We start from the raw sequence: 57,671 nt of genomic DNA, 5'->3' as shown, positions 1-57,671 counted from the left end.
CCGAGGAGGTCCGCGACCGCTTCGTCACCGGCCGGGCCGGCCTGGCCCTGGCCCAGCTGCTGATGGCCAAGGGCGAGGCGGCCGAGGCCGAGCGGCGGCTGACGGCCGCGGAGGTGCTGTTCACCGAACTCGGCACCCCCTACTGGCTGGTGCGCGCCCGGGCGGCCCGCTCGGACCGGCTCCGGCCGGTCGCCGGCTGACCGGCGGCGCCCCCGGGCCGGGATCCCGGTCGCTACCGGCCGGCGCCGGCGGCGACCGGGATCTCGACCTTCAGGACGGTCGGCCCGCCCGGCGGGCTGGACACCAGGAGCCGGCCGTCGACCACGGCGAGGCGGTCGGCGAGCCCGGCCAGGCCGCTGCCGCGGCCGGCGTCCGCCCCGCCCCGGCCGTCGTCGCGGACCTCCACCAGCAGCCGGCCGCCGTCCAGCCGTCCGCTCACCTCGGCGTGCTCGGCCCCGCTGTGCTTGGCCACGTTGGCGAGCGCCTCACAGACCACGAAGTAGGCGGTGGACTCCACCGACTCCGGGAGCCGCCGCGGCAGGTCGAAGTCGGTGCTGACGGGCACCGCCGAGCGGTCGGCGACGTCGGCCACCGCGCTGGGCAGCCCGCGGTCGGTGAGCACCTGCGGGTGGATGCCCTGGATCAGCTCGCGCAGGTCGCCGAGGGCGAGCTTGGCCTGCTGCTGCGCCTGGGCGATCAGCGCCCCGGCCTCCGCGCCCTCGGACATCCGGGCCAGTCCGAGCGTCATGGTCAGGGCGACCAGCCGCTGCTGCGCACCGTCGTGCAGGTCCCGTTCGATCCGGCGGCGCTCGGCCTCGAAGGCGTCCACCAGCCGGGCGCGCGAGCGGGTGAGCTCCACCAGCCGGTCGGTGTTCTCCGACTCGCGCCGGCCCAGCACCAGCCGGGTCAGCGCCGCCCTGGCCCCGGCCGCCGCCGCCACCAGGTAGCAGCCGAGCAGCAGCCCGAGCAGCGCCGCCGGGGCGGCCGCCAGGGCGGCCCCGGTCGAGTCGAGCGTCCAGCCGGGCAGCGGGCGGAAGTCGTGGTTGAGCCCGGCGAGGGTGGTGACGGCGCCGTACAGGGTGCCGAAGGGGAACACCACGCCGAGCATCAGGACGGCCAGGTCGACCGGCCAGAGCAGCAGGGACAGCACGAAGGTGTAGGCGAGTTCGCGCCAGGTGGCCTGCTCGCGCAGCCGGGCGCGCAGCCAGGTGCCGAAGCCCGGGCGCTCGACGGCCGGGTGCGGGTCCGGCACCGGCTCGCGGTCCACCCAGCCGGCCCGCCGGCGCTCCAGCGCGCCCACCGGCACGCCCGCGAGGCAGACCGCGGCGAGCAGCGGGACGCCCACCACGGCCATCGAGAGCACCGCGCCGACGGCGATCAGGCTGAACAGCAGGACGAAGGTGCCCGTCCCGACCAGCACCCCGGCCGCGAGGTAGCCGACGGACCGCCAGGGCCAGCGGGAGAGCAGGAAGTCCCGGCGGACCACCGCCTGCCACACGTTCCGCGGCTCGTCCCCGCTCCCCCGCACACGCGCGATCCGTTCCACCCAGGTCTCCATTGGTCCGACGGTAGGCCGGTGGCCCGCCGCTGTCGCACGGCCCTGCCCCCCTGCCCAGGGTAGTGCCAGCCCTACCCCCGAAGTCGGTCCCGGCGTAGTGTGCGCCACCCCCCGCGGCCGGTTTCCTGGTACCCATGAACACCAACGAACCGGTACAGCTCTGGTCGGTGCGCAAGAGCTACGGCACCGGGCCCAACGCCGTCACCGCCCTGGACGACGTCACGATCGGCTTCGCCGCCGGGTCCTTCACCGCCGTCATGGGCCCCTCGGGCTCGGGCAAGTCGACCCTGCTCCAGTGCGCGGCCGGCCTGGACCGCCCGACCAGCGGCAGGGTGGTGCTGGCCGGTACGGACCTCACCGGGCTGAGCGAGACCGCGCTCACCCTGCTGCGCCGGGACCGGGTGGGCTTCGTGTTCCAGGCGTTCAACCTGCTGCCGTCCCTGACGGCCGAGCAGAACGCCGCGCTCCCGGTGCGGCTGGCCGGCCGGCGCCCGGACAGCGCCGAGGTCCGCGAGGTGCTGGCCTCGGTCGGCCTCGCCGACCGGGCCGGGCACCGGCCCGGCGAGATGTCCGGCGGCCAGCAGCAGCGGGTGGCGATCGCCCGGGCGCTGATCAGCAAGCCGCAGGTGCTCTTCGCGGACGAGCCGACCGGCGCCCTGGACACCACCACCTCCCGGGAGGTGCTGGCGATGCTCCGCTCCCTGGTCGACGACTCGGGGCTGACCACCGTGATGGTCACCCACGACCCGGTGGCCGCCTCCTACGCGCACCGGGTGGTCTTCCTCGCCGACGGCCGCCCGGCCGGCGAGCTCCTCGCGCCGACCCCCGAGGCCGTCGCCGCCCGCATGACCCGACTGGAGGCCGCGCCGTGCTGAGCATCGCCCTGGACACCCTGCGCACCCGCTGGGCCGGCTTCGTCGGCACCTTCGTCGGCCTCGCCCTCGGGGTGGGCCTGCTGGCCGCCGTCGGCATCGCCATGACGGGGGCGCTGAACGGGCACGCCGGTGCCCCGCTGCGCTACGCGGCCGCCCCGGTGGTGGTCAGCCCCGCCACCGAGCTGGACGTCGTCAGCCCCGACTACACCGACCACCTGCCGCTCGGCTCCTCCCCCGGCCTGGCGCCCGAGCTGGTCGCCAGGGTGCGGGCCACCGGCCCGACGACCGTCGACCGCAGCTTCTACGCCCAGGCCACCGGCGAGGGCCCGGCCCCGCAGGCGCCGGCCGCCGGGCAACCGCTCGGCCACCCGTGGTCCGCCGCGGCGTTCACCCCGTACCGGCTCACCGCGGGCGCCGCCCCTGCCGACGCCCGCCAGGTCGTCCTCGGCGGCGGCCGGGCCGAGCTGGTGGGCCGCCAGGTCACCGTGCTGACCGCGCAGGGCCCGGCCCCGTACACCGTCTCCGGCGTCACCGCGCCGGTCTCCTTCGAGCAGGCCGTCTTCTTCTCGGACGACGAGGCCGCCCGGCTCTCGCCGCGCGTCGACGCCCTGGTCGTGCACGGCCCCGCGGACGCGGTCCGCGCGGCGGTCGCCGCGGCCGGCGGCACCGGCCGGGTCAAGGACGGCATCGCGGTCGGCACCGTCCGGGTGCTGACCGGGGACGCCCGGCACGACGGCGACACCACCAAGGCGGACGACGAGAAGGCGCTGCAGTCGGTCAACGGCCTGCTCGGCGTGGCCGGCGGGCTCGCCGCCTTCGTCGCGGTCTTCGTCACCGCCTCCACCTTCGCCTTCTCCGTCTCCCAGCGCCGGCGCGAGCTGGCCGTGCTGCGCTCGGCCGGCGCGACGCCCCGCCAGGTCGCCACGATGGTGCTGGCCGAGGCCACCGTCGTCGGCACCCTCGCCTCGGCGGTCGGCGCGCTGCTCGGCGTCCCGGGCGGCCCGCTGCTCGCCAGGTGGCTGGTCTCCCGCGGCCAGGCGCCCGCCTGGTACCAGGTCTCCTTCTCCGCCGCGGCCGTGGCGGCCGTCGTCGCCGCCTTCGCCACCGGCGTCACCGTCGCGGTCTGCGGCGCGGGCCTCGCCTGCTTCCGGGCCGGCCGGATCCGCCCGATCGAGGCGCTGCGCGAGGCGGCCGTCGACCGCAAGCCGATGACGGTGGGCCGCTGGATCGGCGGGATCACGGCGCTGGTGACCGGCCTGGCGCTGGTGGTCCTCGTGCCGATGGCCGACCCGCTGGTCGCCGTCGCCCTCAACGAGACCGTCGCCGGCGTCCTGGTCGTCGCCTTCGCCCTGCTCGCCCCGCTGGTGGCCGGGCCGCTGGTGCGGCTGATCACGCTGCCGCTGGCCTGGCTGCGCGGCGCGTCCGTGCTGCTGGTGCGGGAGAACGCGGTGGCGGCCGTCCGCCGGACCGCCGCCACGGCCACCCCGGTCCTGGTCACCGTCGGCCTGGCCGCCGCGATCCTCGGCTCGGTCGGCACCATCGACGCCGCGAAGGCCACCGAGCTGCGCCAGTCCACCCGGGCCGACTACATGCTCGTCCCGCACGGCGCCCCGGGCCTCAGCCAGGCCGCCGTCGAGCGCGTCCGGCAGCTGCCGGGCCTGGACGCCACCCCGGTGAGCACCGAGAACGTCTACGGCCCCCAGCCCTCCGCGACCCTGGTGCAGTACACCGCGCAGATCGTCGACCCGGCGCAGCTCGGCCAGGTCTTCGACCTGAAGGTCGTCTCCGGCTCGCTGGACGCACTGCGCGACGACACCGTCGTGATCGACCAGCAGTGGGGCCGCAGGACCGGCGACACGGTGGACGTCTACCTCGGCGACGGCAGCCGGGCCTCCCTGACCGTCGCCGCCGTGGTGCGCACCGGGATCGGCGGCAACGCCGCCTTCCTGACGCCGGCCCACGCCCAGGGCGCCCTGGTCAGCCGGGTCGACGTCCGGCTGCGCCCGGGCACGGACCCGGCCGCCGCCCTCGCCGGGCTGCGCGAGGCGGGCCGGGGCCTGAACGCGACCGTCGTCCCGAGCAGCCGCTGGGCCGCCGCCGTCAACGACGCGCAGTCCGCGCACAGCATGATGAACGCCACCACGGTGCTGCTGATCGCGCTCGTCTACACCGGCCTGTCGATCGTCAACACCCTGGTGATGGCCACCTCCGCGCGGTCCCGCGAGTTCGCGCTGATGCGGCTGACCGGCGCGACCCGCCGCCAGGTGCTGCGGGTGGTCGCCGGGGAGTCCGTGACGGTCGTCCTGGTCGGCGTCGCGCTCGCCGCCGCGGTCGCCGCGGTGACGCTGGGCGGCCTCGGCTCGACGCTGCGCGGCCTGGTCGGGCGGACCCCGGTGGTCGTGCCCTGGGGCGACCTCGGCCTGATCACCGCCGCCTGCGCCGCGGCCGCCGTGCTCGCCGCCGTGGCCGCCGCCAGGCTCTCGCTGCGCACCCCGCCGGTCGAGCTGGCCGGCGCCCGCGAGTAGCGCGCCCCCGTCCCCACCCCGATCCCGAAGGAGCACACGATGGCCCTGCCCACCCCCCTGCTCGGCAGCACCGCCCCGGCCCCGGTCGCGACCGACGCCGCCCGCTGGTTCCGCCGCCACGCGCGGCTCACCGAGCCCAGGGTCCGACTGGTCTGCCTGCCGCACGCCGGCGGCGCCGCGAGCCTCTACCGGGAGTGGCCGCGCGGCCTCCCGCTGGACGTCGAGGTGCTGGCCGCCCGCTACCCCGGCCGGCAGGACCGCTTCCTGGAGCCCGGCATCGAGTCGATGCCCGAGCTGGCCGACCGCCTGGTCGACGCCCTCGCCCCCTACCTCGGCACCCCGATCGCCTTCTTCGGGCACAGCCTCGGCTCGGACGTCGGGTACGAGGTGACGGTGCGCCTGGAGCAGCGGTACGGGATCAGCCCGGTGCACCTGTTCGTCTCCGGCGCGACCGCCCCGCACGTCGCCGAGCCGCACGCGCTGCACGAGCTGAGCGACGCGGAGCTGATCGCCGAGCTGCGCCGGCTGGACTCCCCGAACGCGGGCGTCCTGGACGACCCGGAGCTGGCCGAGCTGCTGGTGCCCTCGCTCCGCTCGGACTACCGGCTGAGCTCCGGGTACCGCCCGGCCCGGGCCGAGCTGAGCGCCGTCCGGGCCCCGATCACGGCCTTCACCGGGGACGCCGACCCGCTCGTGCCGGTCCGGGAGGTCGCCTCCTGGGCGGAGCTGACCACCGGCGGCTACCAGGAGCAGGTGTACCCGGGCGGCCACTTCTACCTGGACGACTGCCGCCCGGACCTCCTCGGGCGGATCGGCCGGGTGCTCTCGGCCACCGTCCGCCGGGGGTCGAAAGCGATGCGATAAGGCCCGGAAACCGCGCCCGCCTAGGGTCGGCTGCCGGGCCCCGGTCGGATCCCCCGACCGGCGGTCGGCACTACCACGGGCGGATGCAGGGGGCCACGGTGTTCATGGAGTTCCACGTTCTCGGACCGGTCGGCGTACGGCTGGACGGCGTCGAGGCCGTCCTGGACGGGTCGAAGCAGCGCACCGTCCTGGCCGCCCTGCTGCTCGCGGACGGCCGGCTGGTCTCCGACGCGCAGCTCACCACGGCGCTGTGGGGCTGGAACCCGCCCGTCACGGCAGCCGCCCAGATCTACACCCACGTCTCGCGGCTGCGCAAGCGCCTGGGCGACGGCGCCCAGATCCTGCGAAGACGCCCCGGGTACCTGCTGCGCACCGACGGCTCCCGGTTCGACCTCGCCGAGTTCGAGGCCCTGGCCACGCGCGGCGGCGAAGCGCTGGCGGCGGGCCGCCACGAGGAGGCCGCGGCGGCCCTGCGCGAGGGGCTCGCGCTGTGGCACGGGCAGGCCCTCGCGGACGTGGCCGAGCACCTCGCCGAGGCGGAGCTGCCCCGGCTGGAGGAGACCAGGCTCACCGCCGTCGAACGCCTCGGGGAGGCCGAACTCGCCCTGGGCCGCCACCCCCATCTGCTGCCCGCGCTCACCGGCCTGGTGGCCGAGCACCCGCTGCGCGAGGGGCTGCGGGCGCAGCTGATGACCGCGCTGCACCGCTCCGGGCGGCAGGCCGACGCCCTGGCGGTCTACCACGACGGCCGGCACCGGCTCGCCGAGGAGCTCGGCGTCGACCCGGGCGCCGCCCTGACCGCCGCCTACCAGGCCGTGCTGCGCGGCGGCCCCCGGCCGCGCCCCGCGTCACGGCGGCCCGCGGCCGTCACCCCGCTCCCCCGCCCGACCCCGGCCATGCTCCCCCCGGACCTGCTGGACTTCACCGGCCGCTGCGGTCAACTCGCTGCCCTGCGCGAGGTGTTGGCGGGCGGGGCGAGCGCCTCGCAGGCCGTGGTGACCGGGATGCCGGGGGCGGGCAAGACCGCCCTCGCGGTGCACGCCGCCCACGCCTGCCGCGCCGAGTTCCCGGACGGCCAGCTCTACGCCGACCTGGGCGGTTCGACGGGCGAGCCGGTGGAGCCGTACACCGCCCTCGGCTGGTTCCTCAACGGCCTCGGGGTGCCCGCCGGGAGCGTGCCCGACACCCTGGAGGAACGGGTCCAGCTCTACCGCAGCCACCTCGCCCGGCAGCGCGTCCTGGTGGTGCTCGACGACGCGCTGAACGACCGCCAGGTCCGGCCGCTGCTGCCGGGCGGCGGCCCGGCCCGCACGGTGGTCACCAGCCGGGCCGCCCTGGCCACCCTGGAGAACGCCCGGCTCGTCCCGGTCGGGGCGTTCACCCAGCACGAGGCGGCCGACCTGCTCGCCCGGGTGGTCGGGCCCCGGCGGATCGCCGCGGACCCGCTCGCCGCCGAGCGGATCCTGCGGGCCTGCGGGCTGCTGCCGCTGGCCGTCCGGGTGGCGGGGGCCCGGCTGGCCGGCCGCCCCCAGTGGGCGCCGGCCCTGCTGGCCCGTCAGCTCGACGACCCCTGCCACCGCTTCGACGCGCTCAGCTCGGGCGGCCTGGACGTGCGCGAGGTGCTGCGCTCCGGCTACGACCAGCTGCCCCCGTCGACCCGGGCGGCGTTCCTGCGGCTGGCCCGGCTCGGCCCCGGCGCCTTCCCGGCGCAGCGGGCCGGGGACGTGCTCGGTGCCGGCCCGCGGGAGGCCGAGCGGGTGCTGGACCGGCTGGTGGAGGCCCGGCTGCTGGAGGCCTGCCACCAGGGGCGGGCCTACCGCTTCCACGAGCTCTACCTGCTGCTGGCCCGCGAACTGCGCGCCGAGGAGGCCGGGGAGCCCCGCCGCGCGCCGCTGGAGGCCGCGCCGGCGGCCTGAGCGGCCGGCTCCCGCCCCGCCCGGGATCCGACCCCGGCAGGGCGGCTCGGCTCCCGGGGGCCGCGGGCGATATAGGGCCCGTATAGACCCCGCGACGATGCTCGACAACCGACCGGGGTCGAGCACGCCTTCCGCGACAGGGCGTCCGGCTGCCACGGTCGGCCGTTTCCCATCGTGATTCCCACCGGGAAGGCGAGTTTCCCCATGACCCCACCCTCCATCTCCGAGTGCCCGCCCGTGACGGCGGCACGGTGGCACGGAGCCTTCCCGGAGCCGCCCGGCTACGCGTCGGCCGACGACTTCCGCGCGCTGATGAGCGACTTCCCGAGCGGCGTGGCCGTGGTCACCGCGCTCCGGCCGGACGGGACGCCGCGCGGGACGACCTGCTCCTCGCTGTCCAGCGTCACGCTCTCCCCGCCGACCCTGCTGGTCTGCCTGGACGGGCGCAGCGACACCCTGGCGGCCGTCCGCGACACCGGCCGGTTCGCCGTCAACCTGCTGCACGACGGCGGACGCCGGGCCGCCGAGACCTTCGCCGCCAAGGTGCCCGACCGCTTCGAGCGGGTCGGCTGGCGCCCGGCCCCGGGCTCCGGGCTGCCCTGGCTGGCCGAGGACGCGCTGGCCCTGGCCGAGTGCCGGGTGAGCGGCCTGCTGGAGACCGGCGACCACACCGTGGTGCTCGGCCGGGTGGCCGCGGTGGTCCGCGCCCCGGGCGCCCCCCTGCTCTACGGCCGCCGGCAGTTCTCCCGCTGGGTCCCGGCCGCCGCCACCACCGCTACCGCCACCGCCACCGCCACCGACCGGAGCGACCGATGATCCGTCACATCGTGCTGTTCAAGTTCAAGCCGGGCTACGCCTGGGGCGACCCGGCCGTCACCGAGGCCGAGCGGATCGCCGCCCGGGTCGGGGCGGAGGTGCCCGAGCTGCTGCACTGGCAGGCGGGACGCAACACCTCCGACCGCCCGGTGGCCTACGACTTCGCGGTGATCGGCCTGGTCGAGGACCAGGCCGCGCTGGACCGCTACCTCGTGGACCCCTTCCACCAGCAGGCCATCGAGAAGTGGCGGCTGATCAGCGACTGGGTGGTGGCCGACCTGGAAGAGGAACCGGCCCTCGCCTGAGCCCCTCCCCGACCCCTACCCGCAGAGGTTGCCCCATGTTCACGATCTACCGTCCGGAGCTGGCGGGCCCCGCCACCGAGCTCCGCGACCAGCACCGCTCCTTCCTCGCCGGGGAGTGGGACGCCGCCCGCCTGGCGGAGCACCAGAGCGCGCTGCTGCGCCGCACGCTCGGGTACGTCAAGGCCAACTCGCCCTTCTACCGCGCCCACCTGGCCGCGGTGGACCCGGCCGCGGTCACCGCGCTGGACGAGGCCACGCTCGCCGCCATCCCGTTCACCACCAAGGACGACCTGCGCGCCGCCCAGCACGACCTGCTCTCCCGGCCGCTCTCCGACGCCTGGATCTTCTACGAGACCACCGGCACCACCGGCCGCTCCACGCCCTGCCCGCGCGACGACATCGACTCGCTCGCCAACAACACCGTGCTCACCCACTACTACGAGACGGTCTTCCGGCAGTACGGCGACGACCAGGTGATCGGGGTGTCCGGCCCGACCGAGCTGCACGCCTTCTCCGACACCTTCGGCGACGTCTGCCGCAACCTCGGCCTGGCCGTCGCGAAGATGTGGCCGCACTCCCCGATGGTCGGCTTCGACCGGGCACTGGAGGTCATGCGCTCCTTCCCGGTCACCGGCCTGTTCTGCACGCCCGGCATGGCGCTGAGCCTCGCCAAGCGGGCCGTCGCGGCCGGGCTCGACCCGCGCCGGGACTTCGAGCTGGAGGTCCTGATGACCACGGGCGAGCTGGCCTCGCCCAGCCTGCTGGCCAACCTCGGCGACCTCTGGGGCGCCCGCGCCCACAACGCCCTGTACGCCTCCCAGGAGGCCTCGGTGAAGGGCGCCGTCGGCGCCGACGGGCTGCTGTACACGGCCCCGCTGATCTCGTACAGCGAGGTCGTCGACCCGGACACCGGCCGCTGGGTGCGGCCCGACGCCGCGGGCGTCCGGGAGGGCGAGCTGGTCGTCACCCACCTCTACCAGGGCTCCAAGCCGCTGGTCCGCTACCGCACCGGCGACCTCGTGCGGCTGACCGACCCGCGCCCGGGCCAGAGCGTCCCGGCCGCCTCGATCGCCGCCCTGGGCCGGGTCCGCGACCGGCTCGACCTCAACGGCCGGCTGGTCACCGGCTACGACCTGGAGGACCTGCTGCTGCGCCCGCTGCGCGGCTACCTGGACTACCAGCTGGTCATCGACCGGGTCGCGGGCGCCGACCGGCTCACGCTGACCCTCCAGCTCCCGGAGCGCACCGGCCCCGCCGCCGTCGCCGAGGGCGCCGCCCGCGCGGTGGAGCTGTGCCGCGACGTGTTCGACACCGAGCTGGAGGTCACCACCGGCACGCTCGGCAGCGTCACCTCCACCGGCGCCATGGTCAGCTGGAAGGCCGCCCGGGTGATCGACCGCCGCGGCCGCGGCACCGGCGCGGCCGGCGCCGGGGCCGGCGACGTCGAGGCCCGCTCCGCCGCCCGGATCGCCGCGGGGAGGAACCGGTGACGACCCTGTCCGAAGCCCCCGCACCGCGCCCCGCCGCCCCGGGCAAGCCCGCGGTCTCCGGCGTGGCGTACCACCGGGGCGAGTTCGTCCCCTTCGCCGAGGCCTCGCTGCCGCTCACCACCCAGGCACTGCAGTACGGCACCGGCGTCTTCGAGGGCATCCGCGCCCACGCCTCGGCCGACGGCGGCGAGCTGCTGCTCTTCCGGGTGCACGACCACTACGAGCGCTTCCTGCGCTCCTGCCGGCTGCTGCGCATCGACACCGGCCTGACGGTCGAGGACCTGGTCGGGATCACCTGCGAGCTGCTGCGCCGCAACGGCGCCCGCACCGACACCTACCTGCGGCCGCTCGGCTACAAGCTGGGCCTGCTGCCGGGCTCGCGGCCGGGCGTCGGGCTGACCGGGGTCTCCGACGCCGTCTCGGTCACCGGCTTCGCCATGGGCGCCTACACCCCGCCCGGCGGCATCCGCTGCGCCGTCAGCTCCTGGGTCAGGCCGCGCAGCGCCGCCGTCCCCGTGCAGGCGAAGGTCACCGGCGGGTACGTCAACAACGCGCTGGCGGCCGACGAGGCGAGGTCCGCCGGGTACGACGACGCCATCCTGCTCAACGACCGCGGGCAGGTCGCCGAGGCCAGCACCGCGAACGTGTTCGTGGTGCGCTCCGGCCGGCTGCTCACCCCGCCCGCCACCGCCGACCTGCTCCCCGGCATCACCCGGGACACCGTCCTCGCCCTCGCCGCCGACCTCGGGATCGAGGCCGCCGAGCGCGAGGTGGGCGTGCCCGACCTGCTCCAGGCCGACGAGGTCCTGCTCACCGGCACCGGCGTCGGGATCACCCCCGTCACCGGGCTCTCCGGCCGCCCGGTCGGCACCGGCGAGCCCGGTCCGGTCACCCTGGCCCTGGCCGAGCGCTACGCGCGGACCGTGCGCGGCGGCGCCGGCCCGCGCCACCAGCACTGGCTCACCCCTGTCCGGCTCGATCGAGGTTGAACCGACGATGACCACCACAGCTTCCGAGCAGCCCACCGTCCGCTGCCTCCCGCCCCCGGCGCCCCCGGCGCCGCCGGCCCGTCCGGCGACCGGCGGCGACCAGTGGGTCGCCCGCGACATCCTGCGCCGCTCCCCGGTCCGCCGGGTCGGCACGCTCGGCCCGCAGGGCACCAGCAGCGAGCAGGCCGCGCAGTTCCTCTGGGCCCGGCTCCCGGGCGGCGGCCCCGAGCGGCCGCCGCAGGTGCGCCTCTACGACTCGTACGAGCGGGCCGGCGACGCCCTGCGCCGCGGCGAGGTGAGCCACCTGGTGGTCGCCAACGCGTACGCGGCGGTCAACGAGTTCTACATGGACACCCGGATCGCGCTCGCCGCCGCCTTCATCATGGAGACGCCCGAGTACGGCATCGCCCGGGACGGCGACCACCAGGTGCCCCCGTTCCCGACCGTGGCCAGCCACCCGGCGCCGGTGCCGCTGGTCGGCCAGCTGCTCCCGCAGCCGTACCGGGTCGGGGAGATCACCCTGATGCCGTCCACCAGCGCGGCCGCCCGGGCCGTCCGCGAGCGGGGCGCCGACCTGGCGCTGACCACGGCGCCCGCCGCCGACCGGTACGGCCTCCAGTTCATCTCGCGGACCAGGACGATCCAGATGGTCTGGTCGGTCTTCGTCCCCGACGACGCGCCCGCCCCGCACTGAACCCGCGCGGCCCCCGCGCTGACGTCCCTCCCCGCGCCGAGATCCCCGCGGGTACCGAAACGGAAAGGTTGGAACGATGCTGCTCCTGGACCAGGAGGCGGTGCACGAGGCGTTCCCGATGGCGGACGCGATCCCGGTGCTGGCCGAGGCGATGCGGCGGCACAGCGCCGGGCTGGTCACCCAGCCGCTCCGCCAGGTGCTGCGGCCCGCCACCGAGGGGAGCATGTTCGCGGTGATGCCCGGCCACCTCGGCCTGCCCGCGGCCGGCGAGGGCTTCGAGCCCGCGCTCGGCGGCCTGGGCGGGTACGGGCTGAAGGCGATCATGTTCAAGCCGGACAACCCGGCGAAGGGCCTGCACGCCCACGTCGGGGCCGTCTTCCTCTTCGACCCGGAGACGGGCGCCCTGGCCGCGGTGCTGGACGGCGCCGCCGTCACCGCGGTGCGCACCGCGGCCGTCTCCGCGGTGGCCACCGCCGCGCTCGCCGCCCCGGACGCGGGGGACCTCGCGGTGCTCGGCTCCGGGGTCCAGGCCCGCTCGCACCTGGAGGCGATGGCCGAGGTCCGGCGGCTGCGCCGGGTCCGGGTGTGGAGCCGCACCGCGGCCCACGCGAGGGAGTTCGCGCAGTGGGCCCGGGAGCGGGTCGAGGTCCCGGTGGAGGTCGCGGCGACCCCGGCCGGGGCCCTGGCCGGCGCCGACCTGGTCTGCACCACCCTGGCCACCAGGGAGCCGGTCGTCGAGGCCGCGGACCTGGCGCCCGGCGCCCACGTCAACGCCGTCGGCGCCTCGGTGCGCGACGCCCGTGAGCTGCACTCGGCCGCGGTGGCCCGCTGCTCGGTGTTCGTGGACAGCCGCGAGTCGGCGCTGGCCGAGGCCGGCGACCTGCTGGCCCCGATCGCCGAGGGCCTGATCGGCCCGGACCACGTCCGGGCCGAGCTCGGCGAGGTCCTGCTCGGCCGCGCCGCCGGCCGCCGGGCCGCCGCCGAGACCACGCTCTACAAGTCCCTCGGCATGGCGGGCCAGGACATCGCCGCGGGCTTCGCCGTGCTGCGGGCCGCCACCGCGCGCGGCCTCGGCCGGCCCGTCGACTTCCCGGGCTGACGGCCGACCGGCCCCCGGTACCACGAGACCCGCCCCAGACCACCGAGAGGGAGCAGCATGAAGATGTACCAGGTGGACGCCTTCAGCGAGGAGCCGTTCACGGGCAACCCGGCAGCCGTCTGCCTGCTGGACGACGAGCGCGACGAGGCCTGGATGCAGGCCGTCGCGGCCGAGATGAACCTCGCCGAGACGGCCTTCCTCCGCACCGAGCCGGACGGCGGCCGGCGGCTGCGCTGGTTCACCCCGACCGTCGAGGTGGACCTGTGCGGCCACGCCACGCTGGCCGCCGCGCACATCCTGTGGCAGCGCGGCAGCACCGAGCAGGTGCTCCGCTTCCGGACCCGCAGCGGCGAGCTGCTGGCCCGCCGCACCGCGCACGGCATCGAGCTGGACTTCCCGGCGGAGCCGGCCGAGCCGCTCGACGAGGAGTCCGTGGCCGGCGACTTCCCCGGCCTCGCCAAGGCCCTGGGCACCGAGCCCGTCCGGGTCGGCCGCAACCGCTTCGACCTCCTGGTCGAGCTCGCGGACGCGCACACCGTCCGCAGCCTCGCCCCCGACCTGCTCGCGCTGCGGGCGTACCCGGTCCGGGGCGTCATCGTGACGGCCGCGGCGGACTCCGCCGGCCGGGAGGGCGACGACTTCGTCTCGCGCTTCTTCGCCCCGCGCTACGGCGTGGACGAGGACCCGGTGACCGGCTCGGCGCACTGCTGCCTCGGCCCGTACTGGGGCGGGCGCCTGGGCCGTGACGTCGTGACGGGCCACCAGGCCTCGGCGCGCGGCGGCCGGGTGCGGGTCCGGACGGAGGGCGACCGGGTCTTCCTCTCCGGGGCCGCCGTCACCGTCCTGCGCGGCGAACTACTCTAGATCCCGATCGTCCTGTTGGAGCCGCAATGACCGCCTATGTGATCGCCAACGTCCGCACTGCCGAACCGAACGAGGGGATGGCCGAGTACCGGCGCCGGGTGCAGGGCACCCTCGACCCCTTCGGGGGCCGGTTCGTCGTCAAGGGCGGCAAGGTGCGGGTGGAGGAGGGGGACTGGCACCCCGTCCACCTCTCCGTCATCGAGTTCCCGGACGGGGACCTGCTGCGCGGTTGGCTGGATTCGCCCGCCTACCGGGAGATCCTGCCGCTGCGCACGGACAATGTTGACACCGACCTGGTGATCGTCGAAAGCAGCTGACAGTGCCCGAAAACCTTCGTGTGGTGCTCGCCGAGGACAGCGTCCTCCTCCGGGAGGGCCTGGCCGGCGTGCTCGCCCGCTTCGGCCACCGGGTGGTGGCCGCGGTCGGCGACGCCGAGGCGCTGGCCGCGGCGGTGGCCGAGCACCGGCCGGACATCGTCGTCACCGACGTGCGGATGCCGCCCGGCTTCAGCGACGAGGGGCTGCGGGCCGCGGTGGCGCTGCGCGAGGAGCACCCGGGCCTGCCGGTGCTGGTGATCAGCCAGTACATCCAGCGCACCTACGCCGCCGAGCTGCTCGACTCGGCGGACGGCGCGGCGGTCGGCTACCTGCTCAAGGAGCGGATCGGCGACCTGGACGAGTTCATCGGCGCCCTCCACCGGGTCGCCGAGGGCGGCACGGTGGTCGACCCGGAGGTCGTCCGCCAGCTGCTGCGGCACCGCCGCGACCCGCTGGAGCGGCTCACGGCGCGCGAGCGCGAGGTGCTGGCCCTGGTCGCGGAGGGCCAGTCGAACGCGGCCATCGCCCGCTCGCTGGTGGTCAGCGACGCAGCGGTGGGCAAGCACATCGGCAACATCCTGATGAAGCTCGACCTGCCCCCGGCGGAGGAGAGCCACCGCCGGGTGCTCGCCGTCCTCGCCTACCTGCGGGGCTGATCGCCGTCCGGACCGCCGGCCCCGGCGGCGGCCTGGGGCGCGGCGGCCCGCGGCGCGGCGCTCCGGACGGCGTCGTCCTGCGGGGCGCCCTGCGGCGCGGCCCACCCGAGCGAGCGCCAGGCCGTCACGGAGAGGAACACGCCGAGCGGCCCGGCCGTCAGCCAGGCGAAGGAGAGCGACTCCACGTAGTCCATGCCCTGGTGCGAGGTCACGGTGTCGAACCAGACGTCCACCAGGAAGAGCGTGCCGGTCACGGCGGCCACCGGGGAGGTCCGCACGTCGCGCCGCCGGGCCAGCAGCGCGACCGCCACCAGCCCGAGCACCTCGGCCACGTCCAGCCCCACCCAGGCCACGCCCCAGCGCCGCACCGTGTACTCGCCCGCGCCCATGGTGACGGCGAGGTAGACGATCCAGGGGATCAACGCGGCTGCGCAGCAGAGCAGTACGGTCGCCGTCCGCCGCCCGGGCGTCGGCTTCTCTTGCGAGGGCATGTCCGTCCTTCGGTAGGTCTGTCGGGTCATCATGTCGGCCTGCTCCTCGCGCCGCGCGCGCGGGGTGCGTCGGCGGGGCGGCGCCCGGGCCGCGGGTCGGGCCGCGGGTCGGGCGGGGCCGTGATCCGGCCGAACCCGCCCGCCCGGGCGCGGGCTCCGGACGGACGGGCCGGGGGGGCCCCCCCGGGGGGGGGGGGCCCCCCCCCCCCCCCCCCGGGCGGCCCCCCCGGCGGCCGGGGCGCGGGCCTGAGCGCCGCCGGGGGGGGGCGGGGGGGGGGGGGGGGGGGGGGCCGCCCCCCCCCCCGGCGGGGGGGGGGGGGGGGGCGGGGGGGGGGGGGGGGCCCCCCCCGGGGGGGGGGCCCCCCCCGGCCCGGTCCTCCGCCGGGATCAGCCCTTCCGGGCCTTCCGGCTCACTTCACCGGCGCGGTGGCGGGCAGGTACGACAGGAAGTCGTGGGCACCGCTCGCGTCGGTCCCGTTCCCGGCGGCGAGCACCCGCCCGTCGACGGTGGGGACCAGCGCGGTGACGGTCGGCGTCGTCGTCAGCGGACCGGCGTACGGCTCCCAGGCCTGGCCGTTCCAGCGCAGCACCCCCTCGTTCGCGGTGTGCGAGACGGCCGCGAACACCTCGGTGCCGCGGTACACGAGCCCGTTGAGGTAGCTGTACCAGCCGTCGGCCGAGACGGTCACCGGCAGGACGCTCCTGGTCCAGGCCGCGCCGTCCCAGTGCAGGGCCACGATGCGGTCCGGCTGGGTCCGGGTGGTCAGGTCGGTCTCCCGGCCGCCGACGAAGACCTCGCCGCCGCGGCTGACCACCCGGGTGTTCGTCAGGCTCCGCGGCGAGGAGTCCGGCACGGCCACCTGCGACCACGCGGTGCCGTCCCAGTGCGCCAGGTAGGGCTGGCAGCGGTCGTTGCCGGTGTCCCTGCACTGCTCGCCGGAGGCCCAGACGTCGTTCTCCGCCGCGGCCGACACCGAGTTGAGGGTGGTGGTCCTCCCGGTCGGCGCCGGCAGCTTGCTGACCGTCCACCTGGTCCCGTTCCACCGGCCCACGGTGGCCGTGTCGGTGCGGTGGTCGTAGTTGGTGGTGGTGGTTCCGACGGACCACGCGCTGGTGGCCGACAGCGCCACCGCGTCCCGGGCGTCGTAGCCCGCCACCGCCGGGCTGGGGCTGCGGTCGACCCAGGCCGTCCCGTCCCAGTGGAAGGCCTGCGCGGCCGTCCCCGACCCGAGGAACCAGGTGTCGCCCGCGCCCGTCCCGGCGACGGTGGGCGTACCGGACAGCTGGGCGGGAAGCTTGAACTGGCTCCAGGTGGTGCCCTTCAGCTGCCACGTCTGCCCGCAGGTCCACGACTCGCCGGACATCGAGCAGTCCCACTGGGTGCTCGCGAACACCGTGTCGGTGCCGACCGCGGCCATCTTCGTGATGCTCCCCTTGGGCGCCAGGGGCAGCTGGCCCCACCCCGAGGCGTCCGTCGCGGCCACCGCCGGCCCGACACCCAGGGACAGCGCGGCTCCGAGCGCCACCGCCGTGGTGGCCAGGGCGCGGTTGATACTCGTGTGTCGATTCATGCCCCGACACCACCGCCCGCCGCTATATTTTCTCCATACCCCCGCCCGGTCGGCGACCCGGATCCCCTCGAACTCCGGCTCCGGCGGCAGGAGTTGGCAAGCCCCGGCCCGCATCGCCCGACCGGCCCGCCCGCGCGCCCCGATCCGACGGCTCCGCCCCCGGACCCACCCGGCCCCGACCACCCGGCGGGCACCGGGCCCCGGCCGTCCCGCCGCCGACCGGCGCAGCGTCCGACCGGTCGCCCCCACCAGGTGGCCGGTACCGGTCCTGACCGCGCCTGGTACCTTTCGATCGCCGTGGTGTTCGGGAAACCGGTCGGAGTCCGGTGCGGCCCTCGCCACTGTTGCCGCGGAGTACCGCGGCCCTCGCTGACCGGCTCCCCCAGCGGTCAGGGCCACTGGGCGGGCTGGAACAGCCGCCCGGGAAGGTCGGTCGCGGCGCGTCGATGCGGAAGCCAGGAGACCGGCCACGGCGCGCCATGTTCCACGAGGGTCTTGGAGAACACGTGCCCAGCGCTCTGCCGTACCCGTTTCCACCCCTGTGCACCGTTCGCCCCGGAGGTCCGGTACGGGCCGGCCGGGCGCTCGCGGTCCTCCTGCTCACCGGTGTGCTCGGAGCCTGTGCGGGCGCCCCCGCGCCCCTCGCGTCCGGCGGGCCGACGGGCGGTGCCGCGCCGGTCAGCCTGGACAACTGCGGGACGACCGTGACGGTCGGCGCGCCGCCCGACCGGCTGGTGACGCTCAACCAGGGGGCGACGGAGGTGGCGCTGGCCCTCGGGCTGGAGGCCCGCATGGCCGGCACCGCCTACCTCGACGACGCCGTCCCGGAGAAGTGGCAGGCGGCCTACGACTCCGTCCCGGTGCTCTCCAGGGACTACCCGACGAAGGAGAAGCTCCTCGCGGCCCGCCCCGACTTCCTGTACGCCTCCTACTCCAGCGCGTTCACCGGCAAGGTCGCGGGCACCCGTGAGGAGCTGCGCGGCCAGGGCATCGCGTCCTACCTGTCCCCGTTCGGCTGCTCGGACAGAAGCCTGGTGCCACCGACGACCTGGTCGGCGGTGTGGGGCGAACTGGACGACGTCGCCCGGGCCTTCGGAGTCCCGGAGCGGGCCGCCGCGATCCGGCGGGAGCAGGAGCAGCAGCTGGCCGGGCTCACGGCGACGGCCGCGGGCAGGGGCCTGAAGGTCCTGTGGTTCGACTCGGACACCAGGGCGCCGTTCGTCGGCGCGGGCCACGGCGGCCCGCAGCTCGTGCTCGACGCCGTGGGGGCCCGCAACGTCTTCGGGGACCTGCCGGGCGGCTGGCAGAACGTGAGCTGGGAGAAGGTCGTCGCGGCGGACCCGGACGCGATCGTGCTCGCGGACGCCGGCTGGGACACCGCCCAGTCCAAGATCGAGTACCTGGAGCACGACCCGGTGCTGAGCGGGCTCACCGCCGTGCGGCGCAAGGCCTTCGTGGTGGTGCCGTTCTCGGAGTCGACCCCGGGCGTGCTGCTCGCCGATGGAGCCGCCCGGGTGTCCGCGGGGCTCGGCCGACTGCGGCCGGCCTCATGACCGCCGCACCCCGCCCGGCCCTGCGCTCCCGTGGTCCGGGCCTGCGGCCTCCCGACCCTGCGCCACGGCCTCCCGGTCCGGGCCTGCGGCGCCGCGGTCCGGGCCGCGCGACGGCGGCCCTGGCCGTCGGGGCGGCCCTGCTGCTGGCCACCGTGCTCCTCGGCCTCACCGTGGGCTCGCACCCCGAACCCGTCCGGACGGTGATCGACGTCGTGGCGCGCCGCCTCGGCCTGGGCGACCCGCAGGTCACCCTGCTGGACGACCGGATCGTCTGGCAGTTGCGGCTGCCCCGGGTCCTGGGCGCGGCGGCCACCGGCGCCGGCCTCGCGGTCTGCGGTGCGGTGCTGCAGACGCTGACCGGGAACGACCTGGCCGATCCCTTCCTGCTCGGGATCTCGGACGGCGCGGCCGCCGGGGCGGTCACCGTGATCGTCCTCGGCGTCGGCGTGTCCGGCGCCGTGGGCACCGGCGCGGTCTCGACGGCGGCCTTCGCCGGTGCGCTGCTCGCCGCCGTCGTCGTCCTGGTGCTGGCCGGTGCCCGCGGCCGGTCGCTGCCGACCGCCCGGACGGTGCTCGCCGGCATCGCGGTGGGTCAGGCCTGCGGGGCGTACACCTCCTTCGTCGTGCTGGTCCTCGGGGACCGCGACGCCGCGCGCGGGGTCATGGAGTGGACGCTGGGCTCGGTCGCCGGCGTGCGCTGGCCCACCGCCGTCTTCCTGGTCGCGGTCGCGCTGGCCGGTGTCACGGTGCTGGCCGCCTCGGCCCGCGACCTGGACGCCTTCGCCTTCGGGGAGACGGCCGCCCGCTCCCTCGGCGTCCACGTCGAGCGCACCCGCTGGGTGCTGATCGCCACCGCCGCGCTGGTGACCGCGTGCCTGGTCGCCCACACCGGTGTCATCGGGTTCCTCGGCCTGGTCGTCCCGCACGTCGTCCGGCTGGTCTGCGGCCCGCGGCACGCCCTGCTGCTGCCCGTCTCGGCCCTGCTGGGCGCCTCCCTGCTGGTGGGCAGCGACATCCTGGCGCGCTCGGTCCTGGCCGACCGGGAGATCCCGGTCGGCGTCGTCACGGCCGGGCTCGGAGCGCCCTTCTTCGCCTGGCTGCTGTGGCGCCAGGGGCGGGCCGAGGGGAGCGCACGGTGACGCGGACGCCCCCCGTCGAGCTGCGCGCGGAGGAGCTCGGTGTGCGGGCCGGCACGGCCACGCTGCTGGACGCGGTCTCGCTCACGTTCCGCCCCGGCCGGGTCACCGGCCTGCTCGGGCCCAACGGCGCCGGCAAGACCACCCTGCTGCGCGCGGCCGCCGGGCTGACCCGGCCGAGCGCGGGGCGGGTCCTCCTGGACGGAGCGGACCTCCACGCGCTCACCGCCCGCCGGCGGGCGCGGCAGGTGGCCTTCATGGAGCAGCAGGCCGACACCCGGCTGGCGCTGACGGCCCGCCAGGTCGTCGAGCTGGGCCGCACGCCGCACCGCGGCCGCTGGCCCGTCCCGACGGACTCCGCGGCCGGGGCCCACGAGCGGTCGGTGGTCGCCGGTGCCGTCGCCGCAGCCGACGTCGGCCACCTGCTCGACCGCTCCTGGCCGACGCTGTCGGGCGGCGAGCGGCAGCGGGTCCAGCTCGCGCGGGCCCTGGTGCAGGAGCCCGGTGTGCTCCTGCTCGACGAGCCCACCAACCACCTCGACCTGCGCCACCAGCTCGGCTTCCTCGACACCGTGCGCGGGCTGGGCATCACCACGGTCGCCGCGCTGCACGACCTCGAACTCGCCGCCGCCTACTGCGAGGAGGTCGCCGTCCTGCTCGACGGCCGCCTGGTCGCCCACGGGCCGAGCTCCGAGGTGCTCACCGCGCCCCTGATCGCCCGGGTCTACGGCGTCGACGCCACCGTGGAACGGCACCCGCGGCACGACCGGCCGCACATCCGGTGGAACGGACTGCTCCAGGAAAGGACGACGCCATGACCGCCCCCGTCCCGGATCCCCCCGCCCGCCGCGAGGCCACGCTCCTGGTCGGCATGTCGATCGCGGAGGCCGTCCGCCGCGACGAACTCCTCCGCGCGGCGGCGGCGCACCGGGCCTCGCTCGCCTTCCTCCAGCTGGCGGACCCTTCGCTGTCGGCCGAGCTGACCAGGCTGGCCGACGCGGGCGCCGGGACCGTGGTCCTGGTCGGCGTCCGCCTCGCGGCCTGCGGCCCGGGCCAGTCCTGGCTGCGGCGGATCGCCGCCCACTGGTGGCGCGAGCGCGGGGGTCACCGCCCCGAGCTCCTCGTCGCGACCCGCCTCGCCGACTCGCCGGCGGCCGTCGCCGCGGTGGCCGCCGTGACCAGGCCCGTCACCGGCGAGGAGCCCGGCCTCACCTCCGCGGCCTGGGAGGAGGTCCCCGGCCACCGCCACCAGGTCCTGGTGTGCCGCGGCCCGCGGTGCGCGGCCCTGGGCGCGGAGGAGGGCCTCCGCGCCCTGGTAGGGGAGCTGGCCGACCGCGGCCTCGGCGACGACGACGTGCTCGTCACCCAGACGGGCTGCCTGTTCCCCTGCAACCAGGCCCCCGTCGCCGCCGTGCAGCCGGACGACGTCTGGTACGGCAGGATCGACCCGGCCGCCGCCCGCCGCATCGTCACCGAACACCTCACCGCCGGCCGCCCGCTCACCTCCCACCGGCTCCCCCGCCACCACACCCCCCGCCCCGCCGACCCCCACTCCTGACGCCCGCTCATCAAGCGCCGGGGCCCACGAAGCGACTCGCTTCGTGGGCCCCGGTGGGTCGTACGGTCAGGGGTTGACCGGCTGGGGCGGGGTCCTGAGAGCGGGGAAGCTCCAGGTCTGGGCGGTCGTGCCGTTGCAGGTGAAGGCGACGAGCCGGCTGCCGGGGGTGGTGTCGTTGCCGGGCAGGTCGAGGCAGTGGTCGGTCGCCGGGTTGTAGAGGCTTCCGTCGACTCGCGGAAGCCATACCTGGTTCGAGGCGCCGCGGGCACAGGGCGACAGGCCGATGCCTGCCCCGTTGGCGGTACCGCCCCCGGTGATGTCGACGCACATCCCGCGCATGCTGATGGTGCCGCTGGCGGAGTCGACCGTCAGGTTCTGGGCGGCGGTGTTGTTGCAGATGGTGATCTCGAGCCCCTGGCCGGTGTCGTTGTAGGGGACGTCGAGGCAGTTGTTGCTCGCGGCGTGGCGAATCGCCATGGCCGCGGTCGGCGGGTTGACCGGAGTGTCGTAGACGGCGAAGTCGGTGACGCTGCCGTCGAAGTACCCGGTCGGCTGGCCCTGGTACTGGTAGCGGCCGAGGACCAGGCCGCCGCTGGGGGCGGGGCTGGTGGCCGCGTTGTGGTAGCCGCTGCCTGCGAGGGTGCCGTTGACGTAGAGGCTCATCTGACCGGTGTCGGCGTTGTAGCTGGCGGTCAGGCGGGTCCACGCACCGTTCCGGACCAGGGCCGCGCCGTTGCCGACACTGGTGGACTCGTAGGGCCAGGTGTTGTCGTCGCCGTGTGCGAGTGCGAAGCGCCATGCGCCGCCGCTGCCTTCGCTCCAGAGGATGAAGCTGCTGGCGTGGGCGGTGTTCTGGCTGGCGACGATCTGGCCGTTGCCGTTGGACTTCGCCCAGGTGCTGATGGTGAAGCTCTTGCGGGTGTCGACGGCCGGCCTGTCCGTGGTCATGGCCGAGGTCGAGCCGTTGAAGGCCGCGGCCTTGGTGCGGCGGCCGTCGACGGTGTCCTCCGCGAAGGCGAGGTCGGTGGCGGTCGCGGTGTAGGAGACGGTGGGGTCGGCGCTGACGGCGGTGGTGTCGCCCTGGAGCTGCCACTGGGCGGCCGGGGCCTGGGTGTTGCCGCGGTAGTGGTCTGCGCCGAGGCCGGTGACCGTCTTGCCGGTCAGCATCCCGGGCCAGGCGTGGAGCTTGCCGGTGTTGTCGAGGGCCCACAGGTCGGGCACACCGTCGCCGGTGACGTCGCCGTCGGAGCCGACGGTCGGGTAGTCGCTCGGGGTGAAGCCTTCACCGATCTTGGCCGTACCGGCCGGGGTGACGGCGGCGACGACGGTGTACTCACCGGCGCCGTCGACGCGGGTCTCGGTCGTCAGGGCGTACTGGAGGATGTCTCCCGCGGCCTGGCCGGTACCCCCGGCGGTGCGGGCACGTGCCCACAGGGCCGGGGTGACCGGGGTGGTACCGGCGGGGTCCACGGCGAGGGTGTTGCCGGGGACCATGAGGTCGACGGTGTCCCACCCCCCTGCGGAGACCAGGACGGGCGGGAGCAGGGTGTGGTTGGAGCCGGTGGGGTAGTACCAGAGGTTGGCGGCCTCCACGGCGAAGACGCCGGTGGCGTTCGTGACCTGGCGGTTGGGGGTCCGGGTGTCCTTGGCCGAGCCGATCGGCGTGATCTGGCTGGTGCGGCTCCAGTCCGCGTCCTGCTGGTAGCCGGCGCAGGCAGACGCGCCACCCTCGCAGTTGGGCCGGTCCAGGACCTTCTTGTACTTCAGACTGAACCGGCCGGGGTTGTCTTCGTCCTTGTAGTAGTAGTGGAGACCAGCTCCGCCCTCCCGGTGCACGAACAGGTCGTCGGTGTTCTTCCCCGGGTCCATGGAGCCCCGGTGGGTGACGTGGTAGTCCTTCCACGTCCTCCCTGCCTCGGGTACCTGGTTGACGGGGGCGGCGGTTCCGGTGGGCGGCACGTCGGTGCTGCCCGGGTCGGTCGCCCGGCCGTGGGTGATCAGGTTGCCGGCGCTGTCGGGGACGAGGATGTCGGGATTGGCGTCGCCGGTGGTGTCGCCGAAGGCGACCGAGCCCGGTGCCCAGGGGACGTAGAAGGCGTACGACATGGTCTGCGAGGCGTTGCCTGCGTCGTCGAAGACCTGGGCGTAGAGGATGTTGGTGCCCCAGTGCGGGGGCCTGGTCCTGATCTCGGTGACGTTCAGGGTGCTGCCGGCCGGAGCGCAGTCCTGCTTGTGGTCGGCGAGCTGCGGGTCGTAGCCGTAGCGCACGCAGACGACGCCCGAGGCGAGCTTGCCCGAGGGGTTGGGGTCGTAGGCCGTGAAGGGGATCGCCCCTTCGTCGCCGAGGCGCAGGTTGGTGGTCTGGCCGTTGCCGGACGGGGGGAACTGCTTGTCGGGGTCGGTGAAGGTACCGAAGGCCGCGACGGGCGGGGTGGTGTCGACGGCGAAGTGGCAGGCGGGCGTGGCGGGACCGCGCAGGAGGCCGTCGTCGCCCTGGACGGCCCAGCTGTAGTAGTGCCCGTCTTCCAGGGTGAAGCGGGGAACGGTGTAGGAGGCGCGGCTGCCGTTGGGGACGAAGCCCGACCAACCGTTGCTGACGCTGGGAGCGCCGGGGAGGGAGTCGTCCCAGATGTCGGCGTACTCGGTGAGCTGGCCCTGGTTGTGGCTGCTGACGACCGAGGTCAGGTTGACCGTGGTGTCGGTCACCCAGCGGAACGAGGAGACCGTCCCGTCGCCGCAGGCGTCGCCCGTGCCCCGGGTGACGCTGTTCGGGGACGGACGGGCCTGGGGGTCGGTCGGCTGGAGCGGGACGTGATCGAACTCGGTGGACAGGACGGCATCGTAGGAGAAGCGCTTGAACGCCGCCTTGTCACCGGTTCCCTCCGGGCCCCTGACGGCGAACGCCAGCGGTGTGCCGGTGTCGGCGAGGGCGTTGCGCATCGCCCCCGTGACATTGAAGTCGACGGGGATGCCTGAGGCACAGGCGTTGCTGCCCCCGTTGCCGGGGACGTCCTTCCCGTCGAGCCACTCGAAGATCTGGTGGGTGCTCCACGAGATGGTGCCGTCGAAGGCGCCGGCCCGGTAGGCGCTGACCGGGTACGCATTGGTGCACGAGAAGTCGGCGGACGTGTACTGCCAGACGCGCAGGTTGGCGTAGTTGATGGCCGTGTCGGGCAGGTAGCCGTTCAGGCTGAACTCGTACAGCGCACGTTCGACGCCCTTGGTGGTCTCCCAGCCCTGGTAGCCGACGCCGGGCCGGTCGCGGTCGGCGGATCCGGTGCGGTCGTAGTTCCCGGTCTTCGGATAGGCGGACTGCACCCAGGCGTGGTGGCTCTTTCCCCGGGCATCGTTCGACCACGACGGGTCCACGTAGATCGGATAGCTGGTGTTCGGGCCGTCCAGCAGGTCCGGGCTGGGCGACAGGATGATGCTCCTGCTGCCGTTCGAATCCGTTCCGGTCGTCACGGGGATGTCGGCGACCGTGGCGCCCGCACCGGGGCCTTCGGGCGTACTGGGCCCGCCCGCTGTCTGGCGAGTGGCGCCGCCTGCAAGGGATTCCGTCGGGCCGGGCTGTGATGCCGAGGCCTGGGTGGTCAAGGACGCCTTCGCCGCCGCGGGGACCGCAGCCTGCCCGGTAGCCCCCGCCACGGACCCGGCTACCGGTGCCGCGGCCGACCACATCTGCGGTTTCGGGGCGGTGAAGACCTCCTTGCCGTCGCTGACCGCACGCAGGCTCCCGTCCTCGTTCGTGGACAGCTCCACGCCCTTGGTCGTGGTCGGGAAGGTGAGCGAGCGCACCGCCGGGTTCGCCGCAGCGGCGGGCGTGTGGAGGATCAGTACGGTGCTGTAGCCGCCGAACCGGGTCGCGGTCACCTTCAGGTCCGTGTCGGGCGCCACCGACGCGTACAGCGCACTGTTGCCGCTCACCGTCGGGACCGGCAGCTGCCCCGGGAACGGCGACCCGACGGCGAGCTGCTTGCCGTCCTTGGTCGTCATCGTCACCAGCGTGGCATTGCCGCCCCCCGAGATGACGAGGTCCTCGCTCGCCGCCGCCGGCGCGAGGGTACCGTCTGCGCGCTTGAGCAGGGTGTCGTCGAGTGCCGCCCACGACCCGTCGGGGCGCTTGACGCGCTGGGCGTCCAGGTGCCTCTCCTGACGGAGCCTGCCGGTGGGCGTGGCGACCGTGGTGCTGAACTCGTCTGCCAGCGAGGGGACCTGGACGTCCTTGCCGGTCCTCTTCGCCTCGGCGAGCGCCAGTTCGACAGGCCGGGGGTCCAACAGCTCCCCTGCGTGTGCGGCGTCCCCCGCCTTGACGGCTTCCTGCGCCACCCGCCACGGATCGGGTGCCGAATCTGCTGTGGCAGAGAGCGGCGCGAGGCCCGGCAGCGTCACCGCGAGCGCCAGCATCGCTGCCAGTGACGAGAAGCGGACCGCAGCGGCCCGCGGTCTTGCGGCCCGCTCGGGCGATGGTCGATTGTCGGTCATATCCCCACCTGGAACACCCATGGCTTTTTCCCCGGTTCGAACCCTCCGCGCCGGACGCACAGAGACCAGCCGGACGGTCTCAGGCAAACGAACGGGTCGTCAACGATTTTCTTTCCGAAATATCCCCCATCGACTGCCATAGGCACCCGGGCCCTGTCTGGTGACGCACATCACAGCGCCCGTGTTCTCGATACGAAGAGATCAACTCCCAGGCGCTCCCATAGAATCCACCAGCCCTAACGGGGCCGCTTTAGTTAACTGAACGTCAGCTAAAGGATCATCAATGCCAATTCGTGGAAGAAACGGGTCTCCACCGGTGAGCAGGCGCATAGCCTGCGCCGTGGTACTGGCCCTGACCTCATCCCTGCTGGGGCCCGTCGTCTCCCAGGCCGTCGCGGCGGGACCCGACTTCTCCCGGGTCTGGTCACCTCCCGGCACCCCGCTCCCCCGCACCCCGTCGATCGACGCCACGGCGGCACCCAAGCCAGCCGAAGCCGCTCCGCGCTATCCGGTCCCGGCCGCCTCCAACACCACACCCGCCCGGACCCCCGTCGAGCAGAAGAGCGCAACGGCGGACCTGACGAACGCACCCTCGCGGGCCGGAACGCTCCCGGTCTGGGTCAGCGCCCCCGGACAGGGCGCCGTCCCGGACGCGGTCACCGTGGTGCAGGCCGACACGAAGAGCGCGGACGCCGCCCGGGTCAACGGCCTCCTGCTCTCCCTGAGCGCCACCTCGCCTGCCGACGGCACACCCGCCCAGGGCACCGGCGCGCCGAAGGCGGTCAAGGTCGCCGTCGATGTCGCGGCGCTGGATTCGGCGAGCGGAACGGTCGGTGACTTCGCCTCCCGCGGCCGGCTGGTCACGATGCCGTCCTGTGCGCTGACCACCCCACAAGTGCCGTCGTGCCTGGTCCGCACCCCGGTGGCCACCGCTTACGACGCGACGTCGAAGCGTCTGGTCGCTGATCTGGAACTCCCTGCGGGCGACAACGGCGCACAGCCCTCGACGATGGCCGGCGGAGCGGTCAAGGCCGCGCTCTCGGACACCGCGACGACGAACGCCCCGGCCGTGCTCCTCGGCGCGGAGACCGGATCGTCCGGCGGCGGGGGAACGTACCGGGCCACCAGCCTGTCGAGCTCCTCCGGCTGGGCGGCCGGCAACTCCTCGGGCTCGCTCACCTACAGCTACAACATCGAGACCCCGCCGGCACTCGGCACTGCTTCACCACAGGTTCCCCTCAGTTACAACTCGTCGTCGGTGGACGGGAAGACCTCTGCCACAAACGCGCAGGCGTCCTGGGTCGGGGACGGCTGGGACTTCAACCCCGGTTTCATCGAGCGCAGTTACACTCCTTGCGACAAGGCCGGCATCACCAAGTCCGGGGACCTGTGCTGGGGCGGTTTCAACGCCACGCTGTCCATGGGCTCACACTCCGGACCGCTGGTCCGCGAGTCGGGAGCGGCGGTCAAGGCCGACGAGGCCACCGGTGTGTGGCGGCTGAAGAACGATGACGGCACCCGGGTCGAGTTCGGTGCGGACCCGGGCAACGGCAACGGCACGTACAACGGCGCCTACGCCAAGGTCACCGACACCTCCGGCACGGTGTACTACTTCGGACTCAACCACCTGCCCGGTGGCGACAGGAGCGACCCCGCCACCCAGTCCGCTTCCACCGTGCCGGTCTACGCCCCCAACAGCGGCGACCCGTGCTACGACGCGGCCAAGGGCATGGCCTCCTGGTGCCAGATGTGGCAGCGCCTGTCCCTTGACTACGTCGTGGACGCCCACGGGAACCTGATCACCTACACCTGGGCACCGGAGACGAACTACTACTCCCGGGGTGCGGGCCAGAACAACGGCAACGGCACGCTGACGCCGTACACCCGGGCGAGCACCCTCTCACGCATCGACTACGGTCAACGCCTCCCCGACCAGGTCGCGGCGAAGGGTACCCTCCAGCCCGCGGCCCGGGTCGCCTTCACCACCGCCGAGCGCTGCCTCGCCACCGGCTCAGCCTGCGACCCGGCGAACCGCACCGTCGCGAACAAGAACACCTGGCCGGACGTCCCGGTGGACCAGGAGTGCAAGGACACCGGCACCTGCACCGTTTCGGGCCCCACGTACTTCACGACGAAGCGCCTCGTGTCGGTCGCCACGCAGGTCCGGGTCAACAACGCCTGGCAGGACGTCGACTCCTACGAGCTGACCCACTCCTTCCGCGACCCCCTGGACGTCACCAGCGACCCCAAGGACGCCCTCAGCGAGCGGGTCCTGTGGCTCGACTCGGTGCAGCGCACCGGAAAGACCGCCACCCCGAACGTCAGCACCCCAGCGGTGTCGTTCGTCCCGGTCATGCTGGCGAACCGTGTCGACGGCTCGGATCTCGTCCCGGCACCACCACGGATGAACCGGCCGCGGATCCAGCAGATCCGCAACGAGACCGGCGGCGTCCTCAACGTCGACTACAACGAACGCGACTGCTCCCGCGTCAACCGTGTGATGCCGACGGCCGAGGACGACAACACCCGCGCCTGCTTCCCGGTGCGCTGGTCCGTCCCCGGATCCGTCGCCGGCGCCGACCCCGTCCTCGACTGGTTCAACCACTACACCGTCCGCTCGCTCACCGAGAACGACTTCGCCACCGACGCACCCGCCAAGACCACCACCTATGACTACGGGCCTGCGGCCTGGCACCGCGACGACAGCCAGTTCACCGACCCCAAAGCCCGTACCTGGAACGACTTCCGCGGCTTCGCCACGGTCACCGTCACGGTCGGCAGCGGCAACGACAGCCCCAAGACGCGCACCGTCACCACCTACCGGCCGGGAATGGACGGCGACGTCCTCAAGAACGGCGGCCGGCGAACGGTTCCCCCTCTCACCGATGCCCTCGGCCGCACCGTCACCGACGTCGAATGGCTCTCCGGTCAGGTCCTGCAGACCGAGACCGTCGACCTGACGACCGGCAAGGTCATGGCACAGGCCGTCAACAGCGCCTCCGGAGAGCGAGTCACGGCTACCCAGCCGCGCGGCGGCACGCTCCCGGACCTCGTCGCCCGCTACCCGGCCACGGTCAACAGCACGACCAACCGCATGCGCAAGGCCGACGACACCTGGCGGACCACCACCCGGACCACCACCGGCGACGAAACCCACGGCAACCGCCCGGTTACCTCGCTCGACCAAGCCGACGGCCTGCCGGACCTGTGCACCCGCACCGCCTACGCCACCGGCCCGGACCTCCAGCGCACCGACCTCGTCGCCGAGACCCTGACCGTGTCCGGTGCCGATGCTTGCACCGCTGCGGCCACGGGAAGCAACACCGTCTCCAGGGAGCGGGTCTTCTACGACGGCAAGCCCTACCAGCAGGCCGGCACGACAGCCGACCCGACGGCCAAACAGCTCCTCGACCGCTACGACAGCTCCGGTGCGCCCGTGTTCACCAACGTGGTCAGCGCCACGTTCGACACCTACGGGCGCCCCACCTCCACCACCGACCCGAACAGCACCGACGCCCAGCATCCGAACGGCGCGACGAGCACGACGTCCTACGCGGCTCCCGCAGCGGGTGAGCTACCCACCAGCATCGCCGTTTCGTCCCCTGCCCCCGGCAGCGCCAGTGGCACCTGGGACACCGTCACCACCTTCGACAGCCGACGCTCCCTGCCCCTGGCGGTCAAGGACGCCAACGGAAAGACGACGACCGAGACCTACGACGCGCTCGGCCGCCTGACCGCCGTCTGGTACCCCGGCCGTACCCCGGCGCTCAAGCCGAACGCCAATCTGAAGTTCGACTACACCGTCTCCAACACCACCGGCGTCCCGTCGACCACCACCGTCTCCACCCTCACCGCCGATGTCGACACCCCCGTCTACATGCGGCAGGTCACCCTGTCCGACGGCTTCGCCCGTCCCCGGCAGACCCAGTCCACCCCGGCAGGCCCCGGCTACACCGGTCGGCTGATCACCGACACCCAGTACGACTCCCAGGGCCGGCCCTGGGCCACCAACGCCGCCTGGTTCAACAAGGACTCCGACCCCTCGACGACCCTGGTGAGCGCGCCGAACAGCACCATCCCCGCCCAGACCCGCCTGACCTTCGACGGGCTCGGCCGCCAGACCACCTCGGCGTTCTGGTCCCTGGGCGTCCTCCAGCACCAGACCACCACCGCCTACCCCGACGCCGGCCGCACCGACGTCGTCCCGCCGCAGGGCGCCTGGCCCAGCACCACCCTGACCGACGCCCGCGGGCGGACCACCGAATCGTGGCAGTACCGCACCACCACGGCCACCGGACAGGCGTCGGACGCCGCCGTCACCCGCCGCACCTACACCCCTGCCGGTCAACTCGCCGGCATGACCGACGCCGCGGGGAACACCTGGACGTACGCCTACGACCTGCGCGGACGTCAGACCAGCGCCAGCGACCCGGACACCGGAACGACAACCCGCACCTACGACAACGCCTCCCGCGTCTCCACCGCGACCGACGCCAAGGGCCAGGTCCTCACCTACACCTACGACCTGCTCGGACGAAAGACCGGCCTCTACCAGGGCACGGCCACACCCGCCACGCAACTCGCCGCGTGGACCTTCGACACCGTGATGAAGGGCAAGCCCGCCTCGTCCACCCGCTACATCGGCGGCGCCGGCGGCCAGGCCTACACCACGGCCGTCACCGGCTACGACAACGGCTACCGCCCGACCGGCACCACCCTGACCATCCCCGGGACCGAGGCGGGCCTCGACGCCGGCACCTACAGCTACACCACCTCGACCACCTACGACCAGATCACCGGCAGCCCCAAGCTCACCACGCTGCCCGCCACCGGCGGACTCCCGCAGGACCGACTGGCGTTCTCGTACAACGACTACGGCCAGATGTTCTCCTACGCCGGCGCCACCACCTACGACGTGCAGACCTCTTACGACGCCTACGGCCGCCCCCTGCGCTCGACCGTCAACCCGTGGGGCACCCAGGTCGTCGCCACCACCGACTACGACCAGGCCACCGGCCGAGTCCGCGGCCGGTTCCTCGACAAGCAGACCTCCACCCTCGGAGCGGTCCAGCAGACCAACTACACCTACGATCCCGTCGGATCGATCACCTCGATCACCGACATCCCCGACAACAACCCCGGCGCGGCCGACCGCCAGTGCTTCACGTACGACTACCTCGGCCGCCTCACCACCGCCTGGACCGACACCGGCGGCATCACCACCCCGGACCCGCTCCAGCACAAGACCCTCGACCAGGGCGCCTGCGCCAACGCCACACCCACGAGCGGCGCCGTCGCCCCGGCCAAGACCACCGTCGGCGGCGGCAACCCCTACTGGCAGGAGTACACCTACGACCTCACCGGCAACCGGACCAGCCTCATCCAGCACGACCAGTTCGGCGACCCCGCCAAGGACGTCACCACCGCCCAGCAGTTCCCGTCTCCCGGTACCGTCAACACACCGACCAGCGCGGCCGGCACCGGTGGAGGCACCGGCGGCGCCCACGCCCTCCTGGGATCCACCGTCAAGACCGGCGCCACCACGACATCGAGCGGTGCGTTCCAGTACGACGCGACCGGCAACACCACCGCGATGCGCACCGGCATCTCCGGTACCGGCACCTCGGCGCTGACCTGGAACAGCGAGGGCAAACTCGCGAGTTACACCGCCCCCACCCGGATCACCGGCAACGGCGGGACCTGCATCACCACCGCCGGCGGCAGCAACGCCAACGGCACCAACCTGCAGATCAGCACCTGCAACAACAACGGCAGCCAGCTCTACACGGCCGCCAACAGCAAGCTCGTCGTCCTCGACAAGTGTGTCCAGGCCATGGGCACCACCGCCGGCGCGGCCGTCCAGGTCCAGGCCTGCGACAACTCCGCCGCACAGAGCTGGAACGCCCGCCCCGACGGAACCATCCACAACCCCGCGTCCGACCTGTGCCTCGCCGTCCCCGGCGACGTCACCACGGTCAACACCGCCCTCGCCCTCGGCACCTGCGCCAACACCGTCCCGGCCGGGCAGAAGTGGACCGTCCCGAACACCACCACCACCTACCTCTACGACGCCGACGGCAACCAGCTCATCCGCCGCAACCCCGGCCAGAACACCATCACGCTCGGCACCGACGAGCTCACCGTCGACACGGCGGCCAGGAGCCAGACCGGCACTCGCTACTACCCCATCCCCGGCGGGCTCACCATCGTCCGCCAAGGCGCCGGCACCGCCCCCGGGACCTTCGTCGTCCAGGCATCCGACCACCACGGAACCGGCACCATCAGCGTCGACCTGGCCACCACCGCCACCACCCGCCGCACCAGCGATCCCTTCGGGAACCCCCGCGGCGCCCAGCCCGCCCCCGGCACCTGGCTCGGCGCCAAGGGCTACGTCGGCGGCACGAAGGACGACACCACCAACCTCACCAACCTCGGCGCCCGCCAGTACCAGCCCACCACCGGCCGCTTCATCAGCCCCGACCCCGTCCTCGACCAGAGCAGCCCACAACAGTGGAACGCCTACGCCTACAGCAACAACAATCCGGTCGACCTCAGCGACCCGAGCGGGCTGCGCCCCGACGGCTCGGCCGGCGGATTCAGCGACAGACTGCCTGACGGGACAAAAGAAGTCTGGACCTACGACGGCGACGGCGGCTGGGACTGGGCCCGGGACGTCACCTTCGGCAAAATGGGCCAGAAGAACGTGATCGTCGTCACCCAGCGGGTCAGCTTCAACGCCAAACCCGTCAAGCGTCGCCCATCGGTGGAGTCCTCCTGGACCTCGTACAAGCCCAAGGTCAACCCCACCTGGGCTGCAATCGTCCACGTCGTGGCCGAAGTCAGCGGCCTGAACGACATCCGCGGCTGTATCGGCGGGAACATGACCAGTTGCGCCTGGGCAGCCGCAGGGGTCCTACCCGTCGGAAAGGCCGGCAAGGCCTTCAAGCTCATGGGAGAAGGCACCGAACTCGCCAAGGGTACGGCGCGGGTCGGCGACAACACCACCCGCTTCGCGCAGAAGGAAGCTGACAACGCGCTAGCCGACGTGGCTCCATCGTGCACAAACAGCTTCACGCCTGACACACCGGTCCTCCTCGCCGACGGGACCGCCAAGCCCATCAGCGAAATCCAACCTGGCGACGAAGTCACCGCGACAGACCCGGAAACTCACACGACAAACGCCGAGTCGGTCACAGATGTCATCATCGGTGCCGGCGACCGCGAGTTCACCGATCTGACGGTTTCTTCGCCCTCCGACCCGGCCAAGCCCACCACCGTCGTCTCCACCCAGAAGCACCCGTACTGGAACGAAACCACCCAACGCTGGACCAACGCCAACGCCCTGAAGATCGGCGAGCTCCTCCGCACCTCCGACGGCAAGACCGTCTCCGTCCTCCAGGTCCGCAACTACCACACCACCCCTCGCCCCGCCTACAACCTCACCGTCGCGAACCTCCACACGTACTATGTGCTGGCGGGCAATACGCCGGTGCTCGTGCATAACACTGGTCCGGGCTGCGGAGAACACGATGTTCCCGGGCTCCCCAAGAGCTTGAACAAGATTACGGACGGCCCCGGAGATTGCCTTCAGTGCGCCGAAAAGATTCGGGACAGCCTGGGTGGCGGAGATATCCACAGGTTCGAACCGTCGCCTTATCCGAACTTTGGGCCATATCAGGGACAGCCGCAAAGCTGGACGCACCACTATGTCGTGATTCGCGATGGGCGAGTGTATGATGCGTTCACGCCCAGAGGGGGCTTGACGATTTCGGAGTATAAGTCTCTCTGGGAATATGGCGAGGACATCAACTTCGGATTCTAGGAAGAGCTGTGAACCACAAGGATCTGATCGCGAAGGTGCATGCCAGGCCTGGACTGTTTGGCCTCGATGGCACGTACCGGTCCAGCGTGGCATTCCTCATCGGTCTTGACGCTGGAAGCTTCGGGGGCCTTCTGAAGGGATTCAGTGAGTGGCTCGTCGTAAGGCGCGGATATCAAACCAGTCTCGGATGGCAAGCCCTAGTTCTGGAGATCGCCTTCGAGGGTGAGTCGATCGGGCACTCGGTCGACCTGGATAGGGATCAGGAACGGCAGGCCGTGGATTGTCTTTTCTCCCTGCTGGCCGATTTCATGGAAGTGCGGGACAATTCGCTCGAATTGGCCCGCATGTATGCGGCCTACCGCTCGCTGCATGAATCATAAAATGATTCGGTAGTGAAATCTGAGAGGCCCCGCCAGTTGAATTCTGGCGGGGCTTCTCGGCGTCTTGACGGCAGTAGTTGACGGCAACGTCAGCGGACGGCTGCTGCACAAAGAGGCGGTTCGTCGCCGTCGTCGGTCCGGGTGGCGGACTTAGCGGGGGCGCGGAGGGCGTTGCCGAAGAGGTCGATGGCGTCGCGCTGGAGGCGCAGCCGGACGTGGGCGTAGACGGTGGCGGTGACGCCGATGTGGGTGTAGCCGAGGAGTTCCTTGATCACGACAAGTTCGACGCCCTGTTCCAGGAGTAGGGCGGCCGCTGAGTGGCGGAGGTCGTGGAACCGGATGCGGCGGAGTCCAGCCCGGCGGAGCAGGGCGTTGAAGTACCGAGTGAGCGTTGCACCCTCGATCGGCGCGCCATCGGGCCGGGTGAACACGTAGCCGCTGTCCTTCCAGCCCCCGCCCGCCGCTTCGCGTTCCTGACGTTGCCGGGTGCGGTGCCGTTCGAGAGAGTGCAGGCACGGCGTCGGTAGGGCGATCCGCCGCTCCGAGCTCTGAGTCTTGGTCGGCAGTGCGGTCAGGCCGCCGGAGTTGGTGCGCTGGAGGGTGCGGCGGATGCTGGCGATGCCGTCGGCCAGGTCGAGGTCTTCCCAGCACAGGCCGAGGAGCTCGCCCTTGCGGAGCCCGGTGCGCAGGGCGAGTTCGAACAGCGCGTGCAGGCGGTGGCGGCGAGGAACTGGCGGGCCTCGCCGGCGGTGAGCGGTTCGAAACGGCGGGGTCGGGGTGTGCCCATGCGGACGTTGCGGGGAATCTCCTCCTCTCGGACGGCGTGCTACAGGGCGGACTTGAGCACGGAGTGGACGTAGGCCAGCGGCAGCGGGGACAGTCGCTTGAAGCAGCACCTCCCGACGGCGCAGCACTGATGCTGGTCTCGGGCGGCGTCGATGCCGCAGCACAACCACGGGCCCCGATGGACCGTCAAAACGCCTGAGCTGCGAAGAAGCAGGTAGGGCCGGGCGCCGCGCCAAACGTACTATGTACTCGCGGGGAACACTCCGGTCTTTGTTCACAACTCAAATTGCGACCCGAGGTTCACTGTCAGCTCTGACGGAACTGTGATTGATAACGCGGATGCGGGCACAGTGCACCCGTAGGGTACATGGAATGCGAAAACGGTTCTTCCGAGCGGTGAAACGGTGGGCCAGGTAGGGGCTCGAATTTGGGGCAATGGTAGGGTCTCCTCCGATCGAAATACTGGATTGTCGGATATCCAGCTGCGTGGACTCGCTTCGAAGCAAGATGCTGAAGTTCTCTTCGACATGTATAGGGGTGCAGCGATTGGTATTCCATCCAACTCGACGGCTCCGGTCCGCGTCGAGCTCGTTCAGCAGGTCCTGGATGCCTGGGGGAGGCCATAGCCATGGGGACTGAAGGTTTCCGTATCAAAATCTCGGCCGACGAACGCAGCTCGTTCACGGTGATGTTCGAGCCGAGCGGGATGTCCTATGAGCTGAGCCCTTCCGAAGTGGTGTATGCAAATCTCGAAGGAGATTTGGCCGAAGAGATAGAGATCTTCTACTGGCCGGGCGGAATTTCTATCTGGCCGCCTGGGCAAGTAGTTATCAGAGATGCCGAAGGGCGAGAACTTCACCGACTATACTGAACTCGGGTCGATTGGCGCTTCAGTTTATGAAGAACCTCTCGCGTTCCGCGTGACCGACTGACATGGCCCAGTGGCCCTACTGGAGTTTCTTCCAGTAGGGCCACTGAGGTGTTTGACGGCAGTAGTTGACGGCAACGTCAGCGGACAGGTGCTGCACAAAGCGGCGGACCGGCGCCGTTGTCCGGGTCGGTGCCGGAGGGCTTGCCGAGGGTGCGGGCCGAGGAGGTCGATGGCGTCGCGCTGGAGGCGGAGGCGGACGTGTGCGTAGACGGTGGCGGTGACGCCGATGCGGGCGTGGCTGAGGAGTTCCGTGATGACGACGAGTTCGACGCCTTGCTCGAGGAGGAGGGTCGCAGTCGAGCGCCTCAGGTCGTGGAAGCGGATCTGGTGGAGGAGTGCGATGAAGTGGTAGGTGAGGGTGGTGGGTTCGATGGGTTGGCCGGTCGGGCCAGGTGAAGACGTGGCGGCTGTCTCCGCAGGCCGCGCCGATGTTCTCCTTCTCGTGGGCCTGCTGCTTGCGGTGGCGCGGAGTGCGAGCAGGCAGGGGGCCGGGCGGGCGATGCGACGTTCGGAGCTGACTGACTTGGGCCGCCGGTGCGGGTGCGCTGGAGGGTTCGGAGGATGCTGGCGGTGCCGCCGGCCCGGTCGAGGCTTTCCTAGCGCAGGCCGAGGAGTTCGCCCTCGGTGCGGAGGGCGAGTTCGAAAAGCGCGTGGGGGCGGCGGCCCTGGGCGGCGGCGAGGAGGGTGCGGGCCTCGTCGGCGGGTAAGGGGTTCGAAGCGGCGGGGGCGGGGTGTGCCGGTGCGGACGTTACGGACAACGTTGCGCGGAATTTCTTCCTCCCGCACGACATGCTCCAGACCGGACTTGAGCACGGAGTGGATGTAGGCGAGGGTCAGCGGGGAGAGCCGCTTGCCTTAGCGCGCGCCGGTGGCCGCAGCAGCGGGGCTGTGTGCGGGCGGCATCGAGACCGCGGGACGCAGCGCTGACAGGTGGCGCGGAGGTGGCTACGCCCTGTGCGGACGTCCCTGGGGCGAGCTTGGCGAGCTTCAGCACCCGCCTTCTGCGGTGAACTGCCGCGCCGGTTCTCTGGGGTGCCAGGCGACGGCGGCGAGGAATCGCACGCCGGGGCCGTGGCCGGAGCGGTGGTAGGCCCAGCGGCCCGTGACAAGGGTCGAGGTCGGGCAGGTCAGCGGTGTGTGCGGGCCTGTTCGGTGCGCCAGGTGCGGCGGTCGTCGCGCAGTTGGCCGGGGGTGACGGAATAGCAGCGGGACTTGGTGGAGAAGTGGCCCCGGAAGCCGAGCATGCGCGCCCACTTCCAGCGCTTGGGCGCCTCGAACTCCGGGCGCTTGCCGAACTCCCAGCAGTCCGGATCATCGACCGCCCGTGGGTTCAACGGCGAGGCGGGGCAAACTTGCCGTCCGGGCCGGCGAAGCGGCTCACGGCCGGGCAGTGGACCAGGCCGCGCTTCTGGTACTCGACGGACTTGGCGAAGGAGACGCTCAGCACGGCGCAGGCCGCCTTCTGGGTCAGGCCGAGCCGGGCGGAGATCCTGCGGCGAAACTAGATCGTGACGCGAGCCCACAAAGCTCCGGCGTGGGCGTTGAACAGCACCGCGCCCGGGTAGTCGCAGGTCTTCGGGTTCAGCCGTGTGCCGATCGGCGCGTCGGCGGGTTCGGGGCGCTTGCCGCAGCGGCAGGGCCGGAGGACACCGCCCGCGTCGGTGGGCGGTTGTGGACGGCGCCGACGGGCGGTGCGGTGAGCGTGGCGAACACACGGGGGCGGGTGCGGACGGTGTCCGGCACGCTCTTGCCGCCGGTCAGGGCCGTCCGGATCAGTTGGAACGTGTCGGCGGCATAGACGCGGGAGCGGGCAAGGCAACGCGCGTCGCGGCGGGTTGCACCGGCGACCGGAGTCGGTTCGGAGTACCGCTGGACTCGATCAGCAGGGAGTCGAAGCGGCGCCAGAGGGCCCTTTTCAGGGCGCGGCAGGTGTGGCCGCTGGTCATGCCGAGGGGCCGCAGCCCCCCACGGGCTGCGGCCCCTCGGCGGGCCGGTCCGTGCCTCACGGCACGAGCAGGCCCCGCTCGTAGGCCTTCGCCAGGTTGCGGGGAACCAGGTGCTCGCGGCCTTCGACGGTGATCGGCACGAGCTGCGGGGCGGCGGCCTTCCACTGCGAGCGGCGGTGGCGGGTGTTGCTGCGGGACGTCTTGCGCTTCGGAACGGCCATGTCGGGGCTCCCGTCGGAGGTCGGAGGTCGGTGGTCCGGAGGTCGGTGGTCCGGAGGTTCGGAGGTGCGGAGGTCAGCGGGCGGTGGAGGCGTACGGCAGCAGGGCCATCTGCCGGGCGTTCTTGACCGCCCGGGCCATCGCGCGCTGCTGCCGGGCGGTCAGCCGGGTGACCCTGCGGCTGCGGATCTTGCCGCGGTCGGAGACGAACTTCCGCAGCAGGTTGGTGTCCTTGTAGTCGATGTACGTGATGCCGGCCTCGAACAGGGGGTTCGGGCGCGGACGGGCGGGGCTGCCGCCGCCGGGGCGTCGGGCCATTCGGGGCCATCCTTCGGTCGGTCAGGAAACGGGTTCGAGCAGGTCGGCGAAGGCGTCGGGGAGGGACTTCCAGCCCTGCTCCCCCGCCATCAGTTCGGCGTCGGTGAGCAGGCAGGAGTCGAGCAGCTCGACGATGCCGTCGGTGTCCAGCCCCGCGGCCAGGAAGACCAGTTGCTGGACGCGGTCGCCGTGGGCGGGGTGCCAGTCGAGGGCGGCGGCGGCCCGGCGGGCCGGCGGGTAGAGCTCCCAGGCGGCGTCCGGCAGCGCGGCCAGCCACGGCCCGCACTCCTCGACCGCGAGGTTGGCTCCGGCCGCGTCCCAGGCCAGCATCAGCTCCGGCCGGTTGGCCAGCCAGAACCGGCCGCGGCTGCGTTGGGCCGCCGGGACGAGCTGTTCCAGCGCGTCGTGCAGCCGCGCCGGGTGCAGCGGGCGGCGGCGCTCCCACACCAGGGTGGCCACGCCCGCCTCGTCGTGCTCCTGCGGCAGCAGGGCCAGCGCCGGGTTGACCCGGTCCCGGGCGGCCGCGACGTCGAAGCCTCCGAACGCCGCGCGCAGCAGCTCGCCGGAGCCGAGCAGCACCCGCCGTGCAGTCGGGTGCAACTGGCGCAGCATCGACAGTCCGGCCTCGCCGCCGCGGGCGACGGCGATCGTGGTGGCGTACTCGACCTGGTGGGCGAGCGCCTCGGCGCGGGTGCGGGCGTCGTCGGCCGAGGTGTGCTCGCCGTGCTCGCGGAGGTCGTCGGAGACGGAGAGTTCACCGATCAGCCGGTCGGGGTCGACCGCGGTGACCACGCCGGCCAGCTCGATCAGCTCGCCCATCGGGCGGCCGTCCACCTCGCCGCCCGCGATCACCTCGACCACCGGGTGCGGGTCGCTGCCGCCCCAGAGCTCGACGACCGCCAGCCCGTGCTCGCCGGCCTCGGCGATGCCGGCGAGCACCGGCAGCAGGTCCTCCCGCAGGGCGCAGCACGGGCAGTCGTTGGTCAACGGCAGGTCGCCGGTGTCGTACACGCCGTCGCCGTCGCGCAGTTCGCGGTGGACGGTGCCCCGGCCGGCGTCGCGCAGGTCGTGGTGCAGGACCACGCCGTCGACGCCGCCGTCCAGCAACTCCTGGACGGCACGGCGGCGTTCGGCGCGGTGCAGGCCGGCGACCACGACCACGGGGAGCCTGAGGTGTTCGGGCACGGCGCTCACCAGCTCGACTTGCGCACGCCCGGCAGCTGTCCGGCGTGGGCCATGGTGCGCAGGTTGATCCGGGAGAGGCCGAAGGCGCGCTGGTAGCCGCGCGGCCGGCCGTCCACGGCGTCGCGGTTGCGGACCCGGGTGGCACTGGCGTCCCGGGGCTGGCGGGCCAGCTCACGCTGGGCGGCGGCGCGCTCCTCGGGGGTGCTGGTGGGCCGCGCGACGGTCTTCTTCAGCTCGGCGCGGCGCTCGGCGTAGCGGGCGACGAGGGCGCGGCGGCGCTCGTTCTTGGCGATCTTGCTCTGCTTGGCCATCAGACCTTCTCCCCCCGGGCGCGGATCCGGGCGACGGCGGCCTCGATCCCGATGGTGTCGACGGTCTTCAGGCCCTTGGCGCTGAGCGTGAGGCGGATGTGGCGGCCCTCGCTGGGCAGCCAGTAGCGCCTGCGCTGGATGTTGGGGTCGAAGCGGCGCGGGGTGCGGCGGTGCGAGTGCGAGATCGCGTTGCCGAAGCCGGGCCTGCGGCCGGTCAGTTGGCAGTGGGCGGACATCGGGGCCTCCGTTCTGTCGGGTCGACCCGGGAGACTCTACATGAACATGGATTTCATTTTCTCATGGGTGGGCCGACCTGTCGCCGCAGGCCCCTTCCACGGGTGTCATGAGCGCAACGAGCTGCTACAGTGCCGAATGTTTCGTGATTTCCGGACCGCCCGCCCGGGACGCCGCGCCGACCGCCGTCCCGCTGACCTGTCGCGCCGTCAGGAGTGCGCCGGGAACCGGCAGCCGGCCCGGGCGCCCCACCCACCGTCACCTCCAGGAACGGAAGCCGGTCACGAGATGTCCACCGCGCAGGCGATCCCCCTCCGCCGCATCGAGGGGTTCCGCAACTTCTGGCTGTCCCGCGCCGTTTCGGGCCTCGGGTCCGCGATCACCACCGTGGCGCTCCCCGTCCTGGTCTTCCAGGAGAGCGGGTCGCCGCTGCTGGTCTCCCTGGTCGCGGCCGCCGGGACCCTGCCCTACCTGGCCTTCGGCCTGATCGCGGGCGCCGTCGCGGACCGCGTGGACCGGCGCGCGCTGATGATCGCCACCGACTGGCTCAACGCCCTCTGCCTCGCCACCGTGCCGCTCGCCTGGGCGCTGGGCGCGCTGACGGCGTGGCACGTCATGCTGGTGGCGTTCCTGTCCGCGAGCCTCGCCCTGTTCTTCGACGCGGGCGTCTACGGCTTCGTCCCCGACATCGTGGGGAAGGACGGCCTGGCCCAGGCCAACAGCGCGATCTACGGCGCGGAGACCGTCGTCCGCATCGCCGGCAACGCCGTGGCGGGCGGCCTCATCGCGCTCTTCCGCCCGGCCGGCACCCTCGCGCTCGACGCCCTGAGCTTCGCCGTGTCGGCCCTGTTCATCAGGGCGGTCACCAACGTCGCGCCGCGCGCCGCCGCCCCGCACGCCGAGCGGCCGGGCTTCCGGGAGTCGATAGGGCAGGGGCTGCGGTTCCTGGCGGGCCATCCCACGCTGCGGGTCATGACCGTGGTCGGCACCCTCCAGTCGTTCTCCGGCGGCGCCATCGTCGGCCAGCTGGTCGTCTTCGCCGACCGCTCGCTGGGCATCCACGGCTCCGACGGGCGGATCGGCCTGCTCTTCACCGCCTGGAGCGCCGGGGGCATCGGCGGCTCGCTCCTGCTGCCCCGGCTGCGGCGGCGCTTCGAGGCCTTCCCGCTGCTGCTCGGCGTGCTGCCGGTCGGGGCGCTGCTCGGCCTCGTCGTCGTGCTCACCTCGAACTGGCTGGTCGCGCTGGCGGCCCTGGCCGCCTGGGGAACGGCGTACCTGGTCGTCCTGGTGAACACCATGACGTACTCCCAGGAGGTGACGCCGCCCGAGCTCCAGGGCCGGGTCAACACCACCCGCCGGATGCTGTCCTCGGGCCTGGGCGTCCCGCTCGGCGCGCTGGTGGCCAGCACCATCACCGTCTCCGTCGGCATCCAGGCCGGAATGGCCACGGCGGTGGTCTCGATCGCGCTCGCGGCCGTGATCGTCTGGGCGGTACGGCTGCGCCAGGCGCTCCGCCCGGCCGACCGGGACTGAGCACGGCCGGACGGCGCACCGCGCTCCGCATCACGCCCCGCGCCGCACCCGCCGGAGCGAACGGGTGCGGCACGGGCCGCGGCGCCGACCGCCCGGCGGCTCAGCGGGCCGGCGGCTTCTCCGCGAAGCGGCGGGCTATCCAGCCGAAGAAGGCGTCGGCGACCTTCCCGAGCTCCGGCTCCGGCATCACCGTGAAGCCGCCGTGCGCGGTGCTCCACTCGTTCAGCACCGGCCCGGAGTCCGTCATCAGCCAGTCCACGCAGATCCACTCGGCCCGCAGCTCGCGGGCGAGGCGCACGCACTGGTCCGCGACCAGGTCGTGGTCCCGGTTCACGTCGACGGACCCGCCCTGGCTGACGCTCGCCAGGTAGCCGCCGGGGCGGGGGCGGCGGGTCATCGAGGAGACGATCCCGCCGTCGGCCAGGTAGACGCGCATGTCGCCGTGGTGCGGGATCAGCGGCTGCACCAGGTACCCGCCGACGGCCTGGGCGACGAGGTCGACCACCGCGCCGAGCTGCTGCTCCGAGTCGACCCGCAGGACCCCGTAACCGCCGGTCAGCTCACGGGGCTTGACGATGTACGGCCCGTCGCCGAGGCCGCGCCGCACCTCCCCGAGCACCCGCCGGGCGTACCTGCCGGGCGGCACGGCGACGGTGTCCGCCGTCCGGATGCCCAGGCCTGCGGCGTACTGGAGCTGCGCGAGCTTGTCGCGCTCCAGGTAGTCGGGGCCGGTGTACGAGCGGTTGAGCAGGACGGAGTCGCTCGCCTCGATGGTGCGGTAGACCGCCCGCAGCGCCTGGAGGCCCTGCGGGTCGGTGGCCATGTCCTCGACGACGAAGCACTGCCGCTGCTCCAGCAGGTCCTCGTCGCCGTGGCGCAGGACCGGCCGCCCGCCCACGCAGGACGGCACCAGTTCGGTGGCGCTGATCACCCGGAAGTCGAGGCCGCGGGGCCGCGAGAGCGCCGAGTAGCGCCGGGTGATGCCCTGTTCGAACGCCTCGACCGCGGCCGGGTCGAGGTCCTCGGACTGGTAGATCCAGGTGATCACGGGGTTCACGCCCGGCCGCCCCTCGTCTTCCGCGGCCCCCGTCACGGCGACACCCGGTCGCCGCGCCGCAGCTCGGAGCCCTCGGGCGCTTCGGCGGGGTCCGCGCCGACGCTCACCGGCCGGTTGTGCCCGTCGACGAAGACCACCCGAGGCTTGAGGTCCCGGGCCTCGTCGTCGGTGACCGTCCCGTAGGCGATGATGATCACCAGGTCCCCGGGGCTGATCAGCCGGGCGGCGGCGCCGTTGATGCCGATGACCCCGGAGTCGCGGGGGCCTTCGATGACGTAGGTGGTGAGCCGGGCGCCGTTGTCGATGTCCACGATGTCGACCTGCTCGCCGGGGAGCAGGTCGGCCGCCTCCATCAGGTCGGCGCTCACGGTGACCGACCCGACGTAGTGGAGGTCGGCCTGGGTCACGGTCGCCCGGTGGATCTTGGACTTCATCATGGAACGCAGCATGATGCGCTCTCCTCGCGCTGGGGGGTCCGGTGGGGTCGGGGTGGAACGGGCGCCCGGAGCGGGGGTCTCACGACGTCCGGGGTCTGCGGAGGGCCGGGCTCTCGGGACGTCCGGGGCCTCACGGCGTCCCCCGACCGGGCCTGGGGCCTCACGGCGTCCCCGGGCCGGGGCCGGGGCCTCACGGCGTCCCCCGACCGGGCCTGGGGCCTCACGGCGTCCCCGGGCCGGGGCCGGGGCCTCACGGCGTCCCCGGGCCGGGGCCGGGGCCTCACGGCGCCGCCGGGCCGGGCAGCCGGGACCAGAGGAAGTAGTAGTCCTCGTGGCCCTCGCCGCAGTCGAAGGCCCCGACGACCTCCAGGCCGGACTTCTCCACCATCCCGGTGAAGTCCTCCGGGGTGGAGAAGCGGTGGTTCTCCTGGATGACGACCGAGCCCCCGGGCCGCAGCCGCTCGGCCGCCGCGGCGTAGAAGGAGCGGTGGATGGCCCAGTCGGTGTCCTTCCAGATCAGCGGCGAGTGCGAGCGCTGGTACTCCGAGGCGGCCGCGGCCTGGTTGACGTGCGGCGGGTTGCCGACCATCAGGTCCCAGCGGAGCTCGGCGGGCACGTCGTCGAAGCCGTCGGAGAGGTGGAAGCGGGCCCGGCCGCGCAGCCCGTTCTCGACGATCGTCCGCTCGACGGCCTCCCCGGCGGCGGGGTTCACGTCGCCCAGGTCCACCGAGTCGCACAGGCCGGCCGCCAGCAGGGAGAAGCCGATGAACCCGGGGCCGGCGCACCACTCGAAGACCGAGCCGACCCGGCCGAACCGGGAGCGGACGAACGGCGCGTACGCCCGGCCGAAGGTGTTGCCGCCGCCGTCGAGTTCGGGCGTGTAGGCCACGGACACCGGGCCGTGGTCGGCCCGCGAGTAGGTCGTCATGTCGTCCTCCTGGGGACAGTCGCAGGGGTCAGCGGAGCGCGAAGGCCACGTTCGACAGGGCGCCGTGGCCGTGGATGCTGACCACGCCGTCCCGCTCGGGCGGGAGGTAGCGCACCATGCAGCCGGCGGCCCGCCCGTCGAACAGGAAGGGGCTGAAGACCGGCACCACCTCGGCCTCGTGGCCGCCGGAGCCGTCCGGGCCGTCGAACTCCATCCGGTAGGGCGCGGGTTCCACCCACTCCTGGACGACGTGGTCCTGCGCCGCGACGGCCGCGGCCACCGCCGCCCGCCAGGTCTGCGGCGGGCACGAGCGGCCCACCAGCACCTGCTGCCCGCTCATCCCGATCGCGGGCTTCAGCACGAAGTCCTCCTGGCGGTCCAGGAGCAGGTCCGGGAGCGGTACGGTCCGGCCGTGCCGCTCGACGGGCCGGTCCCCGACCACGCGTGTCCACGGCAGGTAGCGCTCGACGGTGCGCCGGTCCCGGTCCGTCATCCACGGCCTCCCCTCGGAGACCCAGCCGAGCACCTTCTTGTTGGCGACCAGGTACGCGGTCTGGCTCGCGATGAGCCGCACGCCGGCGTCCAGGGCCGTCCGCACCGGGGCGAGGTCGATGCCGTGGCCGAGCCATTCGAGGATCGTGAAGTGGCGCAGCCCGAGCCGGTAGCGGGGCTCCCCCGGCAGGCCGAGCCCGTCGAGGAGGTCCTCCGGCTCGAAGGTCTCGGCCGCCAGGCCGCGCCGGCGCAGCGACTCCTCCTGGATTGCGAAGTAGCGGCTGGGGGCGCCGCCGAAGTCGCGCAGCGTGCCGACGATCGCGACCGCGGGCCGGACGCCGAGCTCCCGCACGGCGCGCACGAAGAGCTCGTCGCGCACCGCGAGCGGATCGACGGCGTCGAACGGCGTCCGCCCGGGGCCGCCGTAGGCCGCCACCCACGCGGCGGTGTGCAGGGCGGTGTCCACCACCCCGCCGATTCCGGAGCCGATGTTGAACTCCAGGAACCTGGGGCCGTCCGCCCCCACCATGACGTCGGGGCGGGCGATGCAGGTGGCGTAGTCCTCCTCGGCCGGGCCGTCCATGACCAGGGGGTACATCGCCTCGTCGGCGCCGAGCGCGGCGATGCGGCCGGCCGCCGTCGGGGCGCTCTCCAGCAGCGTCCGGCGCAGCAGCGCCAGCAGGTCGGCCGTCGCGGTGAACAGTTCGTCGTAGGAGGTGCGCGGCAGCAGGACGGGCCGCAGGGACGACGCCACCGGCACCACCCGGGCGTACTCGCCGTCCTCCACCCGGGCCAGTTCCCGCCGGACGGCGGGCAGTTCGAGCCGGCCGTCGAGCGGAGGCGGTGCGCTGCCGTACCACCGGGCGGTCACGGGCGGGCCCTTCCCGCGGGGGTGCGCACCGCTGCGGCGAGGAACTCGTCGAGGTCCACCTCGCGCACGGCCGCCACCCCCGGGGACTTGGCGGAGTAGTCGAACCGGGGGGCGCGCCGCCCGTCGCGGAAGTAGACCGCCTCCAGGCTCCCGTCCGGCCGCTCGGCCAGGACGGGGTTGGCGACCAGGTAGTCCCGCACCGCCGGGGTGTCGCCGCGGACCTGGAGCCACAGCCGCTTGGCGCCGAAGTGGTTGGGCGGCGGCACCACCCGGGTGCCGAACCGCCGCTTCCACTGGTAGGTGCCCTTGCTGACGAAGGGCTCGGTGCCCTGGAAGTCGAGCCGGCGCACGCCGTGGCGGGCGCACCAGTCGATGAGGAAGTGGTAGATCGCCTTGAAGGCGCCGCTGTCGTAGTGCTCCGGCGCGCCGTCGACCACGCCCAGCAGGCGCAGCGTCATCGTCCCCGACCCCCGGTCCCAGTGGCAGAGCGCTCCGCCGATCGGTTCGCCGTCCTGCCGCAGGACGAACATCCGGCCGCCGCGGAAGAGGCACTCGTAGGAGACGTCCTTGGTCTCGGTGCGCTCGCGCTCCCCGTGCCGCTGGAACATGGTGGGGCGGTAGAGCCGGTCGTAGAAGTGGTCGAACCAGGCAGGGTCGCGGCTGAGCCCCCAGGTCCAGTCGTGGTCCTTCAGGTCGTGCTTGAACTGCTGGCGCTCCCGCTTGGAGATGCGCCGGAGCACGGTGTCCGGGTCCGCGTCGAAGTCGATCACGAAGTGCACCCGCATCGGCACGATGAGTGAGGCCCGGCGCGGCAGGGCCCGGGCCCGGGCGGCGCTCGTGCCGACGATGACGATGTCGGCGTCGGGCAGCCGGGCGGGGTCCCGCAGGGCCGCTCCGGTCAGCCGGCCGCTGCGGCGCCGCACGCCGTGGACGTCGGCCCCGCGCCGCAGCTCGGTGAACTCCAGGGTGTACGCGAGGCCTTCGGCGAGGCCCGCGTAGCTCACCGACAGTCCCCCGGCCTCCGAGTGGACGGCGGGGAAGGTGGCGCCGTCCCGGGTGTCCCAGACGGTCCGGGCGGTGGTCAGGACCGGGTTGCCGCTGTTGCGCCAGTGGTAACCGGTGTGCATGCGCAGCCGCTGCTGCGGCATGGCGCGCGGGGGCGGGACGGCAGGGGCCACGGGGCTGTCACCTCGGCGGTTCGTCGGTGGCGGGGGGGCGTCGCCGGCGGTCGGGTCGGCGGGGCCCGGCGCGCCGGGCGGTTCGGCGGGACGGGCCCCGCGCGGACGGGCCCCGGCGCCGGCGGTCGGTCAGGCAGGCGGCCAGGCAGGCGGCCAGGCGGCTGGTCGGACGGGTGGCCAGGCGGCTGGTCAGGCCGACGGCGTGGCGTCCAGCACCACGCGCCGCAGGTCCTCGGCGGTGGCCACCGGGTGCAGGTCCCGGACGGTGAGGTGGCCGTAGTCCGTCGCCGAGTAGCTGCCGGAGCCGTGCACCAGGATCTCGGTCTGCGGCACCAGCCCCCGGTCGACGGCGTTGAGCAGGCCCGTCACGGCCATCACCAGGGACCACTCGCGCAGCGCGGTGGGGTTCGCGGGCAGCGGCACGCCGGCCTCCCCGAGCAGCGCGCGCACCTGCCCGTAGCGGCCGAGGCACTCGGCGAGCGAGACGACGATGCCGCCGCCGCCCTGGGTGCGGATCAGCTCGTTCATCCGGGGCGAGGTGGGCGGGTTGCGGGTGTAGAAGGTCGGGTCGAGGGTCTCCCGCGGGTCGAAGGTCCGCTCGGGGTAGCGCGGGTCGGCGCTCTGGGTGAACAGCCCCGTTTGCGCGTCGTAGCCGTACTCCGGGAGGTTCGCGGTGTCGGTGGAGCCCTCGTTGTACAGGCTGAGCACCATGTCGGGAGCGCCCAGGTGCTGCACCAGGAAGTAGTGCGGCGGCAGGGTCCGGGAGCGGACGTCGGCGGGGAGCCGGCTGCGTCCGTAGGCGTGGCCGAGCAGCCCGTAGGCGCTGGAGACCGCGTGCACGTGCAGCCGGGCCGTCCCGGGCGCCGACGGGAACAGGTCGGCCTCGGCCAGCGCCCGGACCACGTCCGCGGCGAGGTAGTTCTCCAGCTGGAGCGTGTACCAGAGGTTGGTCTCGGCCTCCTTCTCGACGGCGTTCCGGTGTTCGTCGACGAACCCGAGCGCGATGGCCTTCACGGTGCCGGGCTCCGCACCGCCGTACACCGCGATCGGGTTGCGCGCCCGCAGCCCGGGGTCGGTGAACAGCTCGGAGCTGCGCAGCTTGCCCACCGCACCCTCGGGGACCACCGTGACGACGTTGAGCCGGTCCGCGTCCACCAGGCCGGCCCGGATCGCCCGGAGCACCGCGTCGCGCATGGCGATGGCCTTGTTGGCGGAGGACGGCGTGACGATGGTGACCCGCTGCCCGGTGTCCTGGATGAAGCGGACCGCCCTGGCCACGATGACCAGGGACGCGAAGGTCTTGGTCGTCATCGTGCCCGGGTTGCGCGTGAGGTCGAGCAGCGCGAGATTCCGGCCCCGGTACGACGGCATCGCGGTGTGGGCGAGGCCGGAGACGGCGAGGTACTCCTGCACGGCCGGAGTGAGTTCGGGCAGTTCGACGCCCGGTGTGAAACCTTCGGAACCGGTCTTTCCCGCATCGCCCAGGAGGTCCCGCAGGGCTGCGCGGATCTCTTCGTAGTACCGGACAAGAGCGTTGTCGACAATCACTGTTCCTGCCTCTTTCTCCTGGAGCGGGAATCCGCACCCGGTCCGCGCGGTCGCGCTCGCCCGGGCGGGTGGCGGCCGCCAGGGAATCCGAGAAAGCGGACCACGGCCCTGGTCATTACGACATTCGAACCCCATGCGCACAACACCGTCACACCCATTCCGGCGCGAGCCCCCCGCACCGCGCGGGGCTCGCGAAATCCCGGAGCGAAAGCGGGTCGCGCCCCGCCGGCGCACGACGGGGCAGCACGCCCCGCTGCGGAAGCCCACCCGCAGGCCGCGCTTTCCGGCCCCGGGCGGGCCCGATGTCCTTCCCGGGCCTGCGTACCCGGTGGACTCCTGAATTCCGGAGGATTCGGTGAAAACCTGACGGACGAGAGATACAGCAGCTGCTTAGCGGGATTATTGATTGTTTGACCGTTCTCCGTCAACGGGCCTTCGACGTGACACGGATCACATCGTGTCCATTTCGTGATGACATGGCCCCATGTTCACCGCTGTTGCCGGACAAACATCCATCCGTGGAACAATCGCCCCGCATCCGGCCCGCCCCGGCACAGCCGGGATCCGGGGCACACCCGGGCTCCCCCGGTGAAATGGCCCGGACGTCGCGGCGAAATTCCCAGCTCGCCGGGGCCGCATTTCGCCGGGCCGCCCGGGAGGAATTACCGACGAGCGCGGAATTCCGCCCGGAGCGTTTCGCGACCCCGGCAGCCGGCGCTCACGGACGCCCGCCGGGGCAGCCGCGCCGGCGGGTCAGCCGCGTCCGCCGGGTCAGCCGCGCCGCCGGCCGGGGCGCTTCCCGGTGCGTTCCGCCGTCCAACCGATCAGCACCGCGACCACGAGGACGGCGAGGGCGGTGTCGACCCGGCCCAGCCACGCCTGCGTGGCCGCGCTCGGCAGTCCGCCCAGCTTCGGGGCGATCCGGCCGGTGGAGTCCGTGGTGACGGTGACGACGTCGCCGACCCGCCGCGAACCGCCGAGGCTTCCCGTGGCCGTCTCGTCGATCGGCGGACCGTCCAGGGCCTCCAGGGTGTACACCTGGTAGTCGGTGTTGTCGGCGTTGAACTTCGTCTGCACCTTGGTGATCCGGGCGTGCTGCTCCAGGCCGTGCTCGCGCAGCGCCCGGGTGTCCAGCAGGGCGATGTGGACGAACAGCATGACCGTGGCGACGGCGCCGAGCACCGCCATCCACACCGTGGGGTCGTCCCGCCGCACCACCCAGGGGAGGTAGACGGCCATCAGGACGAGCAGCACCAGCACCGGGACGCCCACCTGGTTGTGGGTACGGTGGGCGAAGTCCGCCAGCCCGCGGACGCCGAGGAACACCCCTCCCCCCACCACCGCCGCCAGCGCCGCGCTCCGAACCGCCCGCCCCACCGTGCGCATCGTCCACCTCTCCGCTCCTCCGGCACACCCCGGCCCCACAGTACGCGCGCCCGCACCGCACCGCGGGCGCCCGTCGGGGGCGGGCAGTCGGGCCGGCCCGCCCCCGGAAGACCGTCCCGCCCCGCACCAGCCCGTCCGCGCCCTCGAACGCCCCGAACGCGAACAGGTGCGGTCCCCGTCAAGGGGAACCGCACCCGAAACCGCGCCGGGAGTCGAACGGCCCGCGGACGACCGGGACGCGAACGACCGGGACGCCGAACGGAAGTCGTCCGGACACCGTGCCCGCCCCCGCGCTCACGCCCCCGCGGCCGGCACGGACGACGCGGCCGGGGCGCACCCGGCGCCCGAAACCGGACGGCGGCAAGGGCACCGCGGTCGGTGCCGTCCCGCCACGGTCACGGAGCACGGACCCGTGCCCGCCCCCACCGCCGCCCGGCGCCTCGCCGTCCCGGCGCCCGTCACATCCCGTGCTTCACAGTTCGGTCGCCACGAACTTGCGCAGCCACTCCTGGAAGTCGGGCCCCAGGTCGTCCCGTTCGCAGGCGAGCCGCACCACGGCCTGGAGGTAGGAGCCGCGGTCCCCGGTGTCGTAGCGGCGGCCGTCGAACACGACCCCGTGCACGGGGCCGCCGGCCGCCTCGCCGCGGGCCAGCGTCCGCAGGGCGTCGGTGAGTTGGATCTCCCCGCCGCGTCCGGCCCCGGTGGCCCTCAGCACGTCGAAGATCTCCGGAGCCAGGACGTAGCGCCCGATCACCGCGAGGTTCGACGGGGCGGTGCCCGGCTCGGGCTTCTCCACCAGGTCCACGATCCGGCGGACGTCGCCCGCCGCCGACGTCACGGACGCGCATCCGTAGAGGCCGATGTCCCCGTCGGGCACCTCCATCAGGGCCACCACACTGCCGCCGTACCGCTCCTGCACGTCGAGCATGGTGGTCAGCAGCGGGTCGCGCGGGTCGATGAGGTCGTCGCCGAGCAGTACCGCGAAGGGTTCGGAGCCGACGTGGTCGGCCGCGCACAGGACGGCGTGCCCGAGCCCCAGCGGGTCGCCCTGGCGGACGTAGTGCATGTTCGCCAGGGCGTCGGGGGCGGTCACCGAGGCCAGGCGCCGGTCGTCGCCCTTGCGGCGGAGCGTGGTCACGAGTTCGTGGTTGCGGTCGAAGTGGTCCTCCAGGGCCCGCTTGCTGCGGCCCGTCACCACCAGGACGTCGCCCAGGCCCGCCGCGGCGGCCTCCTCGACGACGTACTGGATGGCGGGCTTGTCGACGACCGGCAGCATCTCCTTGGGCGTCGCCTTGGTGGCGGGCAGGAACCGGGTGCCGAGCCCCGCGGCGGGGATGACGGCCTTGCGCACGCGGGGCGCCATCAGCTCTCCCCGATCCGGTTGCGGTGCAGGACGATCCTGGCGTCCTTGGCCACGTAGTAGTTGTCGACGGCGTACGAGATGGTGGCGAAGTCGATCCGGCCCCGGCCGTCGAAGTCGCCGAGGGCGATCCGGGCCACCGACTCGTCGGCGACCCGCCACTTGCTCCACACCCCGCCCCGCCCGTCGACGGCCTTGTAGTAGAAGACGCCCTGCCAGGGCCAGGGGCCGCGCAGCGCCACGAGGAACTCGTCGTCGCCGTCGCCGTCGAAGTCGGCGCAGACGATCTGGTGCCCGGGGCCCTCGCCGTTCTCGTTGGGGTCGCCGAAGACGTCGAGGATGCTGCGGGTCCAGCCGGTGGTCCCGTCCGCCTGCGGCTGCTTGGTGTAGACGGCGACGGTGTTGCCGTGGAAGGGCTCGACGGCGGCGACGTACGCCAGCGGGTCGTCCCCGAGGCGGCCGACGTTCAGGTCGCCGCTGCCGCGGAACCCGGTCCGCTCGAACTGGCCGCGCTCGCCGGTGCCGAACGACTCCCGCTGCCACTGGGCCCGCTCCTCGTCCCAGTACAGCCAGGTGACCCCCTCGTCGGAGGCGAGCAGCAGGCTGTCGAGGTCGCTGCCGGGGATGAGCCCCGCCTTCTTCTCCGCGCCGTGGATCATGCGGAAGTTGCGGTCGTCGATGACGGTCATCGGCCACTCGTCGGCGGTGTGCACGTCGTCGGGCTGGGTGAACATGACGACGGGCAGCACGGCGTGGACGTCCTCGACGGCGACGATCGGCAGGCCGATGATCTCCAGGCGCTCGCGCTGGGTGAAGTAGCCGGCCCGCAGCCGGTGCATGCCGACCGCCCGGCCCACGTAGTGGCGGGTCCACCGCGAGGGGTCCTTGTCGGGCTGTCCGGGGTTCTCCAGCCAGCTGATCTTCCCGCCCTGGGGGTCGGGGTCGACGATGGTGCCGATCGGTCCGTAGAGCTCGTGGCAGACGATGATGTCGGCCACGCCGTTGCCGCTGATGTCCGCGAAGTCGGCGCCGACGGGCATGTGGATGCCGTCGGCGACGAGCCGGCGCTCCCAGCTGCCGTCGTTGCGGTACCAGTAGATCTCGCCCAGGCGCAGTCCGTAGCCGAACAGGTCGGTGCGGCCGTCGCCGTCGAGGTCGGTCGCCTCCAGCCAGTAGCCGTCCCTGAGCTGGTCGGTGACGACCTCGGCGCCGAAGCGGGGGATGCGCACGGAGGAACCGTCTGAGGTGTTCGTCATGGCGTCAAACTCCAGGTGCCGGTGGGATGTCGGAAGCCCTACCGTTCAGCAGGGGTGGTATTCGAGGGCCAGCCAGACGCAGTCGGTGTCCGCCCAGTAGCGGTGCCACGGGTAGCTCCACGTGCCGGTCGCGTCGTAGCCGCAGAACGGGGCGTGGGTGCTGCCCGGCTCCAGGGCCACGTCCTGGTAGCGGGTCCGCGCGTCCTGCGCGTGGAACTTCTGCATCCGTCCGCGCCCCGCGACCTGGGCGTGCACTTCCAGGAAGTCGTGCCTGCGGTGGATGTGGCAGTCGGTGCCGGCGGGTGCGTACCAGAGGTTCGCCTGGAGCCTCAGGGGCACGGGTGTCCGGGCCTCGCTGGGCGCGCCGAGCAGGTGCGGCGGCAGGGTCACGGTGCCCAGCTGCGCGATCGGGGAGCGCCACAGCGGAGTCGCGGCGGGGAAGGGCTCGCCCTCGCCCGCGCCGGCCGCCACCGCCGGGTCGTTCCCGATCCGCAGCCAGCCCTCCCGTGCCCCCAGGCCGTCGATGCGCTCGGTGCGCAGACCGGTGAGCAGCAGCAGCGGGGCCGGGTGGCGCAGCGTCACCCGGTCGAGGACGGCGGACTGGAGGGGTGCCACCTGGGAGGGGCGCTCGGTGCCCAGGTCGAGCGGCTCGGCGGAGAGGTTGACGACGAGCGTCTCCTCCCGGAGCGGGGTCTCGGCGCCGGGGGCGGTGAGTCGGGCGTGCAGACCGCGGGTGGAGAAGGCGAGCGGTGCTCCGGCGCCGGCGGGGTCGGGGCCCGCGGCGACCGGAGCCGGGGCCGGCGCCTCGACCGGGTCCGGGCCCGGGGTCGCGGAACGGGCGGGTGTCGTACGGGTCATGGGTGTCCTCGGTCGGCGGTGTGTGGTGCGCGTACGGCGCTGTGTGGTGCGCGTACGGCGGTGGGGTGCCCGGCGGCGGTCAGCCGGCGAGCTGGGCCATGTCGTCGCGGAAGGACGGCGCGACCAGCGTGAGGTCGGGGGCGAAGAGGGTCGGGGCCGGGCCGAGTCCGAAGTGGTGGGCCAGCGCGTCCACCGTGCGCTGGGCGGCGAGGCCGTCGCCGTACGGGTTGACCGCCCGCGCCATCCGCGAGTACGCCGCGCTGTCGTCGAGGAGCGTGGTGGCGGCGGCGACGATGCCCGCGGTGGTCTTGCCGACGAGGCGGGCCGCGCCGGTCTCGATCGTCTCCACCCGCTCGGTGACGTCGGCCAGCACCAGCGTCGGGGTGCCGAGCGCCGGCCCCTCCTCCTGGGCTCCGCTGCTGTCCGAGATGATCATGTCGGCGCGGTCCAGGAGCTTGCAGAAGGACAGGTAGGGCAGCGGGTCGGTCACGGTGATGTTCGGGTGGCCGCTGATGACGGGCAGGATCGCCTCGCGGACGGCCGGGTTCAGGTGCAGCGGGACGACGATCCGCACGTCGCCGCGGTCGGCGAGCCGGCGCCAGGCCTCGGCGATGTCGCGCAGGTTGGGCCAGGCGTCCCTGCGGTGCGCGCTGGCGAGGATGACCTTGCGGCTCTCCTGGCCCAGGTCGGCCAGCTCGGGCCGGTCCCAGTCGGCCGCGTGCTCCGCGCCCCAGCGCAGGGCGTCGATGACGGTGTTCCCGGTCACCACGATCTCGCTCGCGGGGACGCCTTCGCGCAGCAGGTTGCCGCGGTTGCCCCAGGTCGGCGCCAGGTGCAGGTCGGCGACGCGGGCGACGAGACGGCGGTTGCCCTCCTCGGGGAACGGGGAGGACAGCCGCCCGCTGCGCAGGCCGGCCTCGACGTGCACCAGGGGGATGCGGTGGTGGAAGGCGGCGAGGGCGCCGGCCAGCGTCGTCGCGGTGTCGCCGTGGACGAGCATGGCGTCCGGCCGGTGCTGCGGCACGTAGGAGTCGAGGCCGTCGAGTATTCGCGCGGTGGTGCCGGACAGCGTCTGGCGTTCTCGCATCACGGCCATGTCGATGTCCACGCCCAGGCCGAAGGCGGTGAGCGTCTCGTGCAACATCTCGCGGTGCTGGCCCGTGGAGACCACGACCGGCTCGAAGCGCGGGTCCTGCTGCAGCAGCCGGATCACCGGCGCGAACTTGATGGCCTCCGGGCGAGTGCCCATGACAAGGGTGACTCGTTTCAAGACTCAACAGCTCCTTCGAACTTCGCCCATGAGGGGGCTACGTTCCCGTTCCCCCCGGCTGAAACGGCGTGCGGCGACGCTGTCGCACGCGTACGGAACACCGGTGCAGCACTTCGTCACTCCGTGCACAGGAGCGGTCGCCCACCGGATGATCTTGACGGTAGCACCCTGGTCCGGCGCCCCGGTGTGTGGTTTTCCGGACGGGGCCCACCCCGCCCCGGGACGCCGTGCGGCCACCGCCGCACCGGTCCGGTCACGGTCAGACGGTCGGTGTGACACCGCCGTCGACGACGATCTCGGCACCGGAGATGAAGCCCGACAGGTCCGACGCCAGGTACACCGCGGTCGAGGCGACCTCCTCCGGGCTCCCGAGCCGCCCCGCGGGAATGCCGTTGAGCTCCACGTACCGCTTCAGCGCCGTCTCGCGGTCGGTGCCGAACTCCTCGGCCAGCGCGTCGGCCAGACCGCCCGGCCGATCGTAGATCGCGGTGCGGATGAAGCCCGGCGAGATCACGTTGGAGCGCACCCCGCGCGGGGTGAACTCCCGTGCCAGCGCCTTGGAGAGGCTGAGGATCCCCGCCTTGGTGACGCTGTAGTCGGGCAACCTCGGGTTCGGCATCCGCGCCGCCTCGGACGCGGTGTGGAGCAGGACCCCCCTGCCGCGTTCCAGCATGTGCGGCAGCACCGCGCGCGCCATCCGCACGTAGCCGAGCAGGTTGAGGTCCAGGCTGGCCCGCCAGGCGTCGTCGTCGACGCCGAGGAACCCGTCCGGCCTGACCGCGGCGACCCCGGCGTTGTTGTGCAGGACGTCGACGCGGCCGAAGCGCTCCAGCGCCGCCCGTACGAGGTGCCCGGCACCGTCCCGGTCGCGCAGGTCCACCCGGACCGGAAGCACCTGGTCGCTCCCCAGGGAGTCCAGCGCCTCCGGATCCAGGTCGCCGCCCACCACCGACGCGCCCTCGGCGACGAAGGCGCGGGCCGTGGCCAGGCCTATGCCGCCGCCGGCACCGGTGATGAGGACGACTTTTCCGTCCAGATTGTATTGCACCATTTCGCTCTCCCGCCGACGTTCCGGTGTGCGAGCCGAGTCTTTCCCGAACACCCCAGTTCGTGTCCAGCTCGGGTTAGAGTCGCACAGCAAATTTCGCCAAACCAACGAGAAGGGGCTCTCCGCCATGCACATCGATCTTTCGGGCCGCACCGCACTGGTTACCGGGTCCACCGCGGGGATCGGCCTGGCCGTCGCCAAGGGGCTCCACGCGGCCGGCGCGGAGGTGGTTCTCAACGGCCGGACGGAGGAGCGTCTCGAAAAGGCGCTGGGGGAGTTCGACACCACGACTCGGGTACGTACGGTCGCGGCGAACGTCGGGACGGCCGACGGCTGCCGCGTGCTGACCGAGGCCGTTCCCGAGGTGGACATTCTGGTGAACAATGCGGGAATCTTCGCGCCGCAGCCGCTCTTCGAGATCGAGGACGAGGAATGGCAGCGGTTCTTCGACGTGAACGTGATGAGCGGAATCCGGCTGTCGCGCCACTACGTGCCCGCGATGGTGCGCCGGGGGTGGGGCCGGACCGTCTTCGTCTCCAGCGAGTCCGCCGTCCAGGTGCCGCCGGAGATGGTGCACTACGGCATGACCAAGACCGCCCAGCTGACCGTCGCCCGGGGCCTGGCCGAGGCGGTCGCCGGGAGCGGCGTGACGGTGAACAGCATCCTGCCGGGGCCGACGCTGAGCGAGGGCGTCGAGAGGTTCGTCTGGGAGCTGGTCGGGGACGAGGCCTCCTCGCTGGAGGAGGCGAGCCGCCTGTTCATCGAGAAGGAGCGCCCGACCTCCCTGCTCGGCCGCCTGGCGAGCTCGGAGGAGGTCGCGAACCTCGCCGTCTACCTCTGCTCGGACCAGGCGTCCGCGACCACGGGCTCGGCGCTGCGGGTGGACGGCGGGGTGCTGCGCGGCGTGCTGTGACGGGGCGGGGCCGCCGTGCGCGGTGACGTGGGCGCGGCGTACGGCGCGAGCTGAGCAGGAGGGCGGGACCCAAGGGTCCCGCCCTCCTGCTTTCCTGCTGTCCTGTTGTCCCTGCTGTCCGGCTTTCCTGATGTTCCGCTTTCCTGCTGTCCGGCTCTACGGCCTTCCGGCCCTCCGGCGCGCGCGGGTGGCTAGGCCCGGTGCGCCGCGAGCTGGGGCTCGTCCGCCGCGGGCGGGCCGGCGGGCGCGTCCGCCGCCCGCTTCCGCCGGCCGCCCGAGGCCCACCGCCGCATGACCGGCCGCTCCACGCACACGTAGAGCACCCAGGCCACCAGCTGGGAGGCGGTGAAGGCGGCCACGATCACGGCGAGCGCCGTCGGCGTGTCGAACTTCCGCTCGCCCAGCAGGTCGTGGACGGCGAGCAGGACCAGGTAGTGCACCAGGTAGAACGCGAACGAGACCTCGCCGAGCAGGGAGACGAACCGGCCGCGCAGACCGGTCCGGCGCCCGGCGACGTCGGCGGCGGCGAACGCCGTCACCAGCAGCGCCAGCGGCACGGCGAGGGTCACGTTCAGACCGAACTGCCAGGGAACCACCAGGGCGAGCGCGTAGCCGGCGCCGGTCAGGGCCAGCGCGGGCGCTATGCCCAGGCCGATCCAGCGGCCCTCCTTGAGGACCCGGGCCATCAGCATGCCCAGGACGAACTCGAAGAGCCGCAGCGGCGGGATGTTGTAGGCCAGCCACCACTGCGTCTCGGACAACGGCCACTCGGCGAGGCGGGGGGTGGCCGGCACCCAGGCGTGGATGACCAGCTGGGTGCCGAGCAGGCCCGCGAAGGCGATGCCGAACCACACCCACAGGCGGTCGCCCCTGATGGCGCGAACCCCGCGCCACAGGAGCGGGAAGAGCAGGTAGAAGAGCAGTTCGCTGCAGAGCGACCAGCTCGGCTGGTTGACGCTGACGAACGTGTTCAGGTCGGGCACCCAGGAATGGACCAGGAGGAGGTTCGGCAGCCACACCTCCGGCCCCGCCGCGGCGGCCGAGAAGAACAGGAGCGCGACGGCCCACGTCACGACGTGATTGGGGTAGATCTTCAGCAGGCGCCTTCGGTAGAAGCCGCCCAGGGTGTCGCCCGGCCGCGCCGACCAGGCGAGGACGAATCCGCTGAGGACGAAGAAGAAGGAAACCCCGGCCCATCCGGCCTTACTGAACAGAAACGCGTAGCCATCGGCGAAATCCCTGTCCGAGAACGGGTCGAGCATCTTGGCGAGTGAGGCGTGGAAGCAGAACACGAGCGCTGCGGCGAAGAAACGTGCCCCGGTGAGCGAGGGTAGTTTCCGACTCTTTCCACTGGATTGCCGATCCGGCACGATCGCTCCTTTCGAGAACGCTTACGGGGCGATCACGACGAACGGCCGCCGGCCACCCCGGGCTCATCGAATCCGGACGGCAGCCGGAGGTCAACGGGGCGGCCATTCGGCGCTTTATCCGCGTTGCACAACGGAAAGGAAAGGGATACACGCGGACGGGCCCGCCCCGGGGGCCCCCCCCCAGAACACCACTATAAAAACCGCGGCTCCCCCCCGAGACACCCGCCCAGAACCAACCAAACGGCCCCCGCCCCACCAGAGGCTATTACCCA

48 protein-coding genes, 2 pseudogenes and 1 riboswitch (1 of these 51 only partly in view) are annotated in these 57,671 nt (G+C 73.1%); of the genes and pseudogenes, 23 read left to right on the top strand and 27 right to left on the bottom strand.

Annotation, left to right across the window (positions count from 1 at the left end):
* Window positions 1–200 carry the 3' end of a BTAD domain-containing putative transcriptional regulator gene (locus ACH5AR_RS10690; protein ID WP_396301005.1) on the top strand. The gene continues 2,776 nt to the left of window position 1, outside the view, so only the last 200 of its 2,976 coding nucleotides appear in the window; its start codon lies off the left edge, out of view; its stop codon occupies window positions 198–200.
* A 32-nt stretch (window positions 201–232) separates the two neighbouring features.
* Here ACH5AR_RS10690 and ACH5AR_RS10685 read toward each other — a convergent pair whose 3' ends face one another.
* Entirely contained in the window at window positions 233–1,558 is a 1,326-nt protein-coding gene (locus tag ACH5AR_RS10685; protein ID WP_396301004.1) for a sensor histidine kinase, read from the bottom strand.
* Between the two features lie 134 nt (window positions 1,559–1,692).
* Here ACH5AR_RS10685 and ACH5AR_RS10680 point away from each other — a divergent pair, with 134 nt between their 5' ends.
* The 13 genes from ACH5AR_RS10680 (at window position 1,693) to ACH5AR_RS10620 (ending at window position 14,968) form a co-directional block, all read left to right on the top strand.
* Window positions 1,693–2,433 (top strand): ABC transporter ATP-binding protein, encoded by a 741-nt coding sequence (locus ACH5AR_RS10680; RefSeq protein ID WP_396301003.1) that lies wholly within the window; start codon window positions 1,693–1,695, stop codon window positions 2,431–2,433.
* Window positions 2,427–4,958, top strand: coding sequence for an FtsX-like permease family protein (locus ACH5AR_RS10675; RefSeq protein ID WP_396301002.1), 2,532 nt, complete (start codon window positions 2,427–2,429; stop codon window positions 4,956–4,958). Before ACH5AR_RS10680 ends, ACH5AR_RS10675 begins: the two co-directional genes overlap by 7 nt.
* A 39-nt stretch (window positions 4,959–4,997) precedes the next feature.
* Window positions 4,998–5,822, top strand: a complete 825-nt coding sequence (locus ACH5AR_RS10670; protein ID WP_396301001.1) for a thioesterase II family protein — start codon at window positions 4,998–5,000, stop codon at window positions 5,820–5,822.
* 83 nt (window positions 5,823–5,905) lie between these two features.
* Window positions 5,906–7,738 carry a BTAD domain-containing putative transcriptional regulator gene (locus ACH5AR_RS10665; protein WP_396301000.1) on the top strand — a complete coding sequence of 611 codons (1,833 nt, stop codon included), beginning with the start codon at window positions 5,906–5,908 and terminating at the stop codon, window positions 7,736–7,738.
* 204 nt (window positions 7,739–7,942) lie between these two features.
* The gene (locus ACH5AR_RS10660) at window positions 7,943–8,554 is read left to right on the top strand and encodes a flavin reductase family protein (RefSeq protein WP_396300999.1); all 612 of its coding nucleotides are present in this window, start codon (window positions 7,943–7,945) and stop codon (window positions 8,552–8,554) included.
* Window positions 8,551–8,859 (top strand): Dabb family protein, encoded by a 309-nt coding sequence (locus ACH5AR_RS10655; protein ID WP_396300998.1) that lies wholly within the window; start codon window positions 8,551–8,553, stop codon window positions 8,857–8,859. Before ACH5AR_RS10660 ends, ACH5AR_RS10655 begins: the two co-directional genes overlap by 4 nt.
* A 35-nt stretch (window positions 8,860–8,894) precedes the next feature.
* Window positions 8,895–10,349, top strand: coding sequence for a phenylacetate--CoA ligase family protein (locus ACH5AR_RS10650; protein ID WP_396300997.1), 1,455 nt, complete (start codon window positions 8,895–8,897; stop codon window positions 10,347–10,349).
* Window positions 10,346–11,338: a branched-chain amino acid transaminase gene (locus ACH5AR_RS10645; RefSeq protein WP_396300996.1), complete on the top strand. Its 993-nt coding sequence runs from the start codon at window positions 10,346–10,348 to the stop codon at window positions 11,336–11,338. The genes ACH5AR_RS10650 and ACH5AR_RS10645 overlap by 4 nt, the downstream gene beginning before the upstream one ends.
* A gap of 7 nt (window positions 11,339–11,345) precedes the next feature.
* Window positions 11,346–12,032, top strand: a complete 687-nt coding sequence (locus ACH5AR_RS10640; protein ID WP_396300995.1) for a hypothetical protein — start codon at window positions 11,346–11,348, stop codon at window positions 12,030–12,032.
* Window positions 12,033–12,108: 76 nt separating this feature from the next.
* Window positions 12,109–13,131 carry an ornithine cyclodeaminase family protein gene (locus tag ACH5AR_RS10635; protein ID WP_396300994.1) on the top strand — a complete coding sequence of 341 codons (1,023 nt, stop codon included), beginning with the start codon at window positions 12,109–12,111 and terminating at the stop codon, window positions 13,129–13,131.
* A gap of 57 nt (window positions 13,132–13,188) precedes the next feature.
* The gene (locus ACH5AR_RS10630; RefSeq protein ID WP_396300993.1) at window positions 13,189–13,995 is read left to right on the top strand and encodes a PhzF family phenazine biosynthesis protein; all 807 of its coding nucleotides are present in this window, start codon (window positions 13,189–13,191) and stop codon (window positions 13,993–13,995) included.
* Between the two features lie 26 nt (window positions 13,996–14,021).
* On the top strand, window positions 14,022–14,312 hold the full coding sequence (locus ACH5AR_RS10625) for a DUF1330 domain-containing protein (RefSeq protein WP_396300992.1): 291 nt from the start codon (window positions 14,022–14,024) through the stop codon (window positions 14,310–14,312).
* A gap of 23 nt (window positions 14,313–14,335) precedes the next feature.
* Window positions 14,336–14,968, top strand: coding sequence for a response regulator (locus tag ACH5AR_RS10620; protein WP_396301046.1), 633 nt, complete (start codon window positions 14,336–14,338; stop codon window positions 14,966–14,968).
* Here the strand turns inward: ACH5AR_RS10620 and ACH5AR_RS10615 are convergent.
* A complete protein-coding gene (locus tag ACH5AR_RS10615; RefSeq protein ID WP_396300991.1) occupies window positions 14,953–15,459 on the bottom strand; it encodes a hypothetical protein in 507 nt (168 codons plus the stop codon). The two genes, ACH5AR_RS10620 and ACH5AR_RS10615, sit on opposite strands and share 16 nt — an antisense overlap.
* Before the next feature lie 410 nt (window positions 15,460–15,869).
* Window positions 15,870–17,030, bottom strand: coding sequence for a hypothetical protein (locus ACH5AR_RS10610; RefSeq protein WP_396300990.1), 1,161 nt, complete (start codon window positions 17,028–17,030; stop codon window positions 15,870–15,872).
* Between the two features lie 281 nt (window positions 17,031–17,311).
* Window positions 17,312–17,517, top strand: a riboswitch (cobalamin riboswitch).
* Between the two features lie 121 nt (window positions 17,518–17,638).
* On the opposite strand from ACH5AR_RS10610, the gene ACH5AR_RS10605 reads away from it, so the two are divergent.
* Genes ACH5AR_RS10605 through ACH5AR_RS10590 form a run of 4 tightly spaced genes read left to right on the top strand, consistent with a single transcriptional unit; the run spans window position 17,639 to window position 21,277 of the window.
* Entirely contained in the window at window positions 17,639–18,583 is a 945-nt protein-coding gene (locus ACH5AR_RS10605; RefSeq protein WP_396300989.1) for an ABC transporter substrate-binding protein, read from the top strand.
* Complete coding sequence (locus tag ACH5AR_RS10600) at window positions 18,580–19,722, top strand: FecCD family ABC transporter permease (RefSeq protein ID WP_396300988.1); 1,143 nt, start codon at window positions 18,580–18,582, stop codon at window positions 19,720–19,722. Before ACH5AR_RS10605 ends, ACH5AR_RS10600 begins: the two co-directional genes overlap by 4 nt.
* On the top strand, window positions 19,719–20,537 hold the full coding sequence (locus ACH5AR_RS10595) for an ABC transporter ATP-binding protein (protein WP_396300987.1): 819 nt from the start codon (window positions 19,719–19,721) through the stop codon (window positions 20,535–20,537). Before ACH5AR_RS10600 ends, ACH5AR_RS10595 begins: the two co-directional genes overlap by 4 nt.
* Window positions 20,534–21,277, top strand: coding sequence for a (2Fe-2S) ferredoxin domain-containing protein (locus ACH5AR_RS10590; protein WP_396300986.1), 744 nt, complete (start codon window positions 20,534–20,536; stop codon window positions 21,275–21,277). Before ACH5AR_RS10595 ends, ACH5AR_RS10590 begins: the two co-directional genes overlap by 4 nt.
* Before the next feature lie 66 nt (window positions 21,278–21,343).
* On the opposite strand, the gene ACH5AR_RS10585 is transcribed toward ACH5AR_RS10590, so the two are convergent.
* Window positions 21,344–25,555, bottom strand: a complete 4,212-nt coding sequence (locus ACH5AR_RS10585) for a ricin-type beta-trefoil lectin domain protein (RefSeq protein WP_396300985.1) — start codon at window positions 25,553–25,555, stop codon at window positions 21,344–21,346.
* Between the two features lie 523 nt (window positions 25,556–26,078).
* Here ACH5AR_RS10585 and ACH5AR_RS10580 point away from each other — a divergent pair.
* Both ACH5AR_RS10580 and ACH5AR_RS10575 read left to right on the top strand, forming a co-directional pair.
* Window positions 26,079–33,584 (top strand): polymorphic toxin-type HINT domain-containing protein, encoded by a 7,506-nt coding sequence (locus tag ACH5AR_RS10580; protein ID WP_396300984.1) that lies wholly within the window; start codon window positions 26,079–26,081, stop codon window positions 33,582–33,584.
* Between the two features lie 8 nt (window positions 33,585–33,592).
* Window positions 33,593–33,964 (top strand): hypothetical protein, encoded by a 372-nt coding sequence (locus ACH5AR_RS10575; protein ID WP_396300983.1) that lies wholly within the window; start codon window positions 33,593–33,595, stop codon window positions 33,962–33,964.
* 89 nt (window positions 33,965–34,053) lie between these two features.
* On the opposite strand, the pseudogene ACH5AR_RS10570 reads toward ACH5AR_RS10575, so the two are convergent.
* Window positions 34,054–34,913: pseudogene (locus ACH5AR_RS10570) on the bottom strand (tyrosine-type recombinase/integrase); the annotation flags it as partial.
* Between the two features lie 465 nt (window positions 34,914–35,378).
* Here ACH5AR_RS10570 and ACH5AR_RS10565 point away from each other — a divergent pair.
* Window positions 35,379–35,621 (top strand): hypothetical protein, encoded by a 243-nt coding sequence (locus ACH5AR_RS10565; protein WP_396300982.1) that lies wholly within the window; start codon window positions 35,379–35,381, stop codon window positions 35,619–35,621.
* Window positions 35,622–35,645: 24 nt separating this feature from the next.
* Here the strand turns inward: ACH5AR_RS10565 and ACH5AR_RS10560 are convergent, their stop codons facing one another.
* From ACH5AR_RS10560 to rpmB, 9 genes and pseudogenes are all read right to left on the bottom strand, one after another.
* Window positions 35,646–35,990 carry a hypothetical protein gene (locus tag ACH5AR_RS10560; RefSeq protein WP_396301045.1) on the bottom strand — a complete coding sequence of 115 codons (345 nt, stop codon included), beginning with the start codon at window positions 35,988–35,990 and terminating at the stop codon, window positions 35,646–35,648.
* A 287-nt stretch (window positions 35,991–36,277) separates the two neighbouring features.
* A complete protein-coding gene (locus tag ACH5AR_RS10555; RefSeq protein ID WP_396301049.1) occupies window positions 36,278–36,439 on the bottom strand; it encodes a hypothetical protein in 162 nt (53 codons plus the stop codon).
* Window positions 36,440–36,808: 369 nt separating this feature from the next.
* Window positions 36,809–37,015, bottom strand: a complete 207-nt coding sequence (locus ACH5AR_RS10550) for a replication initiator (RefSeq protein WP_396300981.1) — start codon at window positions 37,013–37,015, stop codon at window positions 36,809–36,811.
* Window positions 37,012–37,586: pseudogene (locus ACH5AR_RS10545) on the bottom strand (replication initiator). The gene ACH5AR_RS10550 and the pseudogene ACH5AR_RS10545 overlap by 4 nt, the downstream one beginning before the upstream one ends.
* A gap of 97 nt (window positions 37,587–37,683) precedes the next feature.
* Window positions 37,684–37,848 carry a 50S ribosomal protein L32 gene (gene rpmF, locus ACH5AR_RS10540; RefSeq protein ID WP_396300980.1) on the bottom strand — a complete coding sequence of 55 codons (165 nt, stop codon included), beginning with the start codon at window positions 37,846–37,848 and terminating at the stop codon, window positions 37,684–37,686.
* Between the two features lie 73 nt (window positions 37,849–37,921).
* Window positions 37,922–38,164 carry a 30S ribosomal protein S18 gene (gene rpsR / locus ACH5AR_RS10535; RefSeq protein WP_396300979.1) on the bottom strand — a complete coding sequence of 81 codons (243 nt, stop codon included), beginning with the start codon at window positions 38,162–38,164 and terminating at the stop codon, window positions 37,922–37,924.
* Between the two features lie 21 nt (window positions 38,165–38,185).
* Window positions 38,186–39,349 (bottom strand): CobW family GTP-binding protein, encoded by a 1,164-nt coding sequence (locus ACH5AR_RS10530; protein WP_396300978.1) that lies wholly within the window; start codon window positions 39,347–39,349, stop codon window positions 38,186–38,188.
* Window positions 39,350–39,354: 5 nt separating this feature from the next.
* Window positions 39,355–39,660, bottom strand: a complete 306-nt coding sequence (gene rpsN / locus ACH5AR_RS10525; RefSeq protein WP_396300977.1) for a 30S ribosomal protein S14 — start codon at window positions 39,658–39,660, stop codon at window positions 39,355–39,357.
* Complete coding sequence (rpmB, locus tag ACH5AR_RS10520) at window positions 39,660–39,896, bottom strand: 50S ribosomal protein L28 (RefSeq protein ID WP_396300976.1); 237 nt, start codon at window positions 39,894–39,896, stop codon at window positions 39,660–39,662. The genes rpsN and rpmB overlap by 1 nt, the downstream gene beginning before the upstream one ends.
* Window positions 39,897–40,182: 286 nt before the next feature.
* On the opposite strand from rpmB, the gene ACH5AR_RS10515 reads away from it, so the two are divergent.
* A complete protein-coding gene (locus tag ACH5AR_RS10515) occupies window positions 40,183–41,427 on the top strand; it encodes an MFS transporter (protein WP_396300975.1) in 1,245 nt (414 codons plus the stop codon).
* A 100-nt stretch (window positions 41,428–41,527) separates the two neighbouring features.
* On the opposite strand, the gene ACH5AR_RS10510 is transcribed toward ACH5AR_RS10515, so the two are convergent.
* The 12 genes from ACH5AR_RS10510 to ACH5AR_RS10455 all read right to left on the bottom strand — a co-directional run bounded on the left by ACH5AR_RS10510 (window position 41,528) and on the right by ACH5AR_RS10455 (window position 55,119).
* Window positions 41,528–42,484 carry a RimK family alpha-L-glutamate ligase gene (locus ACH5AR_RS10510; RefSeq protein ID WP_396300974.1) on the bottom strand — a complete coding sequence of 319 codons (957 nt, stop codon included), beginning with the start codon at window positions 42,482–42,484 and terminating at the stop codon, window positions 41,528–41,530.
* 32 nt (window positions 42,485–42,516) lie between these two features.
* Complete coding sequence (panD, locus tag ACH5AR_RS10505; protein WP_396300973.1) at window positions 42,517–42,933, bottom strand: aspartate 1-decarboxylase; 417 nt, start codon at window positions 42,931–42,933, stop codon at window positions 42,517–42,519.
* A gap of 268 nt (window positions 42,934–43,201) precedes the next feature.
* Window positions 43,202–43,849: a methyltransferase gene (locus ACH5AR_RS10500; RefSeq protein ID WP_396300972.1), complete on the bottom strand. Its 648-nt coding sequence runs from the start codon at window positions 43,847–43,849 to the stop codon at window positions 43,202–43,204.
* A gap of 28 nt (window positions 43,850–43,877) precedes the next feature.
* Complete coding sequence (locus tag ACH5AR_RS10495; RefSeq protein ID WP_396300971.1) at window positions 43,878–45,212, bottom strand: hypothetical protein; 1,335 nt, start codon at window positions 45,210–45,212, stop codon at window positions 43,878–43,880.
* Window positions 45,209–46,390: a GNAT family N-acetyltransferase gene (locus ACH5AR_RS10490; RefSeq protein ID WP_396300970.1), complete on the bottom strand. Its 1,182-nt coding sequence runs from the start codon at window positions 46,388–46,390 to the stop codon at window positions 45,209–45,211. The genes ACH5AR_RS10495 and ACH5AR_RS10490 overlap by 4 nt, the downstream gene beginning before the upstream one ends.
* Window positions 46,391–46,579: 189 nt before the next feature.
* Window positions 46,580–47,938, bottom strand: a complete 1,359-nt coding sequence (locus ACH5AR_RS10485; protein ID WP_396300969.1) for a DUF6002 family protein — start codon at window positions 47,936–47,938, stop codon at window positions 46,580–46,582.
* A gap of 771 nt (window positions 47,939–48,709) precedes the next feature.
* On the bottom strand, window positions 48,710–49,324 hold the full coding sequence (locus tag ACH5AR_RS10480) for a hypothetical protein (RefSeq protein WP_396300968.1): 615 nt from the start codon (window positions 49,322–49,324) through the stop codon (window positions 48,710–48,712).
* Window positions 49,325–49,796: 472 nt separating this feature from the next.
* A complete protein-coding gene (gene galU, locus ACH5AR_RS10475) occupies window positions 49,797–50,687 on the bottom strand; it encodes a UTP--glucose-1-phosphate uridylyltransferase GalU (protein ID WP_396300967.1) in 891 nt (296 codons plus the stop codon).
* Window positions 50,687–51,940, bottom strand: coding sequence for an FG-GAP repeat domain-containing protein (locus tag ACH5AR_RS10470; RefSeq protein WP_396300966.1), 1,254 nt, complete (start codon window positions 51,938–51,940; stop codon window positions 50,687–50,689). Before ACH5AR_RS10470 ends, galU begins: the two co-directional genes overlap by 1 nt.
* Before the next feature lie 45 nt (window positions 51,941–51,985).
* On the bottom strand, window positions 51,986–52,798 hold the full coding sequence (locus tag ACH5AR_RS10465) for a hypothetical protein (protein ID WP_396300965.1): 813 nt from the start codon (window positions 52,796–52,798) through the stop codon (window positions 51,986–51,988).
* Between the two features lie 79 nt (window positions 52,799–52,877).
* Window positions 52,878–54,068: a non-hydrolyzing UDP-N-acetylglucosamine 2-epimerase gene (wecB, locus tag ACH5AR_RS10460; protein WP_396300964.1), complete on the bottom strand. Its 1,191-nt coding sequence runs from the start codon at window positions 54,066–54,068 to the stop codon at window positions 52,878–52,880.
* Window positions 54,069–54,327: 259 nt separating this feature from the next.
* Entirely contained in the window at window positions 54,328–55,119 is a 792-nt protein-coding gene (locus tag ACH5AR_RS10455; RefSeq protein ID WP_396300963.1) for an SDR family NAD(P)-dependent oxidoreductase, read from the bottom strand.
* Window positions 55,120–55,243: 124 nt separating this feature from the next.
* Between ACH5AR_RS10455 and ACH5AR_RS10450 the strand changes: the two genes are divergently transcribed.
* On the top strand, window positions 55,244–56,029 hold the full coding sequence (locus ACH5AR_RS10450) for an SDR family NAD(P)-dependent oxidoreductase (RefSeq protein WP_396300962.1): 786 nt from the start codon (window positions 55,244–55,246) through the stop codon (window positions 56,027–56,029).
* Between the two features lie 191 nt (window positions 56,030–56,220).
* Here ACH5AR_RS10450 and ACH5AR_RS10445 read toward each other — a convergent pair whose 3' ends face one another.
* The gene (locus tag ACH5AR_RS10445) at window positions 56,221–57,399 is read right to left on the bottom strand and encodes an acyltransferase family protein (RefSeq protein ID WP_396300961.1); all 1,179 of its coding nucleotides are present in this window, start codon (window positions 57,397–57,399) and stop codon (window positions 56,221–56,223) included.
* Window positions 57,400–57,671: the final 272 nt, after the last annotated feature.

It is taken from the genome of Kitasatospora sp. NPDC018619 (assembly GCF_044391605.1).
Taxonomy (GTDB): domain Bacteria; phylum Actinomycetota; class Actinomycetes; order Streptomycetales; family Streptomycetaceae; genus Kitasatospora.
The sequence above is the reverse complement of the archived record's forward strand: the minus strand, read 5'-3'. Positions and strand labels throughout refer to the sequence as shown.

Coding starts and splice junctions, on each gene's coding strand:
- ACH5AR_RS10685 (WP_396301004.1), bottom strand. CDS start 1,558: ATGGAGACCTGGGTGGAACGGATCGCGCGTGTGCGGGGGAGCGGGGAC.
- ACH5AR_RS10680 (WP_396301003.1), top strand. CDS start 1,693: ATGAACACCAACGAACCGGTACAGCTCTGGTCGGTGCGCAAGAGCTAC.
- ACH5AR_RS10670 (WP_396301001.1), top strand. CDS start 4,998: ATGGCCCTGCCCACCCCCCTGCTCGGCAGCACCGCCCCGGCCCCGGTC.
- ACH5AR_RS10665 (WP_396301000.1), top strand. CDS start 5,906: ATGCAGGGGGCCACGGTGTTCATGGAGTTCCACGTTCTCGGACCGGTC.
- ACH5AR_RS10660 (WP_396300999.1), top strand. CDS start 7,943: ATGACCCCACCCTCCATCTCCGAGTGCCCGCCCGTGACGGCGGCACGG.
- ACH5AR_RS10655 (WP_396300998.1), top strand. CDS start 8,551: ATGATCCGTCACATCGTGCTGTTCAAGTTCAAGCCGGGCTACGCCTGG.
- ACH5AR_RS10650 (WP_396300997.1), top strand. CDS start 8,895: ATGTTCACGATCTACCGTCCGGAGCTGGCGGGCCCCGCCACCGAGCTC.
- ACH5AR_RS10640 (WP_396300995.1), top strand. CDS start 11,346: ATGACCACCACAGCTTCCGAGCAGCCCACCGTCCGCTGCCTCCCGCCC.
- ACH5AR_RS10635 (WP_396300994.1), top strand. CDS start 12,109: ATGCTGCTCCTGGACCAGGAGGCGGTGCACGAGGCGTTCCCGATGGCG.
- ACH5AR_RS10630 (WP_396300993.1), top strand. CDS start 13,189: ATGAAGATGTACCAGGTGGACGCCTTCAGCGAGGAGCCGTTCACGGGC.
- ACH5AR_RS10625 (WP_396300992.1), top strand. CDS start 14,022: ATGACCGCCTATGTGATCGCCAACGTCCGCACTGCCGAACCGAACGAG.
- ACH5AR_RS10615 (WP_396300991.1), bottom strand. CDS start 15,459: ATGCCCTCGCAAGAGAAGCCGACGCCCGGGCGGCGGACGGCGACCGTA.
- ACH5AR_RS10610 (WP_396300990.1), bottom strand. CDS start 17,030: ATGAATCGACACACGAGTATCAACCGCGCCCTGGCCACCACGGCGGTG.
- ACH5AR_RS10600 (WP_396300988.1), top strand. CDS start 18,580: ATGACCGCCGCACCCCGCCCGGCCCTGCGCTCCCGTGGTCCGGGCCTG.
- ACH5AR_RS10590 (WP_396300986.1), top strand. CDS start 20,534: ATGACCGCCCCCGTCCCGGATCCCCCCGCCCGCCGCGAGGCCACGCTC.
- ACH5AR_RS10565 (WP_396300982.1), top strand. CDS start 35,379: ATGGGGACTGAAGGTTTCCGTATCAAAATCTCGGCCGACGAACGCAGC.
- rpmF (WP_396300980.1), bottom strand. CDS start 37,848: ATGGCCGTTCCGAAGCGCAAGACGTCCCGCAGCAACACCCGCCACCGC.
- rpsR (WP_396300979.1), bottom strand. CDS start 38,164: ATGGCCCGACGCCCCGGCGGCGGCAGCCCCGCCCGTCCGCGCCCGAAC.
- rpsN (WP_396300977.1), bottom strand. CDS start 39,660: ATGGCCAAGCAGAGCAAGATCGCCAAGAACGAGCGCCGCCGCGCCCTC.
- rpmB (WP_396300976.1), bottom strand. CDS start 39,896: ATGTCCGCCCACTGCCAACTGACCGGCCGCAGGCCCGGCTTCGGCAAC.
- ACH5AR_RS10515 (WP_396300975.1), top strand. CDS start 40,183: ATGTCCACCGCGCAGGCGATCCCCCTCCGCCGCATCGAGGGGTTCCGC.
- panD (WP_396300973.1), bottom strand. CDS start 42,933: ATGCTGCGTTCCATGATGAAGTCCAAGATCCACCGGGCGACCGTGACC.
- ACH5AR_RS10500 (WP_396300972.1), bottom strand. CDS start 43,849: ATGACGACCTACTCGCGGGCCGACCACGGCCCGGTGTCCGTGGCCTAC.
- ACH5AR_RS10480 (WP_396300968.1), bottom strand. CDS start 49,324: ATGCGCACGGTGGGGCGGGCGGTTCGGAGCGCGGCGCTGGCGGCGGTG.
- galU (WP_396300967.1), bottom strand. CDS start 50,687: ATGGCGCCCCGCGTGCGCAAGGCCGTCATCCCCGCCGCGGGGCTCGGC.
- ACH5AR_RS10470 (WP_396300966.1), bottom strand. CDS start 51,940: ATGACGAACACCTCAGACGGTTCCTCCGTGCGCATCCCCCGCTTCGGC.
- ACH5AR_RS10465 (WP_396300965.1), bottom strand. CDS start 52,798: ATGACCCGTACGACACCCGCCCGTTCCGCGACCCCGGGCCCGGACCCG.
- ACH5AR_RS10455 (WP_396300963.1), bottom strand. CDS start 55,119: ATGGTGCAATACAATCTGGACGGAAAAGTCGTCCTCATCACCGGTGCC.
- ACH5AR_RS10450 (WP_396300962.1), top strand. CDS start 55,244: ATGCACATCGATCTTTCGGGCCGCACCGCACTGGTTACCGGGTCCACC.